This window comes from Streptomyces sp. cf386 (genome assembly GCF_900103585.1).
In the GTDB taxonomy this organism is placed as follows: Bacteria; Actinomycetota; Actinomycetes; order Streptomycetales; family Streptomycetaceae; genus Streptomyces.
Genome location: NZ_FNHV01000003.1, coordinates 449845 through 506079 on the forward strand (window position 1 = coordinate 449845; position 56235 = coordinate 506079).

At 68.6% G+C, this 56235-nt stretch carries 53 protein-coding genes and 4 tRNA genes (2 of these 57 cut by a window edge); 17 read left to right on the plus strand and 40 right to left on the minus strand.

The genetic code is table 11. The features are described from left to right. From BLU79_RS09945 to BLU79_RS09985, 9 genes are all read right to left on the minus strand, one after another. On the minus strand, positions 1 to 441 hold the 5' end (the start) of the coding sequence (locus tag BLU79_RS09945) for an oligosaccharide flippase family protein (RefSeq protein WP_093905274.1). The gene continues 1119 nt to the left of window position 1, outside the view; only the first 441 of its 1560 coding nucleotides appear in the window; the start codon lies at positions 439 to 441; its stop codon lies off the left edge, out of view. Further along, the gene (locus BLU79_RS09950; protein WP_093905275.1) at positions 438 to 2060 is read right to left on the minus strand and encodes a hypothetical protein; all 1623 of its coding nucleotides are present in this window, start codon (positions 2058 to 2060) and stop codon (positions 438 to 440) included. Before BLU79_RS09950 ends, BLU79_RS09945 begins: the two co-directional genes overlap by 4 nt. After that, positions 2057 to 3511 carry a hypothetical protein gene (locus BLU79_RS09955; RefSeq protein WP_256333233.1) on the minus strand — a complete coding sequence of 485 codons (1455 nt, stop codon included), beginning with the start codon at positions 3509 to 3511 and terminating at the stop codon, positions 2057 to 2059. The genes BLU79_RS09950 and BLU79_RS09955 overlap by 4 nt, the downstream gene beginning before the upstream one ends. 145 nt (positions 3512 to 3656) lie before the next feature. Further along, positions 3657 to 4865: a glycosyltransferase family 4 protein gene (locus tag BLU79_RS09960; protein ID WP_093905277.1), complete on the minus strand. Its 1209-nt coding sequence runs from the start codon at positions 4863 to 4865 to the stop codon at positions 3657 to 3659. Positions 4866 to 4893: 28 nt separating this feature from the next. Further along, entirely contained in the window at positions 4894 to 5874 is a 981-nt protein-coding gene (locus BLU79_RS09965; RefSeq protein ID WP_093905278.1) for an NAD-dependent epimerase/dehydratase family protein, read from the minus strand. Positions 5875 to 6040: 166 nt separating this feature from the next. Continuing rightward, complete coding sequence (locus BLU79_RS09970) at positions 6041 to 6733, minus strand: class I SAM-dependent methyltransferase (protein WP_093905279.1); 693 nt, start codon at positions 6731 to 6733, stop codon at positions 6041 to 6043. A 184-nt stretch (positions 6734 to 6917) separates the two neighbouring features. Beyond that, entirely contained in the window at positions 6918 to 8030 is a 1113-nt protein-coding gene (locus BLU79_RS09975; RefSeq protein ID WP_093905280.1) for a glycosyltransferase, read from the minus strand. Positions 8031 to 8086: 56 nt separating this feature from the next. Beyond that, positions 8087 to 8635: an LbetaH domain-containing protein gene (locus BLU79_RS09980; protein ID WP_093905281.1), complete on the minus strand. Its 549-nt coding sequence runs from the start codon at positions 8633 to 8635 to the stop codon at positions 8087 to 8089. A gap of 94 nt (positions 8636 to 8729) precedes the next feature. Next, positions 8730 to 9446 (minus strand): CDP-alcohol phosphatidyltransferase family protein, encoded by a 717-nt coding sequence (locus BLU79_RS09985; protein ID WP_093905282.1) that lies wholly within the window; start codon positions 9444 to 9446, stop codon positions 8730 to 8732. Between the two features lie 231 nt (positions 9447 to 9677). Between BLU79_RS09985 and BLU79_RS47835 the strand changes: the two genes are divergently transcribed. Together BLU79_RS47835 and BLU79_RS09990 are read left to right on the plus strand one after the other, a co-directional pair. After that, entirely contained in the window at positions 9678 to 10175 is a 498-nt protein-coding gene (locus BLU79_RS47835; protein WP_143052479.1) for a hypothetical protein, read from the plus strand. Continuing rightward, the gene (locus BLU79_RS09990; protein WP_093905283.1) at positions 10076 to 11386 is read left to right on the plus strand and encodes a hypothetical protein; all 1311 of its coding nucleotides are present in this window, start codon (positions 10076 to 10078) and stop codon (positions 11384 to 11386) included. Before BLU79_RS47835 ends, BLU79_RS09990 begins: the two co-directional genes overlap by 100 nt. Before the next feature lie 35 nt (positions 11387 to 11421). On the opposite strand, the gene BLU79_RS09995 is transcribed toward BLU79_RS09990, so the two are convergent. After that, positions 11422 to 12894 (minus strand): sugar transferase, encoded by a 1473-nt coding sequence (locus tag BLU79_RS09995; protein WP_256333234.1) that lies wholly within the window; start codon positions 12892 to 12894, stop codon positions 11422 to 11424. A 338-nt stretch (positions 12895 to 13232) separates the two neighbouring features. Between BLU79_RS09995 and BLU79_RS10000 the strand changes: the two genes are divergently transcribed. Continuing rightward, positions 13233 to 13778: a hypothetical protein gene (locus BLU79_RS10000; RefSeq protein WP_143052480.1), complete on the plus strand. Its 546-nt coding sequence runs from the start codon at positions 13233 to 13235 to the stop codon at positions 13776 to 13778. An 81-nt stretch (positions 13779 to 13859) separates the two neighbouring features. Here the strand turns inward: BLU79_RS10000 and tuf are convergent, their stop codons facing one another. The 5 genes from tuf to BLU79_RS10025 all read right to left on the minus strand — a co-directional run bounded on the left by tuf (position 13860) and on the right by BLU79_RS10025 (position 19038). Beyond that, on the minus strand, positions 13860 to 15053 hold the full coding sequence (tuf, locus tag BLU79_RS10005; RefSeq protein WP_093905285.1) for an elongation factor Tu: 1194 nt from the start codon (positions 15051 to 15053) through the stop codon (positions 13860 to 13862). 156 nt (positions 15054 to 15209) lie between these two features. Beyond that, positions 15210 to 17336, minus strand: a complete 2127-nt coding sequence (gene fusA, locus BLU79_RS10010; RefSeq protein WP_093905286.1) for an elongation factor G — start codon at positions 17334 to 17336, stop codon at positions 15210 to 15212. 39 nt (positions 17337 to 17375) lie between these two features. Continuing rightward, a complete protein-coding gene (gene rpsG / locus BLU79_RS10015) occupies positions 17376 to 17846 on the minus strand; it encodes a 30S ribosomal protein S7 (protein WP_003992340.1) in 471 nt (156 codons plus the stop codon). 3 nt (positions 17847 to 17849) lie between these two features. After that, complete coding sequence (rpsL, locus tag BLU79_RS10020) at positions 17850 to 18221, minus strand: 30S ribosomal protein S12 (protein WP_003948652.1); 372 nt, start codon at positions 18219 to 18221, stop codon at positions 17850 to 17852. A 352-nt stretch (positions 18222 to 18573) separates the two neighbouring features. Beyond that, positions 18574 to 19038, minus strand: a complete 465-nt coding sequence (locus BLU79_RS10025) for a DUF1707 and DUF4190 domain-containing protein (RefSeq protein WP_093905287.1) — start codon at positions 19036 to 19038, stop codon at positions 18574 to 18576. Positions 19039 to 19497: 459 nt separating this feature from the next. On the opposite strand from BLU79_RS10025, the gene BLU79_RS10030 reads away from it, so the two are divergent. The 6 genes from BLU79_RS10030 to BLU79_RS10055 all read left to right on the plus strand — a co-directional run bounded on the left by BLU79_RS10030 (position 19498) and on the right by BLU79_RS10055 (position 26300). Beyond that, positions 19498 to 20214: a Crp/Fnr family transcriptional regulator gene (locus BLU79_RS10030; protein WP_093905288.1), complete on the plus strand. Its 717-nt coding sequence runs from the start codon at positions 19498 to 19500 to the stop codon at positions 20212 to 20214. 124 nt (positions 20215 to 20338) lie between these two features. After that, positions 20339 to 21103: a hypothetical protein gene (locus tag BLU79_RS10035; protein WP_093905289.1), complete on the plus strand. Its 765-nt coding sequence runs from the start codon at positions 20339 to 20341 to the stop codon at positions 21101 to 21103. Next, the gene (locus tag BLU79_RS10040; protein ID WP_093905290.1) at positions 21100 to 23346 is read left to right on the plus strand and encodes a hypothetical protein; all 2247 of its coding nucleotides are present in this window, start codon (positions 21100 to 21102) and stop codon (positions 23344 to 23346) included. The genes BLU79_RS10035 and BLU79_RS10040 overlap by 4 nt, the downstream gene beginning before the upstream one ends. Positions 23347 to 23368: 22 nt before the next feature. Continuing rightward, positions 23369 to 24727 (plus strand): hypothetical protein, encoded by a 1359-nt coding sequence (locus tag BLU79_RS10045; protein WP_093905291.1) that lies wholly within the window; start codon positions 23369 to 23371, stop codon positions 24725 to 24727. Beyond that, positions 24724 to 25245 carry a Pycsar system effector family protein gene (locus tag BLU79_RS10050; protein ID WP_093905292.1) on the plus strand — a complete coding sequence of 174 codons (522 nt, stop codon included), beginning with the start codon at positions 24724 to 24726 and terminating at the stop codon, positions 25243 to 25245. The genes BLU79_RS10045 and BLU79_RS10050 overlap by 4 nt, the downstream gene beginning before the upstream one ends. A 32-nt stretch (positions 25246 to 25277) precedes the next feature. Beyond that, a complete protein-coding gene (locus tag BLU79_RS10055) occupies positions 25278 to 26300 on the plus strand; it encodes a M48 family metalloprotease (protein WP_093905293.1) in 1023 nt (340 codons plus the stop codon). An 82-nt stretch (positions 26301 to 26382) separates the two neighbouring features. Here the strand turns inward: BLU79_RS10055 and BLU79_RS10060 are convergent, their stop codons facing one another. From BLU79_RS10060 to BLU79_RS10115, 11 genes are all read right to left on the minus strand, one after another. Next, on the minus strand, positions 26383 to 30282 hold the full coding sequence (locus BLU79_RS10060; RefSeq protein WP_093905294.1) for a DNA-directed RNA polymerase subunit beta': 3900 nt from the start codon (positions 30280 to 30282) through the stop codon (positions 26383 to 26385). Between the two features lie 98 nt (positions 30283 to 30380). Then, positions 30381 to 33866: a DNA-directed RNA polymerase subunit beta gene (gene rpoB, locus BLU79_RS10065; protein ID WP_093905295.1), complete on the minus strand. Its 3486-nt coding sequence runs from the start codon at positions 33864 to 33866 to the stop codon at positions 30381 to 30383. A gap of 580 nt (positions 33867 to 34446) precedes the next feature. Further along, positions 34447 to 34830 (minus strand): 50S ribosomal protein L7/L12, encoded by a 384-nt coding sequence (gene rplL, locus BLU79_RS10075; RefSeq protein ID WP_093905296.1) that lies wholly within the window; start codon positions 34828 to 34830, stop codon positions 34447 to 34449. A gap of 110 nt (positions 34831 to 34940) precedes the next feature. Beyond that, positions 34941 to 35471 (minus strand): 50S ribosomal protein L10, encoded by a 531-nt coding sequence (rplJ, locus tag BLU79_RS10080; RefSeq protein WP_093905297.1) that lies wholly within the window; start codon positions 35469 to 35471, stop codon positions 34941 to 34943. Positions 35472 to 35761: 290 nt separating this feature from the next. Next, complete coding sequence (locus BLU79_RS10085; protein WP_093905298.1) at positions 35762 to 36583, minus strand: SCO4651 family lipoprotein; 822 nt, start codon at positions 36581 to 36583, stop codon at positions 35762 to 35764. A gap of 129 nt (positions 36584 to 36712) precedes the next feature. Then, on the minus strand, positions 36713 to 37438 hold the full coding sequence (gene rplA, locus BLU79_RS10090; RefSeq protein WP_093905299.1) for a 50S ribosomal protein L1: 726 nt from the start codon (positions 37436 to 37438) through the stop codon (positions 36713 to 36715). Between the two features lie 79 nt (positions 37439 to 37517). Next, positions 37518 to 37952 (minus strand): 50S ribosomal protein L11, encoded by a 435-nt coding sequence (gene rplK, locus BLU79_RS10095; protein WP_028805116.1) that lies wholly within the window; start codon positions 37950 to 37952, stop codon positions 37518 to 37520. Positions 37953 to 38085: 133 nt separating this feature from the next. After that, positions 38086 to 38529 carry a hypothetical protein gene (locus BLU79_RS10100; protein WP_143052481.1) on the minus strand — a complete coding sequence of 148 codons (444 nt, stop codon included), beginning with the start codon at positions 38527 to 38529 and terminating at the stop codon, positions 38086 to 38088. A gap of 35 nt (positions 38530 to 38564) precedes the next feature. Further along, positions 38565 to 39401, minus strand: coding sequence for a transcription termination/antitermination protein NusG (gene nusG, locus BLU79_RS10105; protein ID WP_093905301.1), 837 nt, complete (start codon positions 39399 to 39401; stop codon positions 38565 to 38567). Between the two features lie 80 nt (positions 39402 to 39481). Beyond that, entirely contained in the window at positions 39482 to 39766 is a 285-nt protein-coding gene (secE, locus tag BLU79_RS10110) for a preprotein translocase subunit SecE (RefSeq protein WP_093905302.1), read from the minus strand. Positions 39767 to 39871: 105 nt separating this feature from the next. Next, positions 39872 to 39944: transfer RNA gene (locus BLU79_RS10115), tRNA-Trp, on the minus strand. A gap of 285 nt (positions 39945 to 40229) precedes the next feature. Between BLU79_RS10115 and BLU79_RS10120 the strand changes: the two genes are divergently transcribed. Then, on the plus strand, positions 40230 to 41456 hold the full coding sequence (locus BLU79_RS10120) for a pyridoxal phosphate-dependent aminotransferase (RefSeq protein ID WP_093905303.1): 1227 nt from the start codon (positions 40230 to 40232) through the stop codon (positions 41454 to 41456). A 125-nt stretch (positions 41457 to 41581) separates the two neighbouring features. Next, positions 41582 to 42610, plus strand: coding sequence for an adenosine deaminase (locus tag BLU79_RS10125; RefSeq protein ID WP_093905304.1), 1029 nt, complete (start codon positions 41582 to 41584; stop codon positions 42608 to 42610). Between the two features lie 24 nt (positions 42611 to 42634). On the opposite strand, the gene BLU79_RS10130 is transcribed toward BLU79_RS10125, so the two are convergent. Then, positions 42635 to 43231 (minus strand): TetR/AcrR family transcriptional regulator, encoded by a 597-nt coding sequence (locus BLU79_RS10130; RefSeq protein WP_093905305.1) that lies wholly within the window; start codon positions 43229 to 43231, stop codon positions 42635 to 42637. Between the two features lie 142 nt (positions 43232 to 43373). Between BLU79_RS10130 and BLU79_RS10135 the strand changes: the two genes are divergently transcribed. After that, on the plus strand, positions 43374 to 44006 hold the full coding sequence (locus BLU79_RS10135; RefSeq protein WP_093905516.1) for an NAD(P)-dependent oxidoreductase: 633 nt from the start codon (positions 43374 to 43376) through the stop codon (positions 44004 to 44006). A gap of 34 nt (positions 44007 to 44040) precedes the next feature. Here the strand turns inward: BLU79_RS10135 and BLU79_RS10140 are convergent, their stop codons facing one another. From BLU79_RS10140 to BLU79_RS10165, 6 genes are all read right to left on the minus strand, one after another. Continuing rightward, complete coding sequence (locus tag BLU79_RS10140; protein ID WP_093905517.1) at positions 44041 to 45096, minus strand: UDP-N-acetylmuramate dehydrogenase; 1056 nt, start codon at positions 45094 to 45096, stop codon at positions 44041 to 44043. Positions 45097 to 45285: 189 nt separating this feature from the next. Then, entirely contained in the window at positions 45286 to 45714 is a 429-nt protein-coding gene (locus tag BLU79_RS10145) for a MaoC family dehydratase (RefSeq protein ID WP_093905306.1), read from the minus strand. Between the two features lie 5 nt (positions 45715 to 45719). Next, the gene (locus BLU79_RS10150; RefSeq protein ID WP_093905307.1) at positions 45720 to 46184 is read right to left on the minus strand and encodes a MaoC family dehydratase N-terminal domain-containing protein; all 465 of its coding nucleotides are present in this window, start codon (positions 46182 to 46184) and stop codon (positions 45720 to 45722) included. Positions 46185 to 46319: 135 nt separating this feature from the next. Beyond that, positions 46320 to 46484 carry a 50S ribosomal protein L33 gene (gene rpmG / locus BLU79_RS10155; protein WP_003948671.1) on the minus strand — a complete coding sequence of 55 codons (165 nt, stop codon included), beginning with the start codon at positions 46482 to 46484 and terminating at the stop codon, positions 46320 to 46322. 90 nt (positions 46485 to 46574) lie between these two features. Beyond that, positions 46575 to 46647 (minus strand) — tRNA-Met (locus BLU79_RS10160). Positions 46648 to 46693: 46 nt separating this feature from the next. Continuing rightward, positions 46694 to 46766, minus strand: a tRNA-Thr gene (locus BLU79_RS10165). Positions 46767 to 47051: 285 nt separating this feature from the next. Here BLU79_RS10165 and BLU79_RS10170 point away from each other — a divergent pair. The 3 genes from BLU79_RS10170 (at position 47052) to BLU79_RS10180 (ending at position 49551) form a co-directional block, all read left to right on the plus strand. After that, positions 47052 to 48317, plus strand: coding sequence for an amidohydrolase family protein (locus BLU79_RS10170; protein ID WP_093905308.1), 1266 nt, complete (start codon positions 47052 to 47054; stop codon positions 48315 to 48317). Positions 48318 to 48499: 182 nt separating this feature from the next. Continuing rightward, positions 48500 to 49156: an SDR family oxidoreductase gene (locus tag BLU79_RS10175; protein WP_093905518.1), complete on the plus strand. Its 657-nt coding sequence runs from the start codon at positions 48500 to 48502 to the stop codon at positions 49154 to 49156. A 62-nt stretch (positions 49157 to 49218) separates the two neighbouring features. Next, on the plus strand, positions 49219 to 49551 hold the full coding sequence (locus BLU79_RS10180) for a nuclear transport factor 2 family protein (RefSeq protein WP_093905309.1): 333 nt from the start codon (positions 49219 to 49221) through the stop codon (positions 49549 to 49551). A gap of 25 nt (positions 49552 to 49576) precedes the next feature. On the opposite strand, the gene BLU79_RS10185 is transcribed toward BLU79_RS10180, so the two are convergent. Both BLU79_RS10185 and BLU79_RS10190 read right to left on the minus strand, forming a co-directional pair. After that, positions 49577 to 49789: a hypothetical protein gene (locus BLU79_RS10185; protein WP_093905310.1), complete on the minus strand. Its 213-nt coding sequence runs from the start codon at positions 49787 to 49789 to the stop codon at positions 49577 to 49579. Positions 49790 to 49877: 88 nt separating this feature from the next. After that, positions 49878 to 49959: transfer RNA gene (locus tag BLU79_RS10190), tRNA-Tyr, on the minus strand. A 226-nt stretch (positions 49960 to 50185) separates the two neighbouring features. Here BLU79_RS10190 and BLU79_RS10195 point away from each other — a divergent pair. Next, positions 50186 to 50674 (plus strand): YajQ family cyclic di-GMP-binding protein, encoded by a 489-nt coding sequence (locus BLU79_RS10195; protein WP_093905311.1) that lies wholly within the window; start codon positions 50186 to 50188, stop codon positions 50672 to 50674. Positions 50675 to 50808: 134 nt separating this feature from the next. Here BLU79_RS10195 and BLU79_RS10200 read toward each other — a convergent pair whose 3' ends face one another. After that, positions 50809 to 51075: a GlsB/YeaQ/YmgE family stress response membrane protein gene (locus BLU79_RS10200; protein ID WP_093905312.1), complete on the minus strand. Its 267-nt coding sequence runs from the start codon at positions 51073 to 51075 to the stop codon at positions 50809 to 50811. A 213-nt stretch (positions 51076 to 51288) separates the two neighbouring features. On the opposite strand from BLU79_RS10200, the gene BLU79_RS10205 reads away from it, so the two are divergent. Beyond that, a complete protein-coding gene (locus BLU79_RS10205) occupies positions 51289 to 52557 on the plus strand; it encodes an APC family permease (RefSeq protein ID WP_093905313.1) in 1269 nt (422 codons plus the stop codon). Positions 52558 to 52784: 227 nt separating this feature from the next. Here the strand turns inward: BLU79_RS10205 and BLU79_RS10210 are convergent, their stop codons facing one another. The 4 genes from BLU79_RS10210 to BLU79_RS10225 all read right to left on the minus strand — a co-directional run. After that, a complete protein-coding gene (locus tag BLU79_RS10210) occupies positions 52785 to 53354 on the minus strand; it encodes an SMI1/KNR4 family protein (protein WP_093905314.1) in 570 nt (189 codons plus the stop codon). Between the two features lie 132 nt (positions 53355 to 53486). Beyond that, positions 53487 to 53882: a YccF domain-containing protein gene (locus BLU79_RS10215; RefSeq protein WP_093905315.1), complete on the minus strand. Its 396-nt coding sequence runs from the start codon at positions 53880 to 53882 to the stop codon at positions 53487 to 53489. Beyond that, entirely contained in the window at positions 53879 to 54742 is an 864-nt protein-coding gene (htpX, locus tag BLU79_RS10220; RefSeq protein WP_093905316.1) for a zinc metalloprotease HtpX, read from the minus strand. The genes BLU79_RS10215 and htpX overlap by 4 nt, the downstream gene beginning before the upstream one ends. Before the next feature lie 228 nt (positions 54743 to 54970). Beyond that, positions 54971 to 56235, minus strand: the 3' portion of a protein-coding gene (locus BLU79_RS10225) for an NADH-quinone oxidoreductase subunit N (protein ID WP_093905317.1). It continues 259 nt past the right edge of the window; only the last 1265 of its 1524 coding nucleotides appear in the window; its start codon lies off the right edge, out of view — the gene reads right to left on this strand; the stop codon is at positions 54971 to 54973.

Sequence of the window (56235 nt, forward strand, 5' to 3'; positions counted from 1 at the left end):
GAACAGCCGGACCAGGGTCACCGCGTCGTCCGGGGCGAGGTTCGGCAGCAGCGAGGTGGCCGTCCAGGGCGACGTGAACAGCAGTGCGGCGGCAGCGGTGCTCGCCGCGGCACCCGGCAGCACCGCGCAGCGCAGGAGTGCGCCCACCTCGCGGCCACCGGTGGTGGCCAGGTCGCCGGGGACGAAGCGCACCAGCCCGGTGTCGGCGCCCAGCTTGCAGGTGTTGCACAGGATGGTGAAGGCCGCGACGCCGGTGAACACCGCTCCCGCCCCGTACGCTCCGAGCCCGCGGGTGACCAGGGCGACCAGGGCGTAGCCGAAGACGGCGTTGACCGTCGAGCCCAGAAAGCCCCACCACCCGCCGCGCGCGGTGGCGGCGACCCCGCACCGGGCGGCGGTCGGCTCGCCGGGGGCGGCAACGGTCGTACCGGAGGCGCTCACCGGGAGGCAGCGAGCGTGTCGTCCTGCACAGGAGCGGTCGGTTTGTCCACGGTGTCGTCGGCCGGGGTGGACGGCGCGGGCGCCACGGGCGGTGTCGTGGGAGGGATCCGCTTCCTCGTACGACGCACCCGGTCGCTGTCCATGACACGGCGGAACAGGCCGCGCCCCGCGCCGTTGTGGAGCGCCACGCCCGCGAGGTGCCCTCCCGCGCAGTCGATCAGCTCGCGCAGCTGCTTGAGGTCGTCGCGCTTGGTGTCCCCCAGGGCGCCCACCACGAGAACGCCGTCCACGCGTTGGGCGAGCGAGAGGCCCTCGGGGTGTTCCAGCAGCGGGGCGCCCAGGAAGAGCGTCGGTCTTTCGGGGTCGGTGGGGGGCAGGGTGCGCGCCGCCGTCGGGGCGGCCGGCTTGTCGTCACCGGGGGCACCACGGCCGTCGCCGCAGAGCGTGAACCGCCCGGCCGGGCCCGCGTCGACGACCACCGCGCCCTCGGGTACGCCGTCCGGCGCGGCGTCGGCGGACAGCGGCAGCCGTGCCGACAGACCGGAGGTCTGCCCGGTCGCGTCCACGAGCAGGACGTCGTCGCCGGACTCGGCGAGGGCGGCGGCGAGATTCACGGCGACGGCCTCGGCGCCCCGTTCCCGCTTCGGCGCCACGACCATCAGCGTGCCCGTCGCCGTACGGCCGTCGCCCCGCAGCCGGAAGGCGAGGGCGCGGTACGCCTCCGCGCGGCTGGCGTCGGCCCGGCCGAACTCCATCAGTTCGCCGTCGGCGGCGGGGGCCGGGAGGATGCCCAGCACCGGGGCGGACAGGGCTCCTTGGACCTCGCCGACCGAGCGCGCCCGCGGTTCGAGGGCGGATCGCAGCCAGGCGAGCACGATGCCCAGCGCCAGACCGGCGATCAGACCGAGGGGGATCAGCCAGCCGGGCCCCGGGCCGGAGGGCCGTGCCGCCGGCTCGGCGCTGCGGACGATGTCACCGCCGGAGGTGTCGTAGGCCCTGATGTCCGACATCCGCTTCTGGAGAGAGCTGATCTGTTGCTGGATGCCTGCGGTGCCGGGCGCGGGCCCGCCTGGCTTCTTCGCGTTGAGCCGCTTGGTGAGCGCGGTGAGCTGCTGCTCCAGCCCGGAGCTCATCCGCCTGATCATGGACTTGGACCGCTCCTGGCGATCGGCGAGATAGGCCTCGGCGAACGCGTTGGTCACCCGGGACGCACCCTTCGCGGTGTTCCCCGTGTACTCGAACCGGAGCACCTGGGTGTCCGGGGCGTTGGTCACGCGCAGGTCCGCCGAGAGCGCGTCGGCGCGCGAGGGCTGCCGCAGTGCCGTCGCCGCCCGGTCCGCGACCGTCGCGCTGAGCGCGATCTGCCGCTCGGTGGCCATGCTCACCTGGTTGTCGACGGCCAGCCCGAACGTGCTGAAGGGGTCCGTTCTCGGGCGGACGAGCACCTCACTGGCGGAGGTGTAGGTGCCCGCGCGCAGCACGACCAGGAGCAGTCCGCCGAGCAGCCCGAGGAGCACGCCCAGCACGAGGGTGGCTCGGTACCTCAGCAGGAGGCGCACCTGGTCGCGCAGCTGGTCGGGGTCGTCGTACCGATCGTCGAGGCCGGCGGGGCTGGTCACGGTTGCCTCCTGTGTCCGGGAATGTGTCCCCTGTGTACGGGCACGGGCGCGTGGCCCGTGGTCGCGGGCGGCCGCACCGGTGACGGGGACCGGGACGGCCCGGTGGCGCGGGTGGTGATGAAGAGCGGCACGGTCAGGAGCAGCAGCAGCGGGCCGACGATCCCCATGAGGCTGCCGCGCAGGAACACCAGCTGGTAGAAGGCGAACGCGGGCACCAGCAGAGCCGCCAAGGTGTTCCGCCGGTGCCGCAGCCGCTCCCCGATGTCGTCCATGCGCCGTCCGGCCGCGCCCAGCAGGCAGAACACCAGGACGACACAGGGAGCGCCGCCCCACAGGTAGCTCTCGATCCATACCGGCGCCGAGAGGTTGTGGAAGTCGTAGCCCGCGTACTGGGCGAGTTCGACACCCGTGGCCTGCGGTTTGTCGGGCCACATGGAGCGGGGCACCATGAAGAGGAGGAGACCGAGCGCCGCCGACGGCGAGAAGCCGTTCTCCTGCACGTAGTCGATACCGGTCTGCATTTGCTGGAAGGCGTCGTAGTCCATGCTCGTGCTGAACTGCTCCGCGAGCGCCACGACTTGCAGCGATTCACGTTCGTCGTAGCGGAAGTAGTCGCTGTACGGGAAAGCGAACAGCACCGTGGTGGTGATCACCGCGGCGGCGATGCGAAAGGCCCGGGGGGTGTTGAGCCGGCGCCAGGAGAAGAGCAGGACCAGAAGGACGGTGCCGGCCCAGAAACGCGGCCTGCTGATCGGGTTGTTGACGATCGCGTTGAGCACGAGAAGGGCCGGGAGCGCTGTCAGGCGGATCGCCCGCAGCAGCCGGTCTCCCCCGGCCGGGCGGGGCAGCTGGACCAGGGCCACCAGGGCCCAGAAGGCGGGGACGGCGAGGGCCCAGACCCGCAGCGCGTGGGTGGGGTCGGCTTCGGCGCGCGACTTCCAGAGAGCCTGCCGGCTGGTGAAGAAGGCCCGCAGACCGCCTTCCTGCCCGGGGATCAACAGGACCGCGAGCACCAGTGACAGGCCGCACAGAAGGAGTACGGGCAGCGGTGAGAGCCTGCGGGACAGCAGGGGTTCGAACACGGCCGACGTGCGGCTTTTGCGTACGGCGGCCAGCGCCACCCCCGCGCTGTAGGCGAGGAGCCCGAGCTCGGTCAGCGTGGCGGCGGCGAAGGCGGTCGTCTCACCGGTGCGGTACCCGAGCGGGTAGGAATCGGTGGCGAGCATGGCCAGCGGCGCCAGTCCGAGCCACACATAGGTGAAGAGCCAGAACCCAAAGGCGACGAAACGCACCGACGTGTCGGTGAGCACCCGGGTGAGGGCCCCTCCGGCGTGCGCCACGACGACGCACTGCACCGCGAGGGCCGCCCCGAATCGGGTGTCGAGGGACTGCAGGATCAGCGCCGGCAGGAAGACGATGACGAGAAAGGCCCAGCAGCACACAGCCGCCACGCAACGCTTCTGACTGCCTCGCACCTGATACCCCCGATGAGCGGGCAAACGGAATAAATCGGCGCAGATAGATTTATAACCTTGGAACCCGGCTGACCGCCCGCATTTCAGAGGGGTGTTTCGCCGGTTATGAATTGCCGGGAATTCACCGTCGCCGCCCGCCGGTCCGGCGCACCGCCCGGAGAATTTCCTCGAATCGCGAAGCGCACGCCTCCAGGGCGAACTCCCGCTCGGCCAGCGCCCGGCTCTCCTTGCCCAGCGCCTCCGCGCCCATCGGGTCGTTCAGCACCTCGCGGACCCAGGTGGCCGCGCCGGCCAGCGAGGACTCCTCGGGGGCGAACACCGCCGAGCCGGCCTGACGGAGCAGCTTCGCCGCCAGGTTGTCCGCCGGCATCAGGCCCAGCACCGGGCGTCCGGCACACAGATAGGACAGCGTCTTGGAGGGGACGGAGAACTCCCCGGCGTCCGCCGCCAGCAGCACGACCAGCACATCGCCCGCGCCCAGCACCTCGGGCAGCCGGTCGTAGGGCTGAAAGGGCAGCAGGGTCAGCTCGACGCCACGGGCGGCGGCGGCCTCCTTGATGACCGGCACGGCCGGGCCGTCGTTGACGACGACGAGACGGACCCGTTCGCCCTGCTCACGCAGCGTCTGGGCGAGCCGCACCAGCAGGGCGGGGTTGTGCTTCAGGCCGATCGTGCCGGAGTACAGCAGGGTCCGGACGCCGGTGAGACCGTGCTCCGCAGACCAGGCGTTGGCCCGCTCCACGGGGCGGATCTCGTCCAGCGGCGCCCAGTTGGGGATGACGGTGACCTTGTCGGCGGTGCCCCACTCCCGGTGGATCCGCACGAAGGAGTCGGCGATCACCACGACCGCCGAGGCGCGTCGCGCCGACCACTTCTCGCCCTGCTCGAAAACCCTGGCGGCGACGCCCATCAGCTTCGACACACCCGCGGCGGCAAAGCTCTTGAGAGCTACGGCGGTGATGTCCTGGTGCCACAGCACCCAGGGGATGCGCAGCGCCCTCAGCGCCGACGCGGCCACGACCAGGGTCGGGATCGGCAGATTCCCCAACATCGCCACGTCCGGCTTCTCGCGCCGTACCTGTCGGGCCAGTTCCAGGCCCAGCCGGGTCTCCTGGAAGAGGCGTCGGACGTAGGCGCCCTTGTCGAGCACGATGCGGTCGCCGATGGTGACGAAGCGGAGGCCGACGTCCGTGTCCTTCGCGAGGTTGCCCTTCCCGGAGACGTAGGCCGGGCAGGTCGAGTGCACGACGTCATGACCCCGGTGCGCCAGCTCGCGGCTGAGCTGGGCCTGGAAGGGGTGTCCGCTGTAGTCGTGGACGAGGATCCTCATCGTCTGCTCTCCCGGCCGGTTCGAGGGGTCAGGAGTGAGCGAGCTTGACCTGGTCGTAGACCCAGGCATAGGTCTTCTCCAGGCCTTCGGCCAGGGGGATCGACGGCTCCCAGCCGTACAGTTCGCGGATCAGGGCGTTGTCGGAGTTACGGCCGCGTACGCCCTGCGGGGCGTCCAGCTGGTACTTGCGCTCACAGCGGATGCCCGCGATCTCCTCGACGATGTCCACCAGCTGGTTGATGGTGACCAGTTCGGAAGAGCCGAGGTTGACGGGGACACTGCTGGTCCCGTTCATGAACATCTGCGTGCCGTGCAGGCAGTCGTCGATGTACATGAAGGAACGGCTCTGCCGGCCGTCGCCCCAGATGTCGATCCGGTGCTCACCGGAGATGACCGCCTCGGCGATCTTGCGGCACACGGCCGCCGGGGCCTTCTCGCGGCCTCCGGTCCAGGTGCCCGCGGGGCCGTACACGTTGTGATAGCGCGCCACTCGGCAGGTGAACCCGTAGTCCTCCTCGTAGTGGCGGCACATCCGCTCGGAGAACAGCTTCTCCCAGCCGTAGCCGTCCTCGGGCTGGGCCGGGTACGCGTCCTCCTCCTTCAACGCGGTGACGTTCGAGGCGACCTGCTTGCCGGCGGCGTACACACAGGCGGACGAGGAGTAGAAGTAGCGCTCGACACCGGCCTCGTGGGCGGCCTTGAGCATATGGGTGCTGGTCAGCACCGACATCATGCAGGCGGCCTTGTGGTTCTCGATGAAGCCCATGCCGCCCATGTCGGCGGCCAGCATGTAGACCTGGCCGGCGCCCCGGACGGCGGCGCGGGCGTCGTCGAGGAGCGACAGGTCGGCGACGACGTTCTCGGCGTCGGGGTGCAGTTGGTGCCACTCGTGCTCCGGCTTGATGTCGACACAGCGGACCGACAGCCCCTGCGCAAGGAGGTCGGCAGCGAGATGCCCGCCGATGAATCCCCCGCCTCCGGCAACAACGACGTTCACCTGCTTGGTCATGGCAGCTCCTCCAGAAATCCCGGGATCCGATATCCGGTAGGCTATGTGCCATATTTCCTCATTTGCGCCATATGCCACGCGCATCCGTGTTCCGAGTCACTCGATGACTCCGTATGGGCCTGTCATCGGCAGATCTCGGGAATCGGAGTCATCGAAGTCACCGGAATCAACAGACCTCGAACCACAGCGAAGCGGGAAAGTGCCCCTCCCCTGATACGAGACCGTCGCGGTGGGGCGCCGGCCGATAGTCCGGGAACACCGCCCGCATTTCGTCGGCCTTCTCGTAGTGCAGATGGGACAGGCACGCGAGGATCCGGGCGCGGTCGTTGTGCGTCAGAAAGGCCCGCACCAGCGAGGTTTCCGCCCAGTGCAACACGCTGTCCAGCAGGTCGCACTGGTAGTCGTACGGCAGATAGATGTCGTGGACGTGCACGATGACACCGGGTGCGAGACGCGGGAACACCTCCAGGACGAGGAAGTTCACATCCGAACCGGGCTTGACCACATGGGACGAGTCGACGAAGAGCACGTCACCCGCGGTCAGGGAGGTGAACACCGCCAGGCCGACGGCCTGGACCGGCGTGCGGTGCAGGCGGACGCGGTCGTCGCGGGTCAGCCAGTCGCGCGGGTACGGCTCGACGCAGGTCACCGTCCCGGGATGCCCCTCCTCGGCATTGCGGGTGAGTGCCTGCAGCGCGATATGCGTGGAGACACCGCTGCCCACTTCGAGATACCGGCCGGGGCGGAGTGTGCGCAGGATGCCGTGCAGGGCCTGCGCCTCGATATAGCCGTATCCGGGGCCGAGTTCACCCGCCTTCTCGAGCACCGCGTTTCCACGGTATTCGTCGACGAACGGCATGCACGCTTTCTGGGATTCCGCCAGACCGCGCACGTCCGGAGCCGAGGAATAGTAGTGACGCGGCGCGACCAGGATCCCCACCCTGGAGAGGGCCTTGTTCGCGACGACCGTCTGGCGCTTGGCGAACCGCTTGATCTACTGCCGAACACGCAGCGAAATTCGACTGTCTTCCATGGTCGTCCCACTATCCGTTTCGGTAGATGTCTTCCAGCCGGTCCGCCACCGCGTGAATGGAGAAGCAGTCCTCCACCGCACTCCTGCCCGCTGCCACCAGCCGGTCCCGCTGCTCCATGTCGGTGAGCACCTCACAGACCGCATCGGCCATGGCCTGCGGGCTGCCGTCCGTGACGATCGCCGCTCCGCGGTGCGCGAGTTCGTCCGCCATACCGCAGGTGTCGGTGCACACCACCGGGGTTCCGGCGGACAGGGCCTCGATCACGGTCATGGGGAACGGCTCGTCCACGCTCGGCAGCACGTACACCGCCGCTTTCGCATAGGCACGCAGCGCCTCGGCGTACGACAGCGCCCCTCCGTAGGAGACGACCTCCCCGAGCCGATGGTCGGCGATGAGCTGACGCACCGTCGGCAGCAGGCCCTCGTCCGCCCCGTGCAGGGTGAAGCACGCGTCGGGCAGCTTCCGGTGCACCAGCGCGGCCATCTCGACGAACGCGTCCGGGCGCTTGCGCGGGTGCAGCCGCGCCATGAAGAGCACCTCCGGGGCGCGCGGCCGGCGCTCCGCCACGGCGCCCTGCCCGGGCCGCACGCCGTTGGGAAGCCTCAACAGCGGCGGCCCCTCCGGCCCGATGACCTCGGACACGGCCCGCCGCTCCCGCTCGGTGAGCACCAGACAACCGCGCGCCCGGCGCAGAAGAGGTACGTACAGCCGGTCGAAGAGCCGGGCGACCACCCTGTGGCGCGGCTCCACCATGCCGTGCGTCTGCGTGAAGAACCTCTTCCCGCGCAACGCGGCCACGGCGAGCGCGGTCAGCGAGACGAGGTCGCGTCCCGCGTGGATGTGCACGACGTCGGCCCTGCCCATGGAGCGCCACATGTCCCGGACGAGCAGCGGATGCATGATCCCGGTGAAGCGGCCGGGCAGCAGCGCACGCGCCGGACGGGTGTGCAGCGGCACCGAGCCGATGTAGGCCGGCGCACCGGATCGGCCCCGCCACAAGGACAGCAGCCTGACCTCGTGGCCGCGCGCCGCGCACTCCTCCAGTTGCCCCGCCGCCACGCTCGTAGGACCGCCGTACGCTCCGTCCTCGCTGACGAGCGTCACCACATGAACGAGCTTCAACGCACGCCCTTCCGCCTGCCTGGTCACATGCCTCGTCGGGCGCCCCTCCGCCTGCCTCATCGCACTCCCCTGCCCATGACGACCTCACCCGGCGCGACATCGCGATGGGCGACCGCCGCGGCACCCACCACAGCGCCCCGGCCGACGGTGACCCCGCGCAGCACGACGGCCCGCGCCGCGATCCAGGCGCCGGGCTCCAGATGGATGGGCCCGTTGTCGAACTCGAAGGTGGGGGTGTGGTGTTGATGACTTCCGGTGCACAGCAGCGCGTCCTGGGAGACGCAGACATCGCTGCCGATGGTGATCCGCTCCAGGTTCAGCAACCAGGCGCCGTCGCCGATCCACACGTCGTCGCCGACCTCCAGCCGCCACGGCCAGTGCACACGGACCCGCTGTCGGATCAGCACCCGCTGCCCGATCCGCGCGCCGAAGGCCCTCAGCAGAGCGGGCCGCCAGCGGTCCGGGAACCACCATTTGACGAAGACGAGGTGGAGTACGGCGAACCAGGCTGCCTGAACGAGCAGGGGACGCCCCTTGTCATAACCGGCTCCGGTGAACCCTCGCAGCGAGCGTTCCACGGCGGTCGGCGCCGCGGTGTCTGCCATGGCGGGCCCTTCCTTGTGAATCGAGTCAACCGGGTCAGTCGGGCCATTCGGATCAGTCGGAGTCGGATCAGTCGGACCAGTCGGACCAGTCGGGTCAGGAGAGTTCCCGGAACCATTTGGCGAGGAATGTCGGCACGAACAGCAGATGGGCCACCAGCAATGCCGCATACAGCGCGAAGAAGACCCTCTGGTTCCCCAGGAACACGAAGATCAGGCACAGCAGGCCGTAATCCAGGGGCAGCAGCGCCATTCCACGCGCAGCGGAGGGCGGATGCGTCGGCCGGGATACCGGGCCGGCCCGCACCTCGGCCTCCCGCCGTCTGAGCTGTTCCGTGAGCATTCCTCCGAAGAACAGCAGGACGGCGGCGAACTGAAAGGCGATCGGGGTGAGCAGCAGGACGGGACGCGGCAGCTCGAAGAATCGGTAGAAGGAGATCAGTACGGCCGCATGGATGCCCAGGACCTTCGCACAGTCCACGACATGGTCCGTCCACTCCCCGACAGGGCTGGCCGCCCCGTGCAGCCGGGCCAGTTGACCGTCCGCGGAATCAAGCGCGAAGCCCACGAGCAGGGCGAGCGCGACCCATCCCCCGAGCGTGTGCGAGGGGGAGCAGGAGGCGATCGCGGCAATGGCCGGGAAGGTGGCCAGCGCGCTCGCGGCGGTCACATGGTTGGGCGAGAGCCCGATGCGATGCGCCGCGGCCGCGAGCAGCCTTCCGGCGGGCCGATTGACGAATCGCGCGTAGCCGGGAACCCCGCGAGCGGGCTTCTGCGCCGTCGAGAGCTGCCTCAGTGCGCTGGGGAAGTCCACGCTCTCTCCGGTGGAACGCTAGTCGGGGATGTGATCGAGCACCTCTCACCTCGATGACGACCATGTCCCGAACGTAGGCGCTCGGTCCCACGGGGTCCGATTGGACAAGCGGGCTTATCGTGAGATCCACCCGATCAGCTCACCCGATTTACCGGCAAGCCGCCTTGAGATGCCTTCCCCGGATTGATTGAGTGGCGAAAAGAGGGGGATTCCGAAGCAAGGGCAGAAAGCATGTACGTCGAGCAGACGGCAGCCGACCTTCACCTCCTCCGCAAGCCGGAGGACCCCGCATCCGCGCATCGTCAGGCGGACAAAAAGAGAGAACTCTCCCTTGCCTTCGGACTGTTCTGCGCGACATTTTTCACGCACGCAGCCCTCGCCCTGTTCATCGGCGCGAACGGCTGGGACGACGGATCCATCACGCTGGCGTTCGCCCGCACTTTTGCCGATTCCGGCCAGATCGCGCTGACCCCGGCATCAGAAACGGTCGAGGGTTTTTCCAGTCCCCTTTGGTTTCTGCTGATGGCGGGCACCTTCCGCGTGCTGCCCTTGGATTTCGACGGCATGATCCTGGCAAGCCAGCTGTGGTCCGGGATCTTCGCGGCCCTCGGTGCGGGCTCGTTCACACCATGCTGCGACCGTACGGCCGCGTCCAGGCCTGGCTGCTCGGCCTGGTGCTCTTCGGGTACGGGCCGTTCCTCAACGAGACCATCAACGGCATGGAGATGACGTCACTGTCCGCGGTGGCGCTCGCGATCGTATGGCTGGTGCGGAGCGGCCATCGGTATGCGTGGATCGGGCTGGCACTGCTGGCTGCCACGGCCCCGTGGATCCGGGCGGAGGCCGTCGGCTACGTCGTCGCCGGCGCCGTGGTGCTGGCGATCTCGTCGAAGCGGTATCGCCGCCGGGCGTGGGCCCTTGCCGCGGGGGCCGTTCTCTCGCTGGCGGTGCTCACAGCGGTTCGCCTGGCGATTTTCGGCTCGCTGCTGCCGAACACGATGCTGGCCAAACAGTCCAGCCCGTACAGCGCGGACTCGACCGTCAGGCAGTTGCTGCAGATGTTCGTGGCCGCAGTCGAGGTCCTCTACGTCCTGCTGCCGGCAGCGGTCATCGTCGTCACGGCACTGGCGGGCACGCGCGGCGGGTTGCGGACCGTGGGCGCCGTGGCGTTCCGGCGTATGCGCTCACGGAGTTGGCATCCCGTCGCGGCCTTCAGCGTCGGGTACCTCGTGGCTGTCGCCGCGTTCAACGTGGGGATCGGACGGAACTGGGGCTACATCGGACGGATGGAGCAGTCCGCGATCGCGCTGGGCGTGGTGGCGGTCGTCCTGTCCAGGCCTCGTGTCATGCGATCCCTGAAATCCACGCCCCGTCTCGTCGCCGTGATCGCCGCGCTGCTCCTGCTCTCGTCCTGCGGTATCGAAAGGCAGTTCATCGCCGCGCGGCTCCACCCGGAGCATCAGGTGGCTGTCACCCCGGCCGTGTACCGAACGGCCGGTGAGGCGATGGACGAGGTACGGGTCAGGCTGGGAATGCCGGAGCTGACCGTGTTGACGCCGGATGTCGGCGGGTCGAGCCTGTGCTGCTCGAACCTGAGGATCCTCGACCTCGCGCTGCTGGCCAACACCGCGCTCGCGCACGACGGATACGCCGCGCTGCCGTCGTATCTGAAGGCGAGCAATCCCGATCTGGTGGAAGCACACGGCATGTGGTCGGAGGCCTCGAAGCTGTACGACATCGACCGTTTCCGGGGCCACTACACACCGGTCGTCGTGCGTGGAAGGTGGATGTACCTGCGAAACGACCTCCGCCGGGAACTCGATTCGCGGTGCACACCGATCACCCCTGAGGAAGCACGCCCGCTTCGCTACCGCGGCGCCGATGTCGACGAGCGATATGTGCGCTCCCTGAATCTCGCATCGGTGTGCCGGATCTCCTGACGGCGTCAATACGCCCCGTGTCAGTACGCACCGTGTCAGTACGCACCGCGCCCGTCCAGCACGGCACGGACCGTGCGGGCCATGACCCGCATGTCCCAGGCCAACGACCAGTTGTCGACGTACCGCAGATCGAGCGAGACGGTCTCGTGCCAGGACAGGTCCGACCTGCCGCTGACCTGCCACAGTCCGGTGAGGCCGGGTTTGACGCTCAGTCGGCGCATCTCCACCTGGTCGTAGCGGGCGACCTCCTCGGGCAGCGGCGGGCGGGGTCCCACCAGCGACATATGGCCGAGCAGGACATTGACCAACTGGGGCAGTTCGTCCAGCGAGTAGCGGCGCAGAAAGCGCCCGACGGACGTGACCCGCGGATCCCGGCGCAGCTTGAACATATGGCCGTCGTGTTCGTTCGCCGCCGCCAGGTCACCCTTCATCCGGTCCGCGTCGGCCACTATGGTCCGGAACTTCCACATGGGGAAGGGCGTCCCGTTCCGGCCGACGCGCTCCTGGCGGTAGAGGACCGACCCCGGCGAACTGACGTGCACGGCGAACGCCAGCAGCGCGAACAGCGGAGCCAGCACCATGAGCAGGACCAACGCGCCCGCTCGGTCGGTGGCGGACTTCAGCAGCGTCGGCAGGCCACCGCGCGTCGGCGGTGAGATGTCCAGCAGGGTGAGCCCGGCGGCCGAGGCGATCCGGACCCTGCGCCGGGCCACTTCGACGACGCCGGGCAGCACCATCAGCCGACGGCCCCGGTCGTGCAGGGCCCACGACAACCGCCGAAGCCGGTCCCCGCCCATACTCCTGCCCGTGGTGAGGAAAACCAGGTCGGCACCGAGCGCCTCGGCCGCTTCCGCCACGGGCACGGCATCCTCGTCCGGAGCGGTCGGCTCACCCACCCGCAGCCGGGCGGACACCGGCACACCGGACAGCACCTCGCCCTCGCCCAGCACACAAGCCCCGACCACCACATACCCGTGGTCGGTACGCTCGGCCAGCTGCCCGACGACGGCGTCCACGGCCCCGGCCTCACCGATGACGAGGACGCGTCGCAGACTCCGGGCGTGCCGACGTACGGCCAGGACGTGGCGGTGAATCGCCTTGCGGCAGACCACCGTTGCCGCCAACGACGGACACAGCGCGCCAAGAACCGCCTCCGGCGCGTCGCCCAGCCCCCACACGGTACGCAGCACGGCCAGAGCGCCGAACAGCACCAGCCAGTCCCGCACCAGCGGTCCGATCGGGGCACCCTCGTCCCAGGTCCAGGGCGTGTAGCGGTCCGCGGCGAGGCCCACGAGGACCCAGACGACGGTGATCGCCACCGCTTGTTGCACAGGGTGGGCCGCACCGATCGCGGAGAGGGCCACCGCCGTCGGCAGGGCCATACCCGCGGCGTCGAAACAGACCGCGACCGGTACGTACCACCTGTCGGCAGGGCCGTTGCGTGCGGTTGGCCGGTGCGGTGTGGGGGCCACCGCCTGCCCTGGCACCGTGCTGATGGACTGCCGCATGGTTCTCCCTGTGACCCCGGCCGTCGGGCGAAGAGGTGGGGCACGGCTACATCGGAGGAGCAGCCGCGCCCCGCGGAAGTGTTATACCAACCTTTTTGCATGTATGTCGTATTTACCCGACTTACTGTCCGGCATGGGCTCCGCCTTTCTGGTGCTCTGGAACCCGGACGGCCTAGGCAGAGCAAACCTGAGGGCGTGACACCGGTGTGATTGTGCAATTGATCAGACTGCCCGGCGGCCACGCTGACAGTCCGTCAGAACTCGAATCGCCGAAGAGAGCGGCGCGAGGGTCCGCAGGGGCGAGATCCAGTACACCCAGCACAGAAGGAGCACTCGTCGTGCGAGTAACCACTCGAGCAACCACACGGTCGACAGCAGCGAGATGGGGAGCGCGGTGCGTCGGCGTCGGACTGGCCACGGCGCTGGCGGTCGCCTTCGCGGCGGGCCCCGCCTCAGCCGCCCCGGGGCCGCAGCTGGGGGCCGCGGTGGCACCCGAAGAAGTTGCCGACAACCCGGACTGTGACGACTTCACTCAGTTCGCCGGCGCCGAGGAGTTCGACACGGACGACGAGCCGACGAACGGGCAGGTGCTGGACATCAACGGGCAGGGAACGATCACCCTCGGCGTCACGCAGAGAACAGAGGAGCCGGACGGACAGCTGCTGAGTTTCGACGTCGAAGGCCCCTTCGCCGTCGTGGGAGCCATCGTCAAGGGCGGTCCGGCAAACGAGGGAGGAGCCAACCTCTACGACTACACGGGCACGCCGGCCGGCCAGATCGAGGCCGACGTGGATCTCCACGCCCAGCTCAACCCTCCCGGCAACGCCATCACCGACATCAGTCACGTGGCGTTCTGCGTCGTCCCGGACGGCAACAACACCTGACGACAAAGGGGCCCGTACGACCGAAGTCGTACGGGCCCCTTCAGGAGCTCGCGATGGAGCTACCAGGTCAAGTCAACAAGCTTACTTGTTGATCTTGGTGACCTGGCCGGCGCCCACGGTCCGGCCACCCTCACGGATGGCGAACTTCAGGCCCTCCTCCATGGCGACGGGCTGGATGAGCTCCACCTTCATCTCGGTGTTGTCACCCGGCATGACCATCTCGGTGCCCTCGGGGAGGGTCACAACGCCGGTCACGTCCGTCGTACGGAAGTAGAACTGCGGACGGTAGTTGTTGAAGAACGGCGTGTGGCGGCCACCCTCGTCCTTGGACAGGATGTAGGCCTGGGCCTCGAACTCGGTGTGCGGCGTGACCGAACCGGGCTTGATGATGACCTGGCCGCGCTCGACGTCCTCGCGCTTGATGCCACGGAGGAGCAGACCGACGTTCTCACCGGCCTGGCCCTCGTCGAGCAGCTTGCGGAACATCTCGATGCCGGTGACCGTGGTGGTGGTCTTCTCCTGCTTGATGCCCACGATGTCGACGGTCTCGTTGACCTTCAGGACACCACGCTCGATACGGCCGGTGACGACCGTACCGCGACCGGTGATCGTGAAGACGTCCTCGATCGGCATCAGGAACGGCTTGTCGACGTCACGCTCGGGCTGCGGGATGTTCTCGTCGACGGCCTTCATCAGGTCGAGGACGGACTGGCCCCACTCCTTGTCGCCCTCAAGGGCCTTGAGCGCCGAGACCTTGACGACCGGCAGGTCGTCGCCCGGGAACTCGTACTCGGAGAGCAGCTCGCGGACCTCGAGCTCGACGAGCTCCAGGATCTCCTCGTCGTCCACCATGTCGGCCTTGTTCAGGGCGACGACGATGTACGGAACGCCGACCTGGCGGGCCAGGAGCACGTGCTCCTTGGTCTGCGGCATCGGGCCGTCGGTGGCGGCGACCACGAGGATGGCGCCGTCCATCTGGGCAGCACCGGTGATCATGTTCTTGATGTAGTCCGCGTGACCGGGGCAGTCGACGTGGGCGTAGTGACGCGTCTCGGTCTGGTACTCGACGTGCGCGATGGAGATGGTGATACCGCGCTGGCGCTCCTCAGGAGCCTTGTCGATCTGGTCGAAGGCCGAGGCCTCGTTCAGGTCCGGGTACGCGTCGTGCAGCACCTTGGTAATGGCGGCCGTGAGGGTCGTCTTACCGTGGTCGATGTGACCGATGGTGCCGATGTTGACGTGCGGCTTAGTCCGCTCGAACTTCGCCTTCGCCACTGGGGTCCTCCTGTGGAGTGGTTCTGAACGCCTTGCTTCATCGGCGCCAGGTGATCTTTGCTGGAAAGCCCGGGCCCCGGGGCATTCACGCCACGATTGTGACGGAATGCCCCCTGAGGCTCCGGAGTCAAGCCTAAAGCGTGTGAACGGAGTGCGTTACTCGCCCTTGGCCTTCGCGATGATCTCCTCGGCGACGTTCCGCGGAACCTCGGCGTAGGAGTCGAACTGCATCGAGTAGCTTGCGCGACCCGACGTCTTGCTGCGGAGGTCTCCGACGTAGCCGAACATCTCCGAGAGGGGCACGAGGCCCTTCACGACGCGCGCACCGGCCCGCTCCTCCATGGCCTGGATCTGGCCACGGCGGGAGTTGATGTCGCCGATGACCTCACCCATGTAGTCCTCGGGCGTGGTGACCTCGACGGCCATCATCGGCTCGAGCAGCACGGGGCTGGCCTTGCGAGCGGCCTCCTTGAAGGCCTGCGAACCGGCGATCTTGAAGGCGAGCTCGGAGGAGTCGACCTCGTGGTAGCCACCGTCGATGAGCGTGACGCGGACGCCCGTCATCTCGTAGCCCGCGAGGATGCCGAACTGCATGGCCTCCTGCGCACCGGCGTCGACCGAAGGGATGTACTCCTTCGGGATACGACCACCGGTGACCTTGTTCACGAACTCGTACGAGGCGTCGCCGCCCTCGATCGGCTCGATCGCGATCTGCACCTTGGCGAACTGGCCGGTACCACCGGTCTGCTTCTTGTGCGTGTAGTCGACGCGCTCGACGGCCTTGCGGATCGTCTCACGGTAGGCGACCTGCGGCTTGCCGACGTTGGCCTCGACCTTGAACTCACGGCGCATACGGTCGACCAGCACCTCGAGGTGCAGCTCGCCCATACCACCGATGATGGTCTGGCCCGTCTCCTCGTCCGAGTGGACCTGGAAGGAGGGGTCCTCCTCCGCGAGACGCTGGATGGCGACACCCAGCTTCTCCTGGTCACCCTTGGACTTGGGCTCGATGGCGACCTGGATCACCGGCGCCGGGAAGTCCATGGACTCCAGGATGACCGGGTTCTTGTCGTCGCTCAGCGTCTCACCGGTGGTGGTCTGCTTCAGGCCCATGACGGCGACGATGTCGCCGGCGCCCACCGACTCGATCTCCTCACGCTTGTTCGCGTGCATGCGGTAGATCTTGCCGATGCGCTCCTTCTTGCCCTTGACGGAGTTCAGCACGGCGGTGCCGGACTCCAGGCGGCCCGAGTAGACCCGGACGAAGGTGAGCTTGCCGAGGTGCGGGTCGCTCATGATCTTGAACGCCAGCGCGGACAGCGGCTCGTCGTCGGACGGCTTGCGCTTGACGACGACCTCGGGGTCCTTCACGTCGTGGCCCTCGATGGCCTCGACGTCGAGCGGGGTCGGCAGGTAGCGCACGACCGCGTCGAGCAGGGGCTGGACGCCCTTGTTCTTGAACGCGGTGCCACAGAACACCGGGGTGACCGTGGTGTCGCTGGACTTGCCGGACGCGATGGTGATGCGACGGATCGCGGCGTACAGCTGCTCCTCGGTGGGCTCCTGGCCCTCCAGGTACAGCTCCATGATCTCTTCGTCGTTCTCGGCGACGCCCTCGACCAGCTTGCCGCGGTACTCCTCGGCAGCCTCGACGTGCGTGGCCGGGATGTCGACGACGTCGTACATCTCGCCCTTGGCGGCCTCGGCGGACCACACGAGCGCCTTCATGCGGACCAGGTCCACGACGCCCTTGAAGTCGGCCTCGGCGCCGATCGGGAGCTGCATGACGAGCGGCTGGGCGCCCAGGCGGTCCGAGATCATGTCCACGCAGCGGTGGAACTCGGCGCCGGTACGGTCCAGCTTGTTCACGAAGCAGATGCGCGGCACGCCGTAACGGTCGGCCTGACGCCACACCGTCTCGGACTGCGGCTCGACACCGGCGACACCGTCGAACACCGTGACGGCACCGTCGAGGACGCGGAGCGAACGCTCCACCTCGACCGTGAAGTCGACGTGACCCGGGGTGTCGATGATGTTGATCGTGTAGTCGTTGTCCTCGAGCGGCCAGTGACAGGTGGTGGCAGCAGAGGTGATCGTGATGCCACGCTCCTGCTCCTGCTCCATCCAGTCCATGGTGGCAGCGCCGTCGTGGACTTCACCGATCTTGTAGCTGACGCCGGTGTAGAAGAGGATCCGCTCGGTGGTGGTCGTCTTGCCCGCGTCGATGTGGGCCATGATCCCGATGTTGCGGACCCTGGCCAGGTCAAGTGAAGTGGTAGCCATAAGGCTTCAGTCTTCTCTCGGTCTCGATGGGGGTAGCGACTACCAGCGGTAGTGCGCGAAGGCCTTGTTGGACTCGGCCATCTTGTGGGTGTCCTCACGCTTCTTCACAGCGGCACCGAGGCCGTTGGAGGCGTCGAGGAGCTCGTTGAGCAGACGCTCGGTCATGGTCTTCTCGCGACGGGCGCGGGAGTAACCGACCAGCCAGCGCAGCGCCAGCGTGTTGGCACGACCGGGCTTGACCTCGATCGGAACCTGGTAGGTCGCGCCACCGACACGGCGGGACTTGACCTCGAGGGTCGGCTTGATGTTCTCAAGCGCGCGCTTCAGCGTGATGATCGGGTCGTTGCCCGTCTTCTCACGCAGACCCTCCATGGCGCCGTAGACGATGCGCTCGGCGGTGGAGCGCTTGCCGTTCAGCAGCACCTTGTTGATGAGCGACGTGACAAGAGGGGAACCGTAGACCGGGTCGATGATGACCGGGCGCTTCGGGGCGGGGCCCTTACGAGGCATTTTCTACTTCTCCTTCTTGGCGCCGTAGCGGCTGCGGGCCTGCTTGCGGTTCTTCACACCCTGGGTGTCAAGGGAACCGCGGATGATCTTGTAGCGAACACCCGGCAGGTCCTTCACACGGCCACCACGCACGAGCACGATGGAGTGCTCCTGCAGGTTGTGTCCCTCACCCGGAATGTAAGCGGTGACCTCGATCCCGCTGGTCAGACGCACACGCGCGACCTTACGCAGGGCCGAGTTCGGCTTCTTCGGGGTGGTCGTGAACACACGCGTGCAGACGCCACGACGCTGAGGGGAACCCTCGAGTGCGGGCGTCTTGTTCTTCTCGACCTTGTCCTGCCGGCCCTTACGGACCAGCTGCTGGATCGTAGGCACTACTTCTCCGGTTTCTGTGTGCCGAATGGTGAAGCTAACCTGGAACATTCGCCGACCCACGCGGTCGGGTGTGTCGAATCGGCGGACTTCCGCCGCGAGGCGAAAAGAGCACAGATTACGGTGGCCGCTCACGGCTCGCTATGCGGTTGAAGGCACGCACAAGAGCCAGGGCACACCCCAGGCACAAGGTCTGAGCGTACCTACCTCATTCGCTGCGGTCAAAACAAATGGGCCCCGCCCGCATCGCCATGCGGCCGATGTCAAGACCGCGCAGCGTGTTTGATCATCGATTCCCCGATCCGAGCACGTCAGCCCCCGGTCCACGCACCCCTCGATCCGCCCACCCACGAGGCTATGCGGACACGGCGGCGGCCACGAACATCAGCGTCACCAGCACCGCCCAGCCCGCCGTGGACAACCACCCGAGCACCAGCCCGGTCAGGGCGAGCCCGTCACCGCCCTCCCCGGTGCGGCGGATCTCGGAACGCGCCGCGTGCCCCAGGACCACGGCCGGGATACCGGTCAGCCCGAAGCTCACGAGACACAGCACGCCACAGAGGGCGGAACCGACCGCCTTGCCGTTGGTCTGCGGCCGCGCCACCGGCAGGAAGGTCCGCGGCACGGGCGTGACGGGCGCCGGCTGCGGCACCGGCCCGAGCGGCAGGTCGGCGACGAGCAGCGCCAGCTCACCCACCGTACGGGCCGTGTAGGCCCGCTCGACCCGCTTCTCGAACTCGGGATGCTCCAGCCGCCCCTCCCCGAACCCGGCCCTGAGCACATCCACGGCCCGCTCACGATCGGCATGCGAGGCAAGCATCTGCGAGCCCCCCTGACCAGCCCACGACATCGGGGCACCACCGCCGGGCCAGGGCTGCGGGGCGGTACCGCCGGGCCAGGGCTGCGGGCTGCCGCTGCCCTGCCACGGCTGCGGGGCGTGGCCGCCCTGCCACGACTGCTGGGCACCCTCGCCCTGCCACGGCTGCCCTGGCTGCCACGACGGAGACGGATGCGTCATGGAGCACCTCCCCCGTACTGGTCGGAGTCCCTCCATCATCCGCCGAACGGGCAATTACGGCATCGGGGTCGCACCCGGAGATAACCCCGAGACGGTCCCGGAGGCGCTCAAGGGCGGCCGCCCGGAGGATTCCGTGGCCCGATGCGAGCACATCGGGCCACGGCGGCCGGTTGTCGCCGGTTCACCGCGTGGCCCCTTCGAGTACGTTGACTGGTTGGCGGGGAAGAGGCATCGGCGCAGGTGAACACGGGGGCAACGGGCATGACTGGGAGGCAGAAACGCGCGTGGGACGACGACGGCTTCGACGACAGGGTGCCGTTCCTCGCCCGGCTGGAGAAGAACGACCGCATCGCCCTGCTGGACATCGGCCGCCCGCTGCGCTACCCGGCGCGGAGCATCATCATGCGCCAGGACGAACCCTCCGCCCATGTGCTGCTCCTCCTGCACGGCTGGACCAAGGTCACGGCCCTCGCGGCCAACGGGTACGAGGCCCTGCTCGCCCTGCGCGGCCCCGGTGACATCGTCGGCGAGGGCGCGGCCCTGAGCAGGCGCCAGCGCTCGGCGACCGTCACGGCGCTGGAGCCGGTAGAGGCGGTCGTCATAGGGCAGAGCCGTTTCACCGCGTTCCTCTCCCGGAATCCCCAGGTGGCGTTACAACTGCTGAGCCTGACCACCGACCGACAACGGTCCACCGACCGCCGCCGAGTGGAGTGGGCCGCCCTCACCGTGCGCGAGCGGCTCGCTGTCCTGCTGCTCGAACTCGTCCGTACCCATGGCACCAGGACCGACGAGGGCATCGAGCTCACGATAGGGCTCAGCCAACAGGAGTTCGCGGGCTCGGTCGGGTCATCCCGCGAGGCCGTCGCCCGCCTCCTCAAGGAACTGCGCACCCGCGAGGTCGTCGCCACCAGACGCCGACGCATCGTGGTCCTGCGCCCGGACGTCCTGCGCCGCATCATCGGCGAGCACTCCGCCTGAAGGCACACCGAGCCCGGCCGTTCCATGCACACGGTCACAGTTCGTCCATGTCATCGGTCCTCTGAGGCACGTCCACAACCCGCCATCGTGCTGGGCATCGGACACCTACGCGCGAGAGGCAGCCATGACCGACCCTGTGTACCGCACCCTCCTTCTCTTCGACATCGAGCAGTTCGGCTCCCGCGACGACGTGGAACAGGCGTTCCTGCGACGGGTCCTCTACGAGGTCGTGGACGCCACACTGCTCACCGCCGGCATCGATGAGACCGCGCGTCAGCGTGCGGATCGCGGCGACTCCGTCATGGAGCTCATCGACGTCCAGGCCTCGGTGCCGACCCTGGTCAAGACGCTCCTCACCGAGACACCCGCCCTCCTCCACAGCAAGAACCGTCTGATCGCGAGCAGCGCCCAGATGCGCCTGCGCATCGTGCTGTCCGCCGGCTACGTCGCCATCGACGAGCTGGACGGCTGGGTCGGCTCGGACCTCAACCACGCCGTCCGCCTCCTGGACTCCGCCCACCTGCGCAACGCCCTCAAGCAGCGGGACGACGACAGCGTCCTGTGTGTGTCCGACGGCATCTTCCAGGGCGTCGTGCGCCACGATCGGCTGGGAGTTCGCTCGGCTGACTTCCACCGCATCACGGTGGAGACGAAGGAAGGGCCGACCGTCGCCTGGCTGCACGGAGAGCCGATCGCGGAAGGCCCGGAAGAAGCCGTAGGGGGCATGCAGGACCAGGCTCCGCGTGCCCGACGCGCCGCAGTCGATCTCGGCCACGCCTCCTTCGGCGGCAGCTACGTCGACGGCGATCAGCACGGCGTCAGCAACGGACACGTCACCGGCGACGTGATTATGGGCAGCAAGATCACCGAGCGTGGTGAGCGGAGGTGAGCGGGGAAACGCCGGGAGCCCAGCCCTCCGGATCCGGACCGCCGCAGCAGGCCAGGGATCCGCACGGCGACGCTCCCCAGCCCGGTACCGAAGGACCTGAGGCGGAGGACGACAAGGAGGAGGAGCACGACCGGCCCCAGGACGCCTGGTCGGCCCGTCGGGACCTGGTGGACCACAGCCCGAAGGCGATGGGGGTCGGCTCGAACTCCCGGTTCGGCGGCAGCCTCGTGGCGGGCGACCAGCATGGCGTCAGCGGCGGGCTGGTCGCGGGCGACGTGATCATGGGCAGCAAGACGGAGGTCGTCTACCAGTTCGGCATCTCCGCCTCGTCCCACGCCTCGGGCGAGGTCCCTCAGTCGACTCTCGACCGCCTCGCCCCGCTCTTCGTCACGGACGAGAGCGCCTTCGAGGACCTCGTCACGCGGCTGCGCACGGAACGGGTCGTCGTGCTCGCCGGCCCGCACTTCACCGGCCGGCGTACCGCCGCTCTGATGCTTCTGCATCGGCTGCAGGCCTCCCCGGTCCGCATCCTGGTCCGCGACACCTCGCCGGCGAAGCTCGTCCAGCAGCTCGGCGACAAGGAGCACCGGGCCAAGGGCTACGTGCTGTGCGATCTGACGACGCGCCGGGACGAGCCCCTGCGGGAGCCGCATCTGTTCGCCGCCCGCGACCAGTTGGCCAAGGAAGACGCCTACCTGGTGATCACGGTCAGGCCCACGGCCGAGCTGGAGGACATCACCCCCGTCGCCTGGCAGCCGCCCGACGCCGACGACGTACTGAAGGCTCATCTGCGCGAGCTGACCGACGAGGCCACCACACGCCGACTGCTGGCGTTGCCCGCGGTCACGGACTTCCTCGGCCGGGACCACCAGCTGCGCGAGGTCGCGGCGTTCGCCAAGCGGTTGAAGCAGTACGCGGACGGTGAGGTCGGCGAGGCCGAGGTCGCGGCCTTCTCGCTGTTCAGCTTGGAGAGCCAGGTCCTGGAGTGGTTCGAGGAGGACGAGGAGCGAGTTCCCTTGCGGGACAAGGCGTTCCTCGTCGCCCTGGCCGCCTTCGACGGCGGCCCGTACGCCCTCACCGCCGAACTGAGCGATCTCCTCTACGCGTTCTTCCAGAAGACCGAGAACTCCGGGCTCCACCCCCAGGTCCCGGTGTTCGGAACGCACATCGGCAAGCGGCTCCAACTCGCCCGCGCCGAGCTGTACCAGGAGGAGGAGAACACGGAGTGGGGTCCGGTCCTCCAGTCCAAGGCCGCCTTCCTGGACGACCGGGTGTCTCTCGTGCTGCTGCGAGAGGTGTGGACCGGCCATCCCTCGGCCCGGCCGGCCCTGGTGGACTGGCTCCAGCGGCTCGCCGGCGACGGACGGCCCCTGGTCCGCACGCGCGCCGCGTCGACCGTCGCCGTGCTCGCCTATGCGGATCTGCCCTCCACCATGGCACTGATCGTCGAACCGTGGGCGGATTCCCGTCTGTTCCGCCACCGACTCGTCGCGGTCAACGCGCTGACGCTGGCGCATCTGCTCGACGCGCCCAACATCCCCCGCATCCTCGACGACTGGTGCGGGACCGAGACCGAGGAGGTGGGACGGCGCTGGGTGGCCATCCGGGCGTACGGCCTCATCGGCGCGGAGCAGCCGAAGCGGACCCTCGCCGCGCTGCGCGCCGCCATCCGCAAGGAGTACGACGGATTGGACGAGGAGGACGGCCCCGACGAGCTGATGGTCGGCCAGCTGGCCCAGTCGGTGGAGCTGCTGCTGCTCTCCCCCGCCCGTGACCAGGTCCTCGCCGAACTGCTGGCGAAACTCGACGACGACCGGCCGGCCCACGACCTCGCCCTCGGCGGCTTCCTCAACGCCTGCGCACGCACCCGGGACGGCGAGCGGTTCGGCAGGCCGCTGCTCCTCGACTGGTACGCCACCACGGCAGACAGGCGTGACCCCGCGGCCGACGGCATCACCAGGCTGTGGCGCACGGCTCTCGACGACCGCGACCACACCCGGGACGCCCTGAGGACGCTCGGCATATGGGTCCACACCGCCGATCGGGACCAGGCGACCGAATGGGCCCTCGCCTCACTGCTCAGGGCACTGGTCACCACCGCCGCCGAGCACCAGCGCCTCAGCCACCTCCTGCGCACCCTGCACGGTGAGGACGGCGCGGCCTCACCGGACGTGGCGGTCCGGCTGCTGACCGTCCTCCCCGACCCCGACACGGCACACCCGTCGCTCCAACCGACCCTGTGAACCGGCCAAGGAGACAAGCGTCATGGCTGACTTCCGCAAGCCGCCGGACTTCGAGCAACCGGCAGACCGGCACACCCCGCTGGTCGATCCCGTCGTCACCGTACGGCAGCTCTCGCGCTGGGGATTCGCCCGCAGGGCGCTGACCCGCATCGAACATGCCCTGGTCTTCTCGACCTCCAAGGGCGACTACGACGAATTCCTTCCGCCGGTACGTCCCCGCCGCAGCGAAGCGGCTGCCCGGCGCTACACGGCGGTCTACGAGGTCGACATGGGGGTCCATCCCCACCGGGCGGAGATCCCTCTGCCGAGCGACAACGACGCCTTCGAGTTCGCCGCGACGATCGAGTTGTCCTGGCAGGTCACCGCGCCCAAGACATTCGTACGGAGCGGTCACCGCGATGTTCCCGCACTGCTTCTCGGCGAACTGCAACAGGCAGCCCGCTCACTCACCCGCAGCTTCGCCATCCACGACAGCGCACGGGCCGAGGCGGAACTGTTGCGGGTGCTGACCGACCCGGAGCGCCCTCCGCTCGGTGCCACCGTCGGCCTGAAGGTCGTCTGGACCCTGCGTCTGAGCCGGGACCAGCAGGAGATCGAACACCGACAGCGCCTGCAAGCCATCGACCATGCCACAGCCGAGCAGATACGGACCGAGCAACTCGGCAGGGACTACGACGCCGAGCTCGACCGACGCGCCCGCCGACAGGACGAACTCCAGATGGAGCGCGCCACCGAGTACGGACGGATGGAACACGAGCTCAGCCTTCAGCGGCAGGAGTGGCAGCAGGACCAGGAGCGGTTGCGGGCCCAGCACCAGGCCGAACTCCTGCAACTCGAGGCCGAGAAGATCGCGTTCTACCAGAAGTATCTGGAGGAGGGTGGCGTGGTGGCCTGGGCCCTGCAACTGGCCACCCGCCCGGAAGACATACAGCTTGTCGTCAAGAGCATGCACGAGGACCAACTACGGCTGGTCCAGGCAAAGATGGACCTGGCGAAGGAGCTGCTGGGCGGCGACAACCTCGAGGAGTACGAGCGGGAAGCACCCAAGCGACTGGCCCTGAACGCCGTGTACGAGATCTTCAACCAGCGTCTGCCAGGCGTCCCGCGCGATCGGGCCTCCTCCCCTCCGCTCACCCCTCATACGGAGGTATCGCTCGCCAAGCAGAACGACGACGCCCCACCCGCGAGCGATCCCGAACCCACAGCTCCGGCAAACGATCCGGTCGACAAGCCGATCGACAAGTCGGCCAACGAGAAGCGGAGCGGCACCTTCGCCGACTGGCAACCGCCCCCGGGCTACGGCAGCTCACCGGCCGGGCCGTCCTCGCCGACCGAGGCACAAGAGTCCGACCACGGCGTGCCCGAGGGACGCACACCATGAGCGACACCGGGTCAGGGACTCCCTCGCCCCCGGGCGGCCCGGCTGCGGAGCGTCTTCTGGCCGACCTTCGCTCCGAGATCGCCCGCGCCGACGCGAAGGCGTCCGTGCTCGTGGCCGCCCTCGGAGCGGCGACGGGGGTCATCGGCAGCGTGCTGGGGGGACGCACCTGGGCACCGCCCCGGCTCTCCGCTCTCGGCATGGCGGTCTGGTGTTCGGGGCTTGTCGCGCTCGCGGTCACACTTCTGGCGCTGCTCATGGCAGTCCTCCCCCGCCACGGCACCCACCGCTGGACGCCGGGCGCACCGCTCTCCTACTTCGGCGACATCCAGCGGGCCGTGCGCAGCGGCCACCTCGCCCAGGCTCTGGCCGAGACCGAACGCGCCCCGGCAGCAGGAACGTTCACCGCACTCACCGAGACCAGTCGCATCGCAGTGCGCAAGCACCAGTGGATCCGCACCGGGCTGATCGCCCTCGGCGTCGCCGTGGTGACGATGCCCCTCTCTCTGCTCATCGGCTGACCTCAGCCCTTCCGCTCACCCAGGAGACCCTTATGCCCGACCCCACCGACCCTCGGCACCCTGCGGAACCCCCGCCTCCGGAAGGGTCCCAGCCTCCACCCGCCGACGATCTCGACTACCGGCACAGCACCGGCCGGCTGCACTTCGCAGCACGCCAACGCGGGCTCGACGCGACGGCGTTGGGCCAGCTCGTCCTGTATCTGCCCGGCACCGTCATGAGCCTTGTGGTGCTGCTGCTGATCTCCGGTGGACTGGACGCGTGGCTGGGCGTCCCCTTCTGGATCCTGCCTCTCGTCTGGCTGCTGTCGGGGGCGCTGCTCTTCCACCGCCCCGTCGAGGACTTCCTCGCCCTCCATCTGCTGCGGCTGCAGCGCCCCTTACCCGACGAGTACGCACGGCTCGCCCCGATATGGCGGGAGGTCACCGCACGGGCAGGCGTAGACGGTCGGACGTACGAGCTGTGGGTCCAGGACAGCGACGACCTCAACGCCTATGCCGCCGCAGGGCACATCGTGGGCGTCACCCGGTTCGCGCTGGACAACCTGTCGAGCGCGCAGCTGGCCGCCATACTGGCCCACGAGCTGGGCCACCACACCGGCGGGCACGTCTGGTCATCGCTGCTGGGCGAGTGGTACGCGCTGCCGGGCAGGCTGGCCTGGCGTGTGATCCGGAGTGTGATGGTGCTCGCAGTGGCATGGGCGAGCTACTACTCCTGGCTGGCCACGGCTCTACTGATCTTCGTCACCGGCCTGCTGACCATCTCGACACTCGAGAAGCTCTACGGACTGCCTCTCATCCTGCTGGTCACGCCCTATCTCATCGCGGCAGTGGGCCGAAGGGCGGAACTGCGCGCGGACCAGCACGCCGCCGGGCTCGGCTTCGCCCGGGAACTCGCCGGGGTACTACAGGCCATGCACGAAGCCGAGCGCAAGGCCAGGCTCGCGGCCATGACCGCTGCCGGCGGCAAGGACCCGCAACCCGGCCTCCTCGCCCGCCTGCTCGCCACCCACCCCGACTACCCGACACGGCTGCACCGGCTGCGGCCTTACCTGTAGCCGAGCCTCGGTCCGCGGACGGCGTACGCCGAAGGGCGGCCACCCAAAAGGTGACCGCCCTCCAACACTTCAAACCCAGACCCTACTGGTTGTACGGCCCGTAGTCGTAGTCCTCCAGCGGCACAGCCTGACCAGACCCCGTACCGAACGGCGAGTAGTCGATGTCGTCGTACCCGACGGCCGAGTACATCGCGGCCTTGGCCTCCTCGGTCGGCTCGACCCGGATGTTGCGGTAGCGGGACAGACCCGTACCGGCCGGGATGAGCTTACCGATGATGACGTTCTCCTTGAGGCCGATCAGGGAGTCGGACTTGGCGTTGATCGCCGCGTCCGTGAGGACCCTGGTCGTCTCCTGGAAGGACGCCGCCGACAGCCAGGACTCCGTGGCCAGCGAGGCCTTGGTGATACCCATGAGCTGCGGACGACCGGAGGCCGGGTGACCGCCCTCCTGGACCACACGACGGTTCTCGGTCTCGAACTTCGAGCGCTCGACCAGCTCGCCGGGCAGCAGCTCGGCGTCGCCGGACTCGATGATCGTCACGCGGCGGAGCATCTGCCGGATGATGATCTCGATGTGCTTGTCGTGGATCGACACACCCTGCGAGTTGTAGACCTTCTGGACCTCGCCGACCAGGTGGACCTGGACGGCACGCTGACCCAGAATGCGCAGCACGTCGTGCGGGTTGGTGGCACCCACGGTGAGCTTCTGGCCCACCTCGACGTGCTCGCCCTCGCTGACCAGGAGTCGGGCACGCTTCGAGATCGGGAACGCCGTCTCGTCGCTGCCGTCGTCCGGGGTGACGACGATCTTCTTGGTCTTCTCGGTCTCCTCGATCCGCACACGGCCGGTGGCCTCGGAGATCGGGGCGACACCCTTCGGGGTACGGGCCTCGAAGAGCTCGACGACACGCGGCAGACCCTGGGTGATGTCGTCACCGGCCACACCACCGGTGTGGAAGGTACGCATCGTCAGCTGGGTACCGGGCTCACCGATGGACTGGGCGGCGATGATGCCGACCGCCTCACCGATGTCGACCAGCTTGCCGGTGGCCAGCGAGCGGCCGTAGCACATGGCGCAGGTGCCGACGTGGGACTCGCAGGTCAGGATCGAGCGGGTCTTGACCTCCTCGACACCGTGGTGCACCAGCTGGTCGATGAGCACGTCGCCCAGGTCCACGTTGGCCGGCGCGATCACCTTGCCGTCGATGACGACGTCCTCGGCGAGCATGCGGGCGTAGACGCTGGTCTCGACGTCCTCGGCCTTGCGCAGCACGCCGGCGGCGTCGCGGTGGGCGATCTTCAGCTTCAGACCGCGCTCGGTGCCGCAGTCCTCCTCGCGGATGATCACGTCCTGCGAGACGTCCACCAGACGACGGGTCAGGTAACCCGAGTCGGCGGTACGCAGGGCGGTGTCCGCCAGACCCTTACGGGCACCGTGCGTGGAGATGAAGTACTCCAGCACGGACAGACCCTCACGGAACGAGGCCTTGATCGGACGCGGGATCGTCTCGTTCTTCGCGTTCGACACCAGACCACGCATACCGGCAATCTGACGCATCTGCATCATGTTGCCTCGTGCACCCGAGTTCACCATCATGAAGATCGGGTTGGTCTTCGGGAAGTTCTCGTTCATGGCCTCGGCAACCTCGTTGGTCGCCTTGGTCCAGATCGCGATGAGCTCCTGCGTGCGCTCGTCCTTGGTGATCAGACCGCGCTCGTACTGCTTCTGGACCTTCTCGTCCTGTGCCTCGTAGCCCTTGACGATCTCCTTCTTCGCCTCGGGAACGACGACGTCGGAGATGGCGACGGTGACACCGGAACGGGTGGCCCAGTAGAAGCCGGACGCCTTCAGGTTGTCGAGCGTCGCCGCCACGATGACCTTCGGGTAGCGCTCGGCGAGGTCGTTGACGATCTCGGAGAGCTGCTTCTTGCCGACCTCGTAGTCGACGAACGGGTAGTCCTCGGGCAGCAGTTCGTTGAAGAGCGCACGGCCGAGCGTGGTCCTCAGACGGAAGCTGTCACCCTGCTGCCACTCCGGCTCGCCCTCTTCCTGGGCGGGCGGCGTCCAGCCACGCGGCGGGATGGTGCCGACCGGGAAGCGGATGTCGATCTTCGACTGGAGCGAGAGCTCGCCCGCGTCGAAGGCCATGATCGCCTCGGCCACGGACGAGAATCCGCGGTCCACGCCCTTCACGTCCCGCATCTCGCTGTCGGTGGTGAGGAAGAACAGACCGAGGACCATGTCCTGGGTCGGCATCGTCACCGGACGGCCGTCGGCGGGCTTGAGGATGTTGTTCGAGGACAGCATCAGGATGCGGGCCTCGGCCTGCGCCTCCGCGGACAGCGGAAGGTGGACGGCCATCTGGTCACCGTCGAAGTCCGCGTTGAACGCGGTGCAGACGAGCGGGTGGATCTGGATGGCCTTGCCCTCGACCAGCTGCGGCTCGAAGGCCTGGATGCCGAGGCGGTGCAGGGTGGGAGCACGGTTCAGCAGAACCGGGTGCTCGGCGATGACCTCTTCGAGGACGTCGTACACGACCGTGCGGCCGCGCTCCACCATGCGCTTGGCGCTCTTGATGTTCTGCGCGTGGTTCAGGTCGACCAGGCGCTTCATCACGAACGGCTTGAAGAGCTCCAGCGCCATCGCCTTGGGCAGACCGCACTGGTGCAGCTTCAGCTGCGGACCGACGACGATCACGGAACGCGCGGAGTAGTCCACACGCTTACCGAGCAGGTTCTGACGGAATCGACCCTGCTTACCCTTCAGCATGTCGCTGAGGGACTTCAGCGGGCGGTTACCCGGACCGGTGACCGGGCGACCACGACGACCGTTGTCGAAGAGGGCGTCAACAGCCTCCTGAAGCATGCGCTTCTCGTTGTTGACGATGATCTCGGGCGCGCCGAGGTCGAGGAGCCTCTTCAGACGGTTGTTGCGGTTGATCACACGGCGGTACAGGTCGTTCAGGTCGGAGGTCGCGAAGCGGCCACCGTCCAGCTGCACCATCGGGCGAAGGTCCGGCGGGATGACCGGCACGCAGTCGAGCACCATGCCCTTGGGGCTGTTGCTGGTCTGCAGGAACGCGGAGACGACCTTCAGGCGCTTGAGCGCACGGGTCTTCTTCTGGCCCTTGCCGGTACGGATGATCTCGCGGAGCTTCTCGGCCTCCTCGTCGAGGTCGAAGGACTCCAGGCGCTTCTGCAGCGCCGCGGCACCCATCGAACCGTCGAAGTACGTGCCGAAGCGGTCACGCAGCTCGCGGTAGAGCAGCTCGTCGCCCTCGAGGTCCTGGACCTTGAGGTTCTTGAACCGGGTCCACACCTCGTCGAGCCGGTCGATCTCGCGCTGCGCACGGTCACGCAGCTGCTTCATCTCACGCTCGGCACCCTCGCGCACCTTGCGGCGCACGTCGGCCTTGGCGCCCTCGGCCTCCAGCTCGGCCAGGTCGGTCTCGAGCTTCTTGGCGCGGGCCTCCAGGTCGGCGTCCCGGCGGTTCTCGATCTGCTGCCGCTCGACGGAGACGTGCGCCTCCAGGGAGGGCAGGTCGCGGGTACGGCGCTCCTCGTCGACGTACGTGATCATGTACGCCGCGAAGTAGATGACCTTCTCGAGGTCCTTGGGAGCCAGGTCGAGCAGGTAGCCCAGCCGGCTCGGGACACCCTTGAAGTACCAGATGTGCGTGACAGGCGCGGCCAGCTCGATGTGGCCCATCCGCTCACGACGCACCTTGGCGCGAGTCACCTCGACGCCACAGCGCTCACAGATGATGCCCTTGAAGCGAACGCGCTTGTACTTGCCGCAGTAGCACTCCCAGTCCCGGGTCGGACCGAAGATCTTCTCGCAGAAGAGTCCGTCCTTTTCGGGCTTGAGGGTGCGGTAGTTGATGGTCTCGGGCTTCTTGACCTCGCCGTGGCTCCACTGACGGATGTCGTCAGCGGTGGCCAGACCGATGCGGAGCTCATCGAAGAAGTTGACGTCGAGCACTATGCGTCAATCCCTCTCAGGGTTGTAAGTCTTGGGGTCTGAAACGGGGGCCTGGGGGTCGGCGGGGCCCTGTGGGTAAGGGCCCCGCCGGACTCCCGTCAGACCTCTTCGACGCTGCTCGGCTCGCGCCGGGACAGGTCGATGCCGAGCTCCTCCGCTGCGCGGAAGACGTCCTCGTCGGTGTCACGCATCTCGATGGACATACCGTCGCTGGACAGCACCTCCACGTTCAGGCAGAGCGACTGCATCTCCTTGATGAGCACCTTGAAGGACTCGGGGATGCCGGGCTCGGGGATGTTCTCGCCCTTGACGATGGCCTCGTAGACCTTCACGCGGCCGGTGACGTCGTCGGACTTGATGGTCAGCAGCTCCTGGAGGGCGTACGCGGCGCCATAAGCCTCCAGCGCCCACACCTCCATCTCACCGAAGCGCTGGCCACCGAACTGGGCCTTACCACCCAGCGGCTGCTGGGTGATCATGCTGTACGGACCGGTCGAACGGGCGTGCAGCTTGTCGTCGACCAGGTGGTGCAGCTTCAGGATGTACATGTAGCCGACCGAGATCGGCTCCGGGAACGGCTCACCCGAGCGGCCGTCGAACAGCGGGGCCTTACCGGTCGGGAGCACCATGCGCTCGCCGTCACGGTTCGGGATCGTGTGCTCGAGCAGACCGGCGAGCTCGTCCTCACGCGCACCGTCGAAGACCGGGGTGGCGACGTTGGTGCCCGGGGCGACCTGGTCGGCGCCGATGACCTGCAGGCGCTGGGCCCACTCGTCGGCGAGACCGGAGACGTCCCAGCCGCGGCTGGCGAGCCAGCCGAGGTGGATCTCCAGAACCTGTCCCGGGTTCATTCGGGACGGCACACCCAGCGGGTTGAGGATGATGTCGACCGGGGTGCCGTCCTCCAGGAACGGCATGTCCTCGATCGGCAGGATCTTCGAGATGACGCCCTTGTTGCCGTGACGGCCGGCGAGCTTGTCACCGTCGGTGATCTTGCGCTTCTGCGCCACGTACACGCGCACCAGCTGGTTCACACCGGGGGGAAGCTCGTCGCCCTCCTCGCGGTCGAAGACGCGGACGCCGATGACCTTGCCGATCTCGCCGTGCGGCACCTTCAGCGAGGTGTCACGGACCTCACGGGCCTTCTCACCGAAGATCGCGCGCAGCAGTCGCTCCTCCGGGGTCAGCTCAGTCTCACCCTTGGGCGTGACCTTGCCGACGAGGATGTCGCCGGCGACGACCTCGGCACCGATACGGATGATGCCGCGCTCGTCGAGGTCGGCGAGGACCTCCTCGGAGACGTTCGGGATGTCCCGGGTGATCTCCTCGGGGCCGAGCTTGGTGTCACGGGCGTCGACCTCGTGCTCCTCGATGTGGATCGAGGAGAGGACGTCGTCCTGCACGAGGCGCTGCGACAGGATGATCGCGTCCTCGTAGTTGTGACCCTCCCACGGCATGAACGCCACGAGCAGGTTCTTGCCCAGCGCCATCTCGCCGTTCTCGGTGGCCGGACCGTCGGCCAGGACCTGGCCCTCGATGATCCGGTCGCCCTCGTTGACGATGACCTTCTGGTTGACCGAGGTGCCCTGGTTGGAGCGGGCGAACTTGGCCAGGCGGTACGTGATGTACGTGCCGTCATCGTTGGCGGTGGTGATGTAGTCCGCGGAGACCTCCTGGACCACACCCGCCTTCTCGGCCTTGACCACGTCGCCGGCGTCGACGGCGGAGCGGTACTCCATGCCGGTGCCGACGAGCGGGGACTCGCTCTTGATGAGCGGGACGGCCTGACGCATCATGTTCGCGCCCATGAGGGCACGGTTGGCGTCGTCGTGCTCGAGGAACGGGATCATGGCGGTCGCGACCGACACCATCTGGCGCGGCGAGACGTCCATGTAGTCGACGTCCTCGCCGCCGACGTAGTCGACCTCGCCGCCGCGGCGGCGGACCAGGACGCGGGCCTCGGCGAACCGCAGGTCGTCGTTGAGCGTGGCGTTGGCCTGCGCGATGACGAAGCGGTCCTCCTCGTCGGCCGTCAGGTAGTCGACCTCGTCGGTGACCTGACCGTCGACGACCTTGCGGTACGGCGTCTCCACGAAACCGAACGCGTTGACGCGGCCGTAGGAGGCGAGCGAACCGATCAGACCGATGTTCGGGCCTTCGGGCGTCTCGATCGGGCACATACGGCCGTAGTGAGACGGGTGCACGTCACGGACCTCGAAGCCGGCCCGCTCACGGGACAGACCACCCGGACCAAGAGCCGACAGACGGCGCTTGTGGGTGAGACCCGACAGCGGGTTGTTCTGGTCCATGAACTGCGACAGCTGGCTGGTGCCGAAGAACTCCTTGATGGAGGCGACGACCGGCCGGATGTTGATCAGGGTCTGCGGCGTGATCGCCTCGACGTCCTGGGTCGTCATGCGCTCACGGACGACGCGCTCCATACGAGCCAGACCCGTACGGACCTGGTTCTGGATGAGCTCGCCGACACTGCGCAGACGACGGTTGCCGAAGTGGTCGATGTCGTCGGTCTCGACGACGATCGTCTGGCCGTTGTCCGCGGCCGTCTCGGTCTCGCCGGCGTGCAGCTTCACCAGGTACTTGATCGTCGAGATGACGTCCTCGACGGTCAGGATGCCCGCGTCGAGCGGGGCCTCCGCGCCCAGCTTCTTGTTGACCTTGTAGCGGCCGACCTTGGCGAGGTCGTAGCGCTTCGGGTTGAAGTACAGGTTCTCCAGAAGCGTCTGCGCGGCCTCACGCGTGGGGGGCTCGCCCGGACGCAGCTTGCGGTAGATGTCGAGCAGCGCGTCGTCCTGGCCCTGGGTGTGGTCCTTCTCCAGGGTGGCGCGCATGGACTCGTACTCGCCGAACTCCTCAAGGATCTGCTCGGTCGTCCAACCGAGAGCCTTGAGCAGAACGGTCACGGACTGCTTGCGCTTGCGGTCGATGCGGACACCGACCATGTCGCGCTTGTCGATCTCCAGCTCCAGCCACGCACCCCGGGACGGGATGACCTTGGCGGAGAAGATGTCCTTGTCGGACGTCTTGTCGATGGAGGAGTCGAAGTAGACGCCGGGCGAGCGGACCAGCTGCGACACCACGACACGCTCGGTGCCGTTGATGACGAAGGTGCCCTTGTGGGTCATGAGCGGGAAGTCGCCCATGAAGACCGTCTGGGACTTGATCTCGCCGGTCTCGTTGTTGGTGAACTCAGCCGTCACGAAGAGCGGAGCGGCGTACGTGAAGTCGCGCTCCTTGCACTCGTCGATGCTGTTCTTCGGCGGCTCGAAACGGTGGTCGCGGAACGTCAGCGACATCGACCCGGAGAAGTCCTCGATCGGGGAGATCTCCTCGAAGATCTCCTCCAGACCGGACTTGGTGGGGACGTCCTGACCGGACTCCAGAGCCGCCTCGACCCGACTCTGCCAGGCGGTGTTGCCGAGCAGCCAGTCAAAGCTCTCGGTCTGCAGCGCGAGCAGGTTGGGAACCTCGAGGGGCTCCTTGATCTTTGCAAAGGAGATGCGCAGCGGGGCGGTGCTGGCGCCGTTGTTCGTATTCGCGGTCGAGGCAGTGCGCGAGGCGGCCAAGAGGGGGTCCTTCCGAGGGCTCGGACTCACTACGCGCGTACCGGCCCCTCACAGGGGCACAGAGACAGGTGTTTCCTTCTCCAACCAGAAATATGGCCAGGTCAGGGTCGGTCCGGTCATCGGTGCTCAAGCGAGGGCATGCCCCTGGTGACGGGCAGGGGACAGCTAACAGGCAGCGCAAAGGGTCAGTGTAGCCACTTGGCACACTGATGTCCAGTGCGGGTTTTTCGCGACCCTCGTTGTTCTCAACGCCCTCGGCATGCTTGCCCTCAATGCACGTTGATACTGCCCTCTTCGTCGCCGATCCATGCCTCGGATTCGGATCCTTGTGGCGACGCGTCCTGAGAATTGCGCGCTGCGTGCGGTTCGTCAAGGCCCCCATGCCCGAACCGGGGGTGCCCAGGGACACGACGAAGATCACCATACCCCTCGCCATAGCGGGCGCAAGGCAACCGTGGCCGCGCCCCCAGGAACGCCGAAGAGCGACCACCCGAATGGATGATCGCTCTTCGGTGCGACTGCGTTACAGCCTCAGGAGGCTGCTTTCAGCGCGCGACGGTCGTACCGACCGCGAAAGGTCTTACTTGACCTCGACGGAGGCGCCGGCGCCCTCGAGGGACTCCTTGGCCTTGTCCGCGGCCTCCTTGTTGACCTTCTCCAGAACCGGCTTCGGCGCACCGTCGACCAGGTCCTTGGCCTCCTTCAGGCCCAGGGAGGTGAGCTCGCGCACGACCTTGATGACCTGGATCTTCTTGTCGCCGGCACCGGTGAGGACGACGTCGAACTCGTCCTTCTCCTCCGGGGCCTCGGCGGCGGCGGCACCGGCACCACCGGCGACGACGACCGGCGCGGCAGCGGCGGCGGTGACGTCGAACTTCTCCTCGAACGCCTTCACGAACTCGGAGAGCTGGATCAGGGTCATGTTCTCGAACTCGGCGAGCAGTTCGTCCTGGGTGAGAGCCATTTCGGCTTTCCTTCCACTAAATCGGCTGGTGCCGGATGTACATGTCTGGCGGGCGTACAGTCGGCCCGCTACGACCCCCGCGTCAGGCGGCGGTCATTGTGCGAGCCGAGTTACTCGGCACCGCCCTGCTCGTCCTGCTTGGCGCGAAGGGCGTCCACGGTGCGGACGAGCTTCGACGGCAGCGCCTGGAAGACGGAGGCAGCCTGGGACTGCTTCGCCTTGAAGGCACCGGCCAGCTTGGAGAGCAGAACCTCGCGGGACTCGAGGTCCGCAAGCTTCTTGATCTCGTCGGCGCTCAGCGCCTTACCGTCAAGGACACCGCCCTTGATGACGAGATTCGGGTTGTCCTTGGCAAAGTCACGGAGACCCTTCGCCGACTCCACCGGGTCACCGGTGACGAAGGCGACAGCCGTCGGACCGTTGAACAGGTCGTCCAGCGTCGAGATCCCGGCCTCGTTGGCCGCAATCTTGGTCAGCGTGTTCTTCACCACGGCGTACTGGGCGTTCTCACCGAGCGACCGGCGCAGCGTCTTGAGCTGCGCCACGGTGAGACCGCGGTACTCGGTCAGCACAGCGGCGCTGGAGTTGCGGAACTGCTCCGTCAACTCCGCAACCGCGGCAGCCTTGTCGGGCCTCGCCATGAGTCTCGGCCTCCTTCCGGGTGATTCGGACCGCGCGGACCCGAAGGAGGACTGGGGAAAACGAAACGCCCCGGCGCAGGCGCACGGGGCGGACTCGACCGGCCGCACGCACGTGAGGCGCGTACTCCGGGAGTTCTTCCACAGTCACCTGCGCGGGTCGCCCGCATTTCAGCGGATCCTTCGGCCACCGCACCCTCTTGCGAGCGCACGGCAACGACCAGCGGTCTTTGGCTTCAGAAGGGAGAGTACGGGACGGAATCGGCGTCAAGCAAATCGGCCGTTCACGGCAGTCAGGAGGTGCCGCCTCCGAGCCCTCCTCGTTTCTTCAGCAGGTCCTTGAGGTCCACCGTGTCCGCGGCCGGAGGCTTCTCTGCCGTGGCCTTCGCGCCGTAGTCGCTGTAGTACGCGGTCTGCGTGAGCTGCCCGGTGGCCGTGTGGCCCTTCTCGACTTTCTTGACCAGCAGGTTCCTGGCGTCCACCCATATGTCGACGGTCTGCGGGTCGGCGCCCTGTGCGGGCACGGTGCCGGAGTAGTGCGAGGTGCGCTCGCCTCTCACCGTCTCCTCGCCGACCTTCCGTACGTCCGTGGAGGACAGCAGCAGCTTCACCGACGTGTGCGGCGCGGTGCCGCGCATCTGGTCCGCGAGGTCCGCTCCGGAGCTGCCGGCGAGGTTCTCCAGGTCGTCGTAGGCGTACTTGATCCAGTGCTTGCCGTCTGCCTTCTCGGCGAATCTGTCGCCCATGCGCGCGTAGTAGGCGTCGGGGAGATAGCGGGCCTCCATCGACGTGGTGCCCAGCCGGCGCATCGTCTCGGCCGTGGTGCCGCCGGTGTACGTGATCGTCAGGGTGCCGGTGAGGCCGTCGCCCCAGGCGAGGGCGCCGTCGGCCGTCATGGACAGTTCCGAGCCCATATCGGTCGTGGACCTGACCCGGGCGGACTCGGCCTCGCCTGTGGCCCGCTCGACGGTGCGCAGGGCGGCTGTGACGGCGCGGGAGGGCGCGGCGCGGTCCTTCTCGTCGGACCGGTCGGAGGACGTGCATGCGGCCAGGGCCGACAGCGCGGTCAGCAGCGCGATCCAGAACGCCGATCGGCGCGCCCTCGTGCTCGTCATTCGTCCCCCCTGCGCGAACCCCGTGAATGAAAGTTAACCCAGGGCACTGACAGACAGGGCCGGACAACGGGACGGGCCCCGCACCCGGGAGGGGTGCGGGGCCCGCTTCGAGCCTGGTGAGCCGGTGGCTCAGACCGCGGCCGGGTCCTCCTCGACGAGGAGGTTGCGGGTGCGGTTCGGGTCGACGGGAATGCCGGGGCCGATCGTGGTGGTGATGGCGGCCTTCTTGATGTAGCGACCCTTGGCGGCGGACGGCTTCAGACGAAGGATCTCGTCCAGCGCGGCGCCGTAGTTCTCCACCAGCTTGGTGTCGTCGAAGGACACCTTGCCGATGATGAAGTGCAGGTTCGAGTGCTTGTCGACGCGGAACTCGATCTTGCCGCCCTTGATCTCGGTGACGGCCTTGGCGACGTCGGGGGTGACGGTGCCGGTCTTCGGGTTCGGCATCAGACCACGCGGACCGAGGACGCGGCCGAGGCGGCCGACCTTGCCCATGAGGTCCGGGGTGGCGACGACGGCGTCGAAGTCCAGGCGGCCCTTCGACACCTCGTCGATCAGTTCGTCGGAGCCGACGATGTCGGCGCCCGCGGCCTCCGCGGCCGCAGCACGGTCACCGGTCGCGAAGACCAGGACCCGGGCAGTCTTGCCGGTGCCGTGCGGCAGGTTCACGGTGCCACGGACCATCTGGTCGGCCTTACGCGGGTCGACACCCAGACGGAAGGCGACCTCGACGGTGCCGTCGAACTTGGACGCGGACGTCTCCTTGGCGAGACGGACGGCCTCGAGCGGGGCGTAGAGCTTGTCCCGGTCGACCTTGGCGTCCGCAGCGCGGAGAGTCTTGCTGCGCTTGCTCACAACTGCTCCTGTGTTTTCTTAGGAGTTGTGGTCCGGGCCGAGCAGGCCCTGCCACTCACTTCTGCTGGGGGTTTGAGGGTCAGCCCTCGACCGTGATGCCCATGGAACGGGCGGTGCCGGCGATGATCTTCGCGGCGGCGTCCAGGTCGTTGGCGTTGAGGTCGGGCATCTTGGTGGTGGCGATCTCGCGGACCTGCGCCTCGGTGATCTTGGCGACCTTGGTCTTGTGCGGCTCGCCCGAGCCCTTCTCGACACCAGCAGCCTTGAGGATCATCTTCGCGGCCGGCGGGGTCTTGGTGATGAAGGTGAAGGAACGGTCCTCGTAGACCGTGATCTCCACCGGGATGACCCAACCGCGCTGCGACTCGGTCGCGGCGTTGTAGGCCTTGCAGAACTCCATGATGTTGACGCCGTGCTGACCCAGCGCGGGGCCGACCGGCGGAGCCGGGTTGGCCGCACCGGCCTGGATCTGGAGCTTGATGAGCCCCGTGACCTTCTTCTTCTTGGGAGGCATGCTCTCTCCGGGTCCTTACTGAGAGGTTGACTGCCATCCGCGCCTTCGACCTGCGCCCATCGGGGCAAGATCCCGCAGATGGCATACCGCACAACGATAGCCGCTGTGCCCACCGGACAAGAAATCGTCCAGCTCAGACAGCCTGCGCGGGGTCCTTAGGCGGTCGGTTGCGGGCCATGTGCACCACGCCGGCCAGCAGCCCGAACAGGGTCGCGCCGCCCGGCACCGCGAGCAGCGCGGCCACGGCGCCCCGGCCCGTGTCGTGCGCGAGCGCGACCCGTTCCGGCTCGCCGGGAGCGTGGAGTACGTCCACCATGTCGCCCTCGACGTGACCCTTCGCGCGCGTGCCGACCGGAAGACCGGCCGTCACCCGCTCACCCGCCACGAAGAGGGTGACGCTGCAGCCGCCGAGGAGGCACGCCCCGTCGTGGAACGTGGCCCGGGCCGGCTGCGCTCCCCGCACCTCGGTACGCAGCCAGGCAGCCGGGAGGAAGACGGCGTACGTCAGCACCAGCACGGCGGCCGCGACTACCGCCCCGAAGAGGGCCGGCCGGACACGACGAGAGCGCCCCGACACGGTTCTCACCGGCGGGGCGCTCTCGGTAGCTGTGCTCAGTTCTTCTGGATCTGGTCGAAGGACAGCTCGACCGGCGTCTCGCGGCCGAAGATCTCCACGAGGCCCTTGACCTTCTTCGAGTCGGCGTTGATCTCGTTGATGGTGGCCTGCAGCGTGGCGAACGGGCCGTCGGTGACGGTGACCGAGTCGCCGACCTCGAAGTCCAGCACCTGGACCTCGACCTTGCGCTGCGGGGCGGGCTTGCCCTCGGCCTCGGCGGCCTCGCGGGCGGCCTTCTCCTCGGCCTCCGGGGCGAGCATCTTGACGATCTCGTCCAGGGTCAGCGGGTACGGGTCGTAGGCGTTGCCCACGAAGCCGGTGACGCCGGGGGTGTTACGGACGACACCCCAGGACTCGTTGGTCAGGTCCATACGGACCAGGACGTAACCCGGCAGCTTGTTCTGCTTGATCGTCTTGCGGTCGCCGTTCTTGATCTGGACGACCTCTTCCTGCGGCACCTCGGCCTGGAAGATGTAGTCCTCGACGTTCAGCGAGACGGCGCGCTGCTCCAGGTTGGTCTTCACGCGGTTCTCGTAACCGGCGTAGGTGTGGATGACGTACCACTCGCCGGGCAGCGTGCGGAGCTCCTCGCGCAGGGCGACGACGGGGTCGACGGGCTCGGCCTCCTCCTCGGGGGCCTCTTCCTCGGCGACCTCTTCCGCGTCCTCCACGTGCAGCGCGGCCTCCTCGGCCGGCTCGCCCGCCTCGGCGTCGGCAGCCTCGACCTCGTCCAGCTCCTCGTCCGCGCCCTCGACGATGTCGAGCTCGTCTTCCACGGACTCGACACCCTGCCCGTGTGGCTCGATGGCGTCGTTCACGTTCTGGTCAGACACGGTGGCTGCTTCTTCCTGGATACATGGGGGTGGAACATGCGAAAGGGGCGCCGGTAACCACGGCGCCCTTCGCTCTTGGCTCAGCCGAAGACGTACTTGGCGGCGTTGTCGAGCCCATAGTCAATCACGGTCACCAGGCCGATCATGATGACGACGAAGATGATCACCACAGTGGTGTACGTCGTCAGCTGGTTGCGGGTCGGCCAGACAACCTTGCGGAGTTCCGCGACGATCTGGCGGTAGAAGAGCGCGAGCCGCTTCAGCGGGCCCTTCTTGCCGCGCTTGCCGCCCTTGCGGTTCTTCTTGGACTCCGGCGCCTCGTCCTGGGCATCAGGCATGTCGATGGAGCCCACGGCGTCCGTCACTCGTCCTCACCTGATTCCGGGTCGTGGCCGTGCCGCGCCCGGTCTGAGCCGCACGGCGGTGCATTTCTGTACGTACATGCGCACACCTGGCGAAGGTGTGTGTAGCAGGGCCGGAGGGACTTGAACCCCCAACCGCCGGTTTTGGAGACCGGTGCTCTACCAATTGAGCTACGACCCTTTGGTGTGTCCCCCAACGTACCGCATCCGACCGGGTGCTCGTTGTGCACCATGCGAGTGCGACCTGCTGGAGGCCAACGAGGTGAGAGTGTACGTGGTCCCGGGCGCCTCGTCGAACAGAAAGTGGCCGATGAGGGGTTGGTCGACGGAAGATCGCCCGGAGTTGGGCCGTGCGACGGTGCAAGATCGCCCTGGCCGCGGGCGCGATCCGGACGGATGTTCAGCCGATGTTCAGTCTGTGAAACCCGCGTGCCGCCCGCGTTTCCGGTCTGAAACGATGGGCCCCATGAGCGCTGCAACCCCACCCACCGAGCGCCGGGTCTCCGCCCGAGTCGGCGCGATCTCCGAGTCCGCCACCCTCGCCGTGGACGCGAAGGCCAAGGCCCTCAAGGCCGCCGGGCGTCCGGTGATCGGCTTCGGCGCCGGTGAGCCCGACTTCCCGACTCCGGACTACATCGTCGAGGCCGCTATCGAGGCCTGCAAGAACCCGAAGTACCACCGCTACACCCCGGCCGGCGGTCTGCCCGAGCTGAAGGCCGCGATCGCCGCGAAGACGCTGCGCGACTCCGGCTACGAGCCCGAGGTCTCGCAGATCCTGGTCACCAACGGCGGCAAGCAGGCCATCTACGAGGCCTTCGCCGCGATCCTCGACCCGGGCGACGAGGTCATCGTCCCGGCCCCGTACTGGACTACGTACCCGGAGTCGATCCGGCTCGCCGGCGGTGTCCCGGTCGAGGTCGTCGCCGACGAGACGACCGGCTACCGCGTCTCGGTCGAGCAGCTGGAGGCGGCCCGCACCGAGCGGACGAAGGTCGTCCTGTTCGTCTCCCCGTCGAACCCGACCGGCGCGGTCTACAGCGCCGAGGACGCCGAGGCCATCGGCCGTTGGGCCGTCGAGCACGGTCTGTGGGTCATGACGGACGAGATCTACGAGCACCTCGTCTACGGCGACGCGAAGTTCACCTCGCTGCCCGCGATCCTTCCCGAGCTGCGGGACAAGTGCATCGTGGTCAACGGTGTCGCCAAGACGTACGCCATGACGGGCTGGCGGGTCGGCTGGATCATCGGCCCGAAGGACGTCGTCAAGGCCGCGACCAACCTCCAGTCGCACGCCACGTCGAACGTCTCGAACGTGGCCCAGGTGGCCGCCCTCGCCGCCGTCTCCGGCGACCTGGACGCCGTCGCGAAGATGCGCGAGGCCTTCGACCGCCGTCGTAAGACGATCGTGCGGATGCTCAACGAGATCGACGGCGTGCTCTGCCCGGAGCCCGAGGGGGCCTTCTACGCGTACCCGTCGGTGAAGGCGCTGCTCGGTAAGGAGATCCGCGGCAAGCGCCCGCAGGACAGCGTCGAGCTGGCCGCGCTGATCCTGGAGGAGGCCGAGGTCGCGGTCGTACCGGGCGAGGCCTTCGGCACTCCGGGCTATCTGCGGCTGTCGTACGCGCTCGGTGACGAGGACCTCGTCGAGGGCGTGAGCCGGATCCAGAAGCTGCTGGCGGAGGCCAGGGACTGACGTTCGCTTTTCCGCCATGGGACCGCCTCCGGATTTTCGGGGGTGGTCCCATTTGTTTGTGCGAGCAAGACCACTAAAGGGGAAACCGCTACCGGGACGACGGACACGTACGGCAGGATCCTGGAATGGAGCGTGTACGTGATGTCTCTGAACTGCCGAAAGCCCATCTGCACCTGCACTTCACCGGCTCGATGCGGCCGGCGACCCTGCTGGAACTGGCCGACAAATACGGCGTGCGTCTGCCCGAGGCGCTGACCGACGCACTGACCAGCGGGGAACCGCCGAAGCTGCGGGCGACGGACGAGCGGGGCTGGTTCCGCTTCCAGCGTCTGTACGACTCGGCGCGCTCGTGCCTGCGGCAGCCGGAGGACATCCAGCGGCTGGTCAGGGAGGCCGCGGAGGAGGACGTCAGGGACGGCTCCGGCTGGCTGGAGATCCAGGTCGACCCGACGTCGTACGCGCCCCGGCTGGGCGGTCTGATCCCGGCGCTGGAGATCATCCTGGACGCGGTGGAGACGGCGTCGCGGGACACGGGGCTGGGGATGCGCGTCCTGGTCGCCGCGAACCGTATGAAGCACCCGCTGGACGCCCGCACGCTGGCGCGGCTCGCGGTGCGGTACGCCGAGCGGGGCGTGGTCGGCTTCGGGTTGTCCAACGACGAACGCCGGGGCATGGCGCGGGACTTCGACCGCGCCTTCCACATCGCCCGCGAGGGTGGCCTGCTGTCGGCCCCGCACGGCGGCGAGCTGACCGGCCCCTCCTCGGTCCGCGACTGCCTGGACGACCTGGACGCGAACCGGATCGGCCACGGGGTGCGGGCGGCGGAGGACCCCCGGCTGCTGAAGCGCCTCGCCGACAGGGGCGTGACGTGCGAGGTGTGCCCCGCGTCGAACGTCGCCCTCGGCGTCTACGAGAAGCCCGAGGACGTCCCGCTGCGGACGCTCTACGAGGCCGGCGTCCCGATGGCCCTCGGCGCCGACGACCCCCTGCTCTTCGGCTCGCGCCTCGCCGCCCAGTACGACATCGCCCGCCGGCACCACGCCTTCTCGGACGAGGAGCTGGCAGAGCTGGCCCGGCAGTCGGTGCGGGCGTCGGCGGCGCCGGAGGAGGTGAAGGGGAAGCTGCTGGCGGGGGTGGACGACTGGCTGGCCTAGCCCGCGTCGTCCGGTTCGACGGAGTCAGCCGGCGATGCCCGCGAGCAGCGTGCGGGCCAGCCGGGCGGCGAACTCGTCCACCGGCGGCCGTACCGCCTCCTTCGTCGCGTCATAAGCGAACGCCCGCTGCGCGCAGGCCCCCATCAGCAGCGACGCCGCCGCGAAGGTGTCCGCGTCGGTGCTGACCCGACCCATCTCCTGCTCGGCCCTCAGGTAGGTGTCGAGCTCCTGGATCGGCACATGCGGGCCCGCCCCCATCTGTCGTACGGCGTCGTCGTGCCGCCGCTTGAGCTCGGTCTGCGCGTACAGCGACGCGGCGATCGGGAAGCTCTGCTCGTAGAACAGCGCGGCCTGGCGGGCGATCTCGGTGAGGTTCTCCTCCAGGGAGTGCCGACCGGGCTCGGCCGCGAGGCCGCTGAGCAGCGGCCGGAGTGGGGGCAGCCGCTCGGTGAGCACCTGGATGAAGAGCTCCTCCTTGCTGGCGAAGTGCTTGTACAGCGCCGCCTCGGAGCACCCGGCCGCCCTCGCGATCTCCTTCGTCGTGGTCCGCGCCAGCCCGACGGTGAGCATCAGGTCGTGGGCGGCGTCGAGCAGTCGAACGCGGGTGGGCCGGTTTTCCATGAAACGTCCAATCGCCCTTGACGGGTGGGTGAGTACTTACTCACTCTAGAGGAGAAGGGGGTGAGTGAATACTCACCCACCGAATCTCACCCATGCGGGAGACGGTATGAAACCGGGAGATGCCATGAAACCGGGAGACGTCATGAAGCTCACCGTCTTCGGTGCCACCGGAGGCATCGGCAAGGAGATCGTCCGCCAGGCACTGCACGCCGGTCACGAGGTCACGGCCGTCGTACGGGACCCCGCTCGCTTCCCCCTCACCGGCGACCGCCTGGAGGTGTTCCGCGCGGATCTGACCGACCCCGAGGCGTTGCGCCCCGCCGTCGCCGGGCGGGACGCGGTGCTGTCCGGGCTCGGCGCCCGCAGCCGTAAGGACGCCGGGATCGCGGCCCGTCTGACGCGTACGGTGCTCGGTGCCCTGGACGCCGAGGGGGTGCGGCGGCTGGTCGTGGTGAGCGCGGCGCCGGTCGGCCCCGAGCCGGAGGGCGACGGGTTCGCCGACCGGGCGATGCGCGGCATCGTCTCGGCCGCCCTCAAGGACATCTACACCGATCTGCGGGAGATGGAGGCCGAGTTGGCCCGCAGCGCCACGGAGTGGACGGTCGTACGGCCGCCCCGTCTTCAGGACAAGCCGCTCACCGGCTCGTACCGGACGGTCGTGGGCGGGTTCCCGGTCCGGGGCCGCTTCCTGGCGCGCGCCGATGTGGCGCACGCCATGCTGGCGGCGGTCCGTGACCGGGCCACGGTGAAGCAGGGCGTGGGCGTCGCCTACTGAGGCCGCCCGCGGCCGCGCCCGCGGCAAGAGGGCCCTACAGGCTGACGCCGACCGTCACCGGCTCGTTGACCAGCGTGATGCCGAAGGCCTCGCGAACGCCGGCGACGACCTCGCGAGCGAGCGCGAGGAGATCCTCGGTGGTCGCCGCACCGCGGTTGGTGAGGGCGAGGGTGTGCTTCGTGGAGATGCGGGCGGGGCCGGTGCCGTACCCCTTGGTGAAGCCCGCCTTGTCGATGAGCCAGGCCGCGGAGGTCTTGGTGTGGCCCTCCCCCGCCGGGTAGGCGGGCGGCTCCACGCCGTCGCCGAGACGCTCGCGCACGCGCGCGTGGAACGCCGAGAACTGCTCGTCGGTGAGGATCGGGTTGGTGAAGAAGGATCCGGCCGACCAGGTGTCGTGGTCCTCGAGGTCGAGGACCATGCCCTTGCCGGTACGCAGCTTCAGCACGGTCTCGCGGGCGGCGGCCAGGGGCACGCGGTCACCGACGTCGACGCCGAGGGCGCGGGCCGTCTCGGCGTACTTGACGGGGGCGGAGAGTCCGTCGGCGTCCTCCAGCCTGAAACGGACGCGCAGGACTACGTAGCGCTCGGGGTCGGCCTTGAAGCGGCTGTGGCGGTACGAGAAGGCGCACTCGGCCTTCGGGATGACGACGGTTTCGCCTGCCTGGCGGTCGTACGCGATCACCTCGGTGATCGTGGCGGAGACCTCCTGACCGTAGGCGCCGACGTTCTGGATGGGCGTGGCGCCTGCGGAGCCGGGGATTCCGGCGAGGCACTCGATCCCGGCGAGCCCGGCCTCGACGGTGCGGGCGACGGCATCGGTCCACACCTCGCCGGCGGCCAGCTCGAGGGTGGTGCCGTCCAGCTCGAAGCCCTTGGTGGCGATGACGAGCGCGGTGCCCTCAAAGCCCTTGTCACCGATGACCAGGTTCGATCCGCCGCCGATGAGCAGCAAGGGGGTCGCCTTGGCGTCCGCCTCGCGCACGACGTCGATCACGTCGGCGTCGGTGGTCGCGGTGACCAGGCGGGTGGCGGGGCCGCCGAGGCGGAAGGTGGTGAGAGGGGCGAGGGGGGCGTCGTGGAGTTCCTGCACGGGCACAAGGGTACGAGACGGGGTGCCTCCGGCGGTGGGGCCGGGGATGCCTGCGGCGGACGACGCGGGTTCGGTGGGGTGCGCGTAGCGCCTGCGGTCCCAATGAAGGCGGCAGTGATGTAGGGCGAGACGTAAGGGGCGCCCCACCATGGAGAACGCCCCTTACCTCGCGGCACGCACGCGTGCCGTTCACGCAAGCTGTACGACCGCCCGCGACATCCCGAGCACCTTCTGTCCGGCGCTCTTCACGGTCAGGTCCACGCGAACCTGGTTGTCGTCGAGCTTGGCCGCGACCTTGCCGCTGACCTCGATCGTGGCGCCCTGGTCGTCGTTCGGTACGACGACGGGCTTGATGAAGCGGACGCCGTACTGGACGACCGCACCCGGGTCGCCGGTCCAGTCGGTGACCACGCGGATCGCCTCGGCCATGGTGAACATGCCGTGCGCGATGACGTCCGGCAGGCCGACCTCTTTGGCGAACTTCTCGTTCCAGTGGATCGGGTTGAAGTCACCGGAGGCACCCGCGTACTGGACGAGCGTGGCTCGGGTCACGGGAAAGGTCTGGGTGGGCAGTTCGGTGCCGACCTCGATGTCGCCGTACGCGATCTTCGCCGTCATCGGTCTCAGGCCTCCCCTTCTGCGGAGTCCGCGCCACGGGCGACGAGCTTCGTCCAGGCGGTCACGACGTGCTCCCCCGCCTCGTCGTGGACCTCGCCGCGGATGTCCAGGATCTCGTTGCCCGCCATGGACTTGATGGCCTCGATGGTCGAGGTGACGGACAGCCGGTCGCCGGCGCGCACCGGGCGGGTGTAGGCGAACTTCTGGTCGCCGTGCACCACCCGGCTGTAGTCCAGGCCCAGCTGGGGGTCGGCGATGACCTGTCCCGCGGCCCTGAAGGTGATCGAGAACACGAAGGTCGGCGGAGCGATCACATCGGAGTGGCCGAGCGCCTTGGCGGCCTCCGGGTCCGTGTACGCCGGGTTGGAGTCCCCCACCGCCTGCGCGAACTCCCGGATCTTCTCCCGGCCCACCTCGTAGGGGTCGGTGGGCGGGTAAGTCCGCCCCACGAAGGACTGGTCGAGCGCCATGGCTCGGCACCTCCTGCTGTCTGCCTGGTGTCTGCTCTGGGCGGCCCGTGGTCGGCCGGAACCGACCGGTAACCGGGCCCGAAACGACGCGAGGCCGCCCCCACTTTCGGGGGCGGCCTCGCGTACGAGCCTGATTTATCGCGTCTCGCGGTGCGCGGTGTGCGCGTTGCAACGCGGGCAGTGCTTCTTCATCTCCAGTCGGTCCGGGTTGTTACGCCGGTTCTTCTTGGTGATGTAGTTCCGCTCCTTGCACTCCACGCAGGCCAGCGTGATCTTCGGGCGGACGTCGGTGGCAGCCACGTGAGTGCTCCTTGACGAACGGATGGGATTGGTTTAACGCAAGAAAGAGTAGCCGATCGAAGGACCGACCCCGCAATCGGCTACTGTCAGTAGCGGTGACCGGACTTGAACCGGTGACACAGCGATTATGAGCCGCTTGCTCTACCGACTGAGCTACACCGCTGTGATGCGATCGGGCCCCGCCTTGCGACGGGAACCTCACACACCAGAGCCCCAATACGGAATCGAACCGTAGACCTTCTCCTTACCATGGAGACGCTCTGCCGACTGAGCTATTGGGGCGAGCGATGAAGACATTACACGCTCGGCTGCCGTTCACCCAAATCCGTTTCGCGGCCCCTCCCTGCGGCCGATCGGCTGACCGCGCAGACGCCTCGCAGGCCACTGCGGCACCGCGGACGGGGCTCCCGTTCGGCGGGCCACACCGGTACGACTATTGCGCTCCTGCACGCCAGGGCCGGATCGCCACCCTAGGCTCGTCTCACTCTGCGTGATCTTGCGTGCCCGGCGCAGTACCCAGCACCGTCCCCGTAGCCCCGACGCGCAGCCCCGAGCCTCTGGAACGCGATGCCCGACAGCCAGCCCCAGCCGCCCCACTCGTCGTCCTCATCGGGCTCGTCCGGACCGGCCGACCCGTCCGCACTGCTGCTGTGCGGGGCACGGCTCACCGACGGCCGGACCGTGGACGTACGGCTGGGCGGCGGGCGCATCGAGGCGGTCGGTACGGCCGGGAGCCTGGCGGGTGACGGCACGCGCGCGTGCAGCGCGCGCGTGGACCTGAGCGGCTATCTGCTCCTGCCGGCCCCGGCCGAACCGCACGCCCACGGCGACACCGCCCTCTCCGCCGACGAGGGCGGGCCGGTCTCGTACGACCCCCACGACGTCCAGCGCCGGGCCACCGAGGCCGCGCTGCTCCAGCTCGGGCACGGGGCGACCGCACTGCGGGCACACGTGCGCGTGGGCGACGTCCAGGGTCTGGGCGCGCTGGCCGCCGTCCTGCAGGCACGTCGTTCGCTGCGCGGGCTCACCGAGTTGACGACGGTGGCGATGCCCCGGCTGCTGACCGGCGTGGCCGGCGCCGACGGGCTCGCGATGCTGCGGGACGCGCTCAAGATGGGCGCTTCGGTGGTCGGCGGCTGTCCCGACCTGGATCCGGATCCGACGGGTTACGTGGAGGCGGTCCTGGAGGTCGCCTCGGAGCACGGCTGCCCCGTCGACCTGCACACCGACGCCACCGACCCGGCCCGCCTGGCCCGCCTCGCCGCGATGGCCGGCGGGCTGCGCCCCGGTGTGACGCTCGGACCGTGCGGCGCCCTGGGACGCCTGCCCGCCCAGGTCGCCTCCCGCGCCGCCGACCAACTCGCGGCAGCCGGAGTGACGGTGGTGTGCCTGCCGCAGGGCGGCTGCGGGGGCGTCGAACGGCGGGCCACGGCGCCCGTACGACTGCTGCGCTCCGCCGGCGTGCGCGTCGCGGCCGGGAGCGGCGCCCTGAGGGACGTATCGAACCCGGTGGGACGGGGTGACCCGCTGGAGGCCGCCTACCTGCTCTCCTCGCGCCATGGGCTGCGTCCCGAGGACTCCTACGACGCCGTGAGCGCGTCGGCGCGTGCGGTGCTGGGCCTGCCGGAGGTGCGGGTGGAGGCGGGCTTCCCGGCCGAACTGCTGGCGGTGCGCGGAGACCGGCTGGCGGGGGCGCTGTCACTCGCGTACAGCCGCATCGTGGTGCATCGGGGGCGCGTGGTGGCACGGACGAGCGCGGTGCGGGAGTACTGCAACTCGGCTGTGGCCGCGGAGTTGGGGTTGCCTCGGCAGGGGCGGGGGGAGCTGTCCTGAGGGGTGGCGTGGATGTGGGTGGAGTGGTGCTGGGGGTCTTTGCACGCCGGGCGCCCACGCGCGGGCGTGCGCCCCATGGACGTAACTGTGCGCCTCTTTAGCATGCGCCACGCACCTTGGACACCTGAGGCGTGGCTGAAGTCGTGCGGCGGATGCGGCCGTCCGGGCGTACGGTCGGAAACATGCGCATTGTCATCGCTGGTGGTCATGGTCAGATCGCGCTGCGGCTGGAGAAGCTGCTCGCCGCGCGCGGGGTCGAGGTCGCGGGGATCATCCGCAAGGCCGAGCAGGGCGACGACCTGCGGGAGGCCGGCGCCGAACCCCTCCTGCTGGACCTGGAGTCGGCCTCGGTCGACGAGGTCGCGGGGCATCTGCGGGGCGCGGACGCGGCGGTCTTCGCGGCCGGCGCGGGGCCCGGCAGCGGGTCGGCCCGCAAGGACACGGTGGACAAGGGGGCGGCGGTCCTGTTCGCGGACGCGGCGGTCCGGGCGGGCGTACGGCGCTTCGTGGTCGTGTCGTCGATGGGCGCGGACCCGGGGCACGAGGGCAGCGAGATCTTCGACGTCTACCTGCGCGCGAAGGGCGAGGCCGACGAGTACGTCCGTGGCCTGGACGCCCTGGACTGGACGATCCTGCGCCCCGGCGCGCTGACGAACGACGCCGGCACCGGCCAGGTACGCCTGGAGGCCCGCACCGGCCGCGGCCCCATTCCGCGCGACGATGTGGCCGCCGTACTCGCGGAGTTGCTCGAGACTCCGGCTACGGCCGGTCTGACGCTAGAACTGATCAGTGGCTCGGCTCCGGTGTCGGTGGCGGTGAAGTCGGTGGCGGGGAACTGAAGTTGGGCGCGGAGGCGTTCTCAGAGGGGGTTCCCGCCGCTCAGGGGGCGCTGTTGCGGCGTATGTACGAGGTCTTCTCGACGGACGAGCGAGAGCCCTTCATGCAACGCTGCCTCGCGCCCGACGTGGACTGGCCGAACGTCCTGGACGGAGTCCGGCTGCATGGTCGCGAGGCGGTACGCGCGTACTGGGCGCGGCAGTTCGCCGCGGGGCATCCCCTCGTACGGCTGGAGGGTCTGCGCCTGGACGCGGACGGCGAGGCGGTCGTGGCGACCGTACGGCCCGGGATGCGCGACACGTCGGGCGAGCGGTGGGCCAAGGAGACGGTCGAGCATGTGTACCGGTTCGGCGGGGACGGGCTGGTGACGCGGATGGATGTACGGGCGGGCGCTTAGGTGCGGGGCCCCGGAGACCGGAACCTCAGAACAGCGGAAGCTGACCGGGGAACTCGGGCACGACGTACCCGTCCAGGGCGGGCTGCGCGGCCCCGAGTTGCGCCAGTCGCCGTGATCCGGGACACGACACGAGCTCCCCGTTCTCCCGCGCGCCGGGCGGATCGTGCCGTGCGAATCGACCGGCGACGACGGCGATCTCACGTCGGCACTCGGGGCAGTTTCTGCGACGCGTCGTCATGACGTTCAGTGTGCCCCGAGCGGGTCCTGGGACGCGAAAACCCCCTCCGCTCTACGTTTCCGCAGATCGGAGGGGGTTTCTCTCAGCGTGGCGGCGCCAGGATTCGAACCTGGGAAGGCTGAGCCGGCAGATTTACAGTCTGCTCCCTTTGGCCGCTCGGGCACACCGCCGGGGTTGCTGCCGTTCGAACCGCTTCTTCGGCGGTGCTCCCTGGCAACGACGTAAACAATACCCGATGGGGAGGGGTGCTTCGCCACCCGATTGATCGCCTCCCGGGGGACCAGGGGTGGCTAGGCTTGTCCGGATGCGGTCCGGGGCCTGCCCCGGACTCGGCGGCCACCCCCACGCCCGCCGATACGCACCCCACACGCACCCCGATACAAGGAGCCACAGGACATGGCCGACTCCAGTTTCGACATCGTCTCGAAGGTCGAGCGGCAGGAGGTCGACAACGCCCTCAACCAGGCCGCCAAGGAGATCTCGCAGCGCTACGACTTCAAGGGCGTGGGTGCCTCGATCTCGTGGTCCGGTGAAAAGATCCTGATGGAGGCGAACTCCGAGGACCGGGTGAACGCTGTCCTCGACGTCTTCCAGTCCAAGCTGATCAAGCGCGGGATCTCCCTGAAGGCCCTGGACGCGGGCGAGCCCCAGCTCTCGGGCAAGGAGTACAAGATCTTCGCGTCGATCCAGGAGGGCATCACCCAGGAGAACGCGAAGAAGGTGGCGAAGATCATTCGCGACGAGGGTCCGAAGGGCGTGAAGGCGCAGGTCCAGGGCGACGAGCTGCGGGTCAGCTCGAAGAGCCGTGACGACCTGCAGACCGTGATCGCCCTGCTCAAGGGCCAGGACTTCGACTTCGCGCTGCAGTTCGTGAACTATCGGTGAGCCACTGACTCACGGGTCCAAACGAACGCACGGTCCGAACGGACTCACGGTCGTAGGAGTACGAGGAAGGGTGGGCGCCCGTCGGCACCCACCCTTCTCGCCTGCTGGCTGCGGTCCTGGGGTGTGCTTATCGCTCAGTTGCGCGAGTGGCCGAACAGGATGCGGTAGGCGATCAGGAGCACGAGCGAGCCGCCGATCGCGGCGGCCCAGGTGGCGCCGTCGTAGAAGTCCGTGGTGATCGGGTGGTCCAACCAGCGGGCCGAGATCCAGCCACCGATGAACGCGCCCGCGACACCGATGATCGTCGTGCCGATGAAGCCGCCTGGGTCTCGGCCTGGCAGCAGGAACTTTGCGATGGCCCCGGCCAACAGCCCCAGGATGATCCAGCTGATGATGGTCATGCCCTGAACCTGCCCTTCCGCGCTGTGCTTTCACTGTCCGAACTGTGTGGCTTCCGTGCGGACAGGCTGTGCCTGGCGCGACGTGCGTGTGCGCTGCGCGCCGCATGCCGCTCGGCACTGAGTCCGGCCCGCGGCGCACCTGTTCGTGCCCTGTTGAGGAAGAGGACGCCACCGCGGCACTCCTCGGTTGCACTGATCAGTAGGGTGCGGCCCATGACGGGCTCCAGTTCTCCCTCGCAGCTGCGGCGCACCCTGGGTGTCGGGGACGCCGTCATCATCGGGCTCGGCTCGATGGTCGGGGCCGGAATTTTCGCCGCCTTGGCGCCGGCCGCGCACGCGGCCGGATCCGGGCTGCTGCTCGGGCTCGCGGTCGCGGCCTTGGTGGCCTACTGCAACGCCATGTCGTCGGCACGACTGGCCGCCCTGTATCCGGCTTCGGGCGGCACGTATGTGTACGGCCGCGAGCGGCTCGGGGAGTTCTGGGGGTATCTCGCGGGCTGGTCATTCGTGGTCGGCAAGACGGCTTCCTGTGCGGCGATGGCGCTCACCGTGGGGGCGTACATCTGGCCGGGGCAGGCACACGCTGTGGCCGTCGCGGCCGTGGTGGCGCTGACCGCGGTGAACTACGGCGGCGTCCAGAAGTCCGCCTGGCTGACGCGGGCGATCGTTGCGGTGGTCCTGGCTGTCCTCGCTTGTGTGGTGGTCGTGTGTCTGGGGTCCGGGGAGTCCTATGCCGGGCGCCTGGACGTTGGGGCCTCGGGCGGCGTGGGTGGGGTGCTGCAGGCGGCGGGGCTGCTGTTCTTCGCGTTCGCCGGGTACGCGCGGATCGCGACCCTGGGTGAGGAGGTGCGGGACCCGGCACGCACCATCCCCCGGGCGATTCCGCTGGCCCTGGGTATCGCGCTGGCGGTGTACGTGTGTGTGGCGGTGGCTGTCCTTTCCGTGCTGGGGGCGGAGGCTCTCGGGGACGCAGGCGCGCCGCTGGCCGACGCGGTGCGGGCGGCCGGGGCGCCGGGACTGGCGCCCGTGGTGCGGGTGGGCGCGGCCGTCGCCGCGTTGGGCTCGCTGCTCGCCCTGATCCTGGGCGTCTCGCGGACGACGCTGGCCATGGCCCGCGACCGGCATCTGCCGGGTGGCCTCGCAGCCGTGCACCCGCGCTTCCAGGTGCCGCACCGGGCCGAGCTGGCCGTGGGTGCCGTGGTCGCGGTCCTGGCCGCCACGGTCGACGTGCGAGGCGCGATCGGGTTCTCCTCCTTCGGTGTGCTGGCGTACTACGCGGTGGCCAACGTGTCGGCCTGGACTCTCGACTCGAAGCCGACCTCACGGGTCGTGCCGGCGGTGGGGCTCCTCGGGTGTGTGGTGCTGGCGTTCTCGCTTCCGGGGGTATCGGTCGTGGCCGGTGCGGGGGTGCTGGTGGTGGGTGTGGTCGCGTACGGGGTGCAGCGGTGGGTGGTGGAGCGGTCGGGTGGGCGGGGGCGGTAGGGCGGTGCAGGGATGAGGATGGGGATGGGGGTCCGCTGGTGAGGGCTGGCGCAGGCTGGGGGTGGCGGGCGTACAGCCGATTGACGCGAAGGAACGACAGCGGGGCGTAATGGCGCACCGGACATCATCAGAAACGCTCGTGGAATCAGCCCTCTCGGCAACGAGCCGTCCGATCAGCGCCCATCAGCGCCCAGCGATCCAGTCGGCAACTGCCGGTTCCCGCCTCCTCAGGACCGCGCCCGAGTCGCCTCTGTCCGTATGCGGAAGTCGGTCCAAGGGGCCATCTCCAGCTCCTCGTTCATCTCCTCGTACCAGCCCGTGCCGTCGGCCCAGGCGCTCAGCCAGTCTCTGAGGCTCGGGGCATCCACGTACCAAGCCGCGTCGGCGTCGTCGGCGTTCGGTTCGAAGAGCAGGACGGTGGCCTGGGGGCTGCGGCAGTCCACGCATGCGTACATCGCGCAGCCCCAGTGGGATATCGGCAGGACGCCCTCGGGCCAGGGCCAGTCGGGGTCCTTGCGGGCGCCCTCGCGGTTGGCGAGGTACTGCATGACGGCGGCGGGCTCGCCGGCCGGAGGGCTGTCGAGCAGGGGCAACAGGCCGTACTCCGGGCCGAATCCGCCGTCTCCTATGCGCAGGTAGAGGTCGGCGAGCAGTGGGGGCAGGCGGAAGCCAAGGGCGGCCTCGGCACGGGCCAGGGTGGCCGCGTCCACGGGCTCGGGGAGCGAAGTCCAGCCCCACGGACGGGTGTTGCGGGCCTTGTCCGCCACCCTCGTCAGCAACTGCTCGTTCTCGATCATGCATTCATGATGCAAGCCGCCACTGACAGTCGGGCCGGCCTGTGGATAACCACCGAGTTGTGGACAACCTCCAGGCGGGGCCTGGGTTCACCGCACCGGTCGGGCCAGGGCTGACTGCCCCGGCCCGCTCGGCTACCAGCCTGACGCGAACGGCTGGTCCGTCGACACGATTTCGCGGCCCAGCGGGAACAGCGACACCGGGATCAGCTTGAAGTTGGCGATGCCGAACGGGATACCGATGATCGTGACGCACAGCGCGATGCCGGTGACGATGTGGCCGATGGCCAGCCACCAACCCGCGAGGATCAGCCACAGGACATTGCCTATGCAGGAGGGCGCTCCGGCGTCGCGGCGCTCGACGGTCGTGTATCCGAAGGGCCACAGGGCGTAGATGCCGATACGGAAGGCCGCGATGCCGAACGGGATGCCGATGATGGTGATGCAGAGCAGGAGGCCCGCGAGCATGTAGGCGAGGAACAGCCAGAAGCCGCTCAGGACGAGCCAGATGACGTTGAGGATGGTCTTCACTGTGGGGGGCCTGCCATCTTTTCGAGCCGGGCGATACGGTCCGCCATCGGCGGGTGGGTGGAGAACATTTTGGAGAACCCCTGACCCGGACGGAAGGGGTTCGCGATCATCATGTGGCTGGCGGTCTCGATGCGGGGCTCCGGGGGCAACGGGAGTTGCCTGGTGCCGAGCTCGAGCTTGCGCAGGGCGCTGGCCAGGGCGAGCGGGTCGCCGGTGAGCTGGGCGCCTGACGCGTCGGCCTCGTACTCCCTGGAGCGGCTGATGGCCAGCTGGATGAGCGTGGCGGCGAGCGGACCCAGGATCATGATCAGCAACATGCCGAGAAGGCCGGGGCCGTCGTCGTCATCGGAGCGGCCGATCGGAATCAGCCAGGCGAAGTTGACCAGGAACATGATCACCGAGGCGAGGGCGCCGGCGACCGACGAGATCAGGATGTCTCGGTTGTAGACATGGCTGAGTTCGTGGCCGATGACACCGCGCAGTTCGCGCTCGTCGAGGAGGCGCAGGATGCCTTCGGTGCAGCACACGGCGGCGTTGCGCGGGTTGCGGCCCGTCGCGAACGCGTTCGGCGCCTCCGTCGGGGAGATGTAGAGGCGGGGCATGGGCTGGCGGGCCTGGGTGGAGAGGTCGCGGACCATGCGGTAGAGCCCCGGAGCCTCGAACTCGCTGACCGGGCGGGCGCGCATCGCGCGTAGCGCCAGCTTGTCGCTGTTCCAGTACGCGTACGCGTTCGTGCCCAGCGCGATCAGGACCGCGACGACGAGCCCCATGCGGCCGAAGAAGCTGCCGATGAGGATGATGAGTGCGGACAGTCCCCCGAGGAGGACTGCGGTCCTGAGCCCGTTGTGCCGGCGGTGCACGGTACGCCCTCCAAGTGGTGCGGCAGGGGAACCCTTTGCTGGTCGATCTCCGGTGCCACTGGTGCCGTGGTGTCACGTCCAGTGGACCCTTCCGTACTGGTCAACGCCAGGCGAGGGCCACGGGTTCCCTGGTGCGGACGGCGGCGGGCGTGGGCCGTCCGAGTGAAGGCGCCGGCACGCGCGCGGGGGCGTGGGTGCGTCACGCGCGCGTGCGGAATGCGCCAGGGCTCAGAAGAGTCCGGTGTCGGCGAAGCGCAGGATCAGCTGAGGCGCTCCGGACAGGGCGACGGCGATGACGCCGGTGAGGGCCATCGTGGCCGTCACGGGGGCGGGGACAAGGTGCTTGACGGGCTCGCCCTCGGGGGCACGGAACAGCAGGGCCGTCCACTGCAGGTAGTAGTACAGCGCGATCACGACGTTGACGGCCATGATCACGGCCAGCCAGCCGAGGCCCGCGTCGACGGCGGCGGAGAAGACGGTGACCTTGGCGAACAGGCCGATGATGCCCGGCGGGAGTCCGGCGAGGCAGAGCAGGAAGAAGGCCAGGATCAGGGCGGACAGCGGGTTGCGCGCGTACAGGCCGCGGTAGTCGCTGATGCGGTTGAGGGGCTTCGTACGGCCGACGAGTGCGGCCACCGCGAAGGCGCCCAGGTTCACGGCGGCGTACATGAGGGCGTAGGCGACGGTGGAGCCGATGGACCGCTCGGCGTCGTCGGAGTACGCGGCCGCGGCGATCGGCACCAGGAGGTAGCCGGCCTGGCCGACGGAGGACCAGGCGAGCAGGCGTACCGCGCTGTAAGCGCGCGTGGCCTGCTGGCGCAGGGCACCGACGTTGCCGACGGTCATGGTGAGTGCGGCGAGCGCCGCGAGGGCGGGGCCCCAGACGTCGGCGTAGGACGGGAGGGCGACGACCGTGACGAGGATCAGGCCGGTGAAGCCGACCGCCTTGCCGACGACCGACAGGTAGGCCGCAACCGGCAGGGGCGCCCCCACATAGGTGTCCGGCACCCAGAAGTGGAAGGGCACGGCGGCCGTCTTGAAGGCGAAGCCGACCAGGGTGAGAACGACTCCGGTCTGGGTGAGGATCTCGAGCTGTCCGTCGACGTTCTGGATCCGCTCGGCGATCTGCGTGAGGTAGAGGGTGCCCGTGGAGGCGTACACGAAGCTGATGCCCATGAGGCTGACCGCGGTCGCGGTGACCGAGGACAGGAAGAACTTCAGGGCCGCTTCGGAGGACTTGCGGTCGCCGTAGCGCAGGCCGACCAGCGCAAACGCCGGGAGAGAGGCGACTTCCAGGGCGACGATGAGGGTCGCCAGGTCCCGGGAGGCGGGCAGGAGGGCTGCTCCGGCAGCAGAGGAGAGCAGCAGGAACCAGAACTCCCCTTCGGGGAGTCCCTTGTTGGCGTCTTTGAGGGCGGTGACCGAGAGGAGGGCCGCGAGGAGGGCGCCGCCGAGGACCAGGAACTGGATGACGAGCGTGAAGCGGTCGGCCG

Excerpts from the sequence above, each read along its gene's own strand:
- BLU79_RS10035 (WP_093905289.1), top strand. The coding sequence starts at position 20,339 with ATGACCGACCCTGTGTACCGCACCCTCCTTCTCTTCGACATCGAGCAG.
- BLU79_RS10175 (WP_093905518.1), top strand. The coding sequence starts at position 48,500 with ATGCGCATTGTCATCGCTGGTGGTCATGGTCAGATCGCGCTGCGGCTG.
- BLU79_RS09995 (WP_256333234.1), bottom strand. The coding sequence starts at position 12,894 with ATGCGGCAGTCCATCAGCACGGTGCCAGGGCAGGCGGTGGCCCCCACA.
- BLU79_RS10120 (WP_093905303.1), top strand. The coding sequence starts at position 40,230 with ATGAGCGCTGCAACCCCACCCACCGAGCGCCGGGTCTCCGCCCGAGTC.
- BLU79_RS47835 (WP_143052479.1), top strand. The coding sequence starts at position 9,678 with ATGTACGTCGAGCAGACGGCAGCCGACCTTCACCTCCTCCGCAAGCCG.
- rplJ (WP_093905297.1), bottom strand. The coding sequence starts at position 35,471 with ATGGCGAGGCCCGACAAGGCTGCCGCGGTTGCGGAGTTGACGGAGCAG.
- BLU79_RS10185 (WP_093905310.1), bottom strand. The coding sequence starts at position 49,789 with ATGACGACGCGTCGCAGAAACTGCCCCGAGTGCCGACGTGAGATCGCC.
- rplL (WP_093905296.1), bottom strand. The coding sequence starts at position 34,830 with ATGGCTCTCACCCAGGACGAACTGCTCGCCGAGTTCGAGAACATGACC.
- BLU79_RS10085 (WP_093905298.1), bottom strand. The coding sequence starts at position 36,583 with ATGACGAGCACGAGGGCGCGCCGATCGGCGTTCTGGATCGCGCTGCTG.
- BLU79_RS09965 (WP_093905278.1), bottom strand. The coding sequence starts at position 5,874 with ATGACCAAGCAGGTGAACGTCGTTGTTGCCGGAGGCGGGGGATTCATC.
- BLU79_RS09960 (WP_093905277.1), bottom strand. The coding sequence starts at position 4,865 with ATGAGGATCCTCGTCCACGACTACAGCGGACACCCCTTCCAGGCCCAG.
- BLU79_RS09980 (WP_093905281.1), bottom strand. The coding sequence starts at position 8,635 with ATGGCAGACACCGCGGCGCCGACCGCCGTGGAACGCTCGCTGCGAGGG.
- BLU79_RS10045 (WP_093905291.1), top strand. The coding sequence starts at position 23,369 with ATGGCTGACTTCCGCAAGCCGCCGGACTTCGAGCAACCGGCAGACCGG.
- BLU79_RS10025 (WP_093905287.1), bottom strand. The coding sequence starts at position 19,038 with ATGCTTGCCTCGCATGCCGATCGTGAGCGGGCCGTGGATGTGCTCAGG.
- BLU79_RS10125 (WP_093905304.1), top strand. The coding sequence starts at position 41,582 with ATGGAGCGTGTACGTGATGTCTCTGAACTGCCGAAAGCCCATCTGCAC.
- BLU79_RS10030 (WP_093905288.1), top strand. The coding sequence starts at position 19,498 with ATGACTGGGAGGCAGAAACGCGCGTGGGACGACGACGGCTTCGACGAC.
- BLU79_RS10145 (WP_093905306.1), bottom strand. The coding sequence starts at position 45,714 with ATGACGGCGAAGATCGCGTACGGCGACATCGAGGTCGGCACCGAACTG.
- BLU79_RS09990 (WP_093905283.1), top strand. The coding sequence starts at position 10,076 with ATGCTGCGACCGTACGGCCGCGTCCAGGCCTGGCTGCTCGGCCTGGTG.
- BLU79_RS10205 (WP_093905313.1), top strand. The coding sequence starts at position 51,289 with ATGACGGGCTCCAGTTCTCCCTCGCAGCTGCGGCGCACCCTGGGTGTC.
- BLU79_RS10195 (WP_093905311.1), top strand. The coding sequence starts at position 50,186 with ATGGCCGACTCCAGTTTCGACATCGTCTCGAAGGTCGAGCGGCAGGAG.
- BLU79_RS10210 (WP_093905314.1), bottom strand. The coding sequence starts at position 53,354 with ATGATCGAGAACGAGCAGTTGCTGACGAGGGTGGCGGACAAGGCCCGC.
- rplK (WP_028805116.1), bottom strand. The coding sequence starts at position 37,952 with ATGCCTCCCAAGAAGAAGAAGGTCACGGGGCTCATCAAGCTCCAGATC.
- BLU79_RS10050 (WP_093905292.1), top strand. The coding sequence starts at position 24,724 with ATGAGCGACACCGGGTCAGGGACTCCCTCGCCCCCGGGCGGCCCGGCT.
- rpsG (WP_003992340.1), bottom strand. The coding sequence starts at position 17,846 with ATGCCTCGTAAGGGCCCCGCCCCGAAGCGCCCGGTCATCATCGACCCG.
- fusA (WP_093905286.1), bottom strand. The coding sequence starts at position 17,336 with ATGGCTACCACTTCACTTGACCTGGCCAGGGTCCGCAACATCGGGATC.
- BLU79_RS10135 (WP_093905516.1), top strand. The coding sequence starts at position 43,374 with ATGAAGCTCACCGTCTTCGGTGCCACCGGAGGCATCGGCAAGGAGATC.
- BLU79_RS10055 (WP_093905293.1), top strand. The coding sequence starts at position 25,278 with ATGCCCGACCCCACCGACCCTCGGCACCCTGCGGAACCCCCGCCTCCG.
- BLU79_RS10170 (WP_093905308.1), top strand. The coding sequence starts at position 47,052 with ATGCCCGACAGCCAGCCCCAGCCGCCCCACTCGTCGTCCTCATCGGGC.
- BLU79_RS10130 (WP_093905305.1), bottom strand. The coding sequence starts at position 43,231 with ATGGAAAACCGGCCCACCCGCGTTCGACTGCTCGACGCCGCCCACGAC.
- BLU79_RS10200 (WP_093905312.1), bottom strand. The coding sequence starts at position 51,075 with ATGACCATCATCAGCTGGATCATCCTGGGGCTGTTGGCCGGGGCCATC.
- BLU79_RS09970 (WP_093905279.1), bottom strand. The coding sequence starts at position 6,733 with ATGCCGTTCGTCGACGAATACCGTGGAAACGCGGTGCTCGAGAAGGCG.
- BLU79_RS10180 (WP_093905309.1), top strand. The coding sequence starts at position 49,219 with ATGTACGAGGTCTTCTCGACGGACGAGCGAGAGCCCTTCATGCAACGC.
- BLU79_RS10150 (WP_093905307.1), bottom strand. The coding sequence starts at position 46,184 with ATGGCGCTCGACCAGTCCTTCGTGGGGCGGACTTACCCGCCCACCGAC.